General features: G+C 64.5%; 55 protein-coding genes (1 of these 55 cut by a window edge). 25 read left to right on the plus strand and 30 right to left on the minus strand.

Annotated elements, in window-relative coordinates; genetic code table 11:
• Positions 1–86 precede the first annotated feature (86 nt).
• The 5 genes from WIT60_RS14335 to WIT60_RS14355 all read left to right on the plus strand — a co-directional run bounded on the left by WIT60_RS14335 (position 87) and on the right by WIT60_RS14355 (position 4,082).
• A complete protein-coding gene (locus WIT60_RS14335) occupies positions 87–1,043 on the plus strand; it encodes an IS1595 family transposase (protein WP_103826989.1) in 957 nt (318 codons plus the stop codon).
• 153 nt (positions 1,044–1,196) lie between these two features.
• Positions 1,197–2,042 (plus strand): hypothetical protein, encoded by an 846-nt coding sequence (locus WIT60_RS14340; protein WP_339584566.1) that lies wholly within the window; start codon positions 1,197–1,199, stop codon positions 2,040–2,042.
• The gene (locus tag WIT60_RS14345; RefSeq protein ID WP_339584567.1) at positions 2,035–2,541 is read left to right on the plus strand and encodes a contractile injection system protein, VgrG/Pvc8 family; all 507 of its coding nucleotides are present in this window, start codon (positions 2,035–2,037) and stop codon (positions 2,539–2,541) included. Before WIT60_RS14340 ends, WIT60_RS14345 begins: the two co-directional genes overlap by 8 nt.
• Positions 2,542–2,663: 122 nt before the next feature.
• Positions 2,664–3,449, plus strand: coding sequence for a hypothetical protein (locus WIT60_RS14350; RefSeq protein WP_339584568.1), 786 nt, complete (start codon positions 2,664–2,666; stop codon positions 3,447–3,449).
• Between the two features lie 69 nt (positions 3,450–3,518).
• Entirely contained in the window at positions 3,519–4,082 is a 564-nt protein-coding gene (locus WIT60_RS14355) for a DUF1569 domain-containing protein (protein ID WP_339584569.1), read from the plus strand.
• A gap of 24 nt (positions 4,083–4,106) precedes the next feature.
• On the opposite strand, the gene WIT60_RS14360 is transcribed toward WIT60_RS14355, so the two are convergent.
• Complete coding sequence (locus tag WIT60_RS14360; RefSeq protein WP_339584570.1) at positions 4,107–5,099, minus strand: alpha/beta hydrolase; 993 nt, start codon at positions 5,097–5,099, stop codon at positions 4,107–4,109.
• A gap of 33 nt (positions 5,100–5,132) precedes the next feature.
• A complete protein-coding gene (locus WIT60_RS14365) occupies positions 5,133–5,975 on the minus strand; it encodes an SDR family NAD(P)-dependent oxidoreductase (RefSeq protein ID WP_339584571.1) in 843 nt (280 codons plus the stop codon).
• Between the two features lie 192 nt (positions 5,976–6,167).
• Between WIT60_RS14365 and WIT60_RS14370 the strand changes: the two genes are divergently transcribed.
• A complete protein-coding gene (locus tag WIT60_RS14370; protein ID WP_339584572.1) occupies positions 6,168–6,863 on the plus strand; it encodes a TetR/AcrR family transcriptional regulator in 696 nt (231 codons plus the stop codon).
• A 112-nt stretch (positions 6,864–6,975) separates the two neighbouring features.
• Positions 6,976–8,148, plus strand: a complete 1,173-nt coding sequence (locus WIT60_RS14375; protein WP_339584573.1) for a D-alanyl-D-alanine carboxypeptidase family protein — start codon at positions 6,976–6,978, stop codon at positions 8,146–8,148.
• A gap of 77 nt (positions 8,149–8,225) precedes the next feature.
• Here WIT60_RS14375 and lipA read toward each other — a convergent pair whose 3' ends face one another.
• The 4 genes from lipA to WIT60_RS14395 all read right to left on the minus strand — a co-directional run bounded on the left by lipA (position 8,226) and on the right by WIT60_RS14395 (position 12,631).
• Complete coding sequence (gene lipA / locus WIT60_RS14380) at positions 8,226–9,221, minus strand: lipoyl synthase (RefSeq protein ID WP_339584574.1); 996 nt, start codon at positions 9,219–9,221, stop codon at positions 8,226–8,228.
• A 147-nt stretch (positions 9,222–9,368) separates the two neighbouring features.
• Positions 9,369–10,052, minus strand: a complete 684-nt coding sequence (gene lipB / locus WIT60_RS14385) for a lipoyl(octanoyl) transferase LipB (protein ID WP_339584575.1) — start codon at positions 10,050–10,052, stop codon at positions 9,369–9,371.
• Between the two features lie 93 nt (positions 10,053–10,145).
• Positions 10,146–11,291, minus strand: coding sequence for a DNA-processing protein DprA (gene dprA / locus WIT60_RS14390; RefSeq protein WP_339584576.1), 1,146 nt, complete (start codon positions 11,289–11,291; stop codon positions 10,146–10,148).
• Positions 11,292–11,434: 143 nt separating this feature from the next.
• The gene (locus tag WIT60_RS14395) at positions 11,435–12,631 is read right to left on the minus strand and encodes a LysM peptidoglycan-binding domain-containing protein (protein WP_339584577.1); all 1,197 of its coding nucleotides are present in this window, start codon (positions 12,629–12,631) and stop codon (positions 11,435–11,437) included.
• 208 nt (positions 12,632–12,839) lie between these two features.
• Between WIT60_RS14395 and def the strand changes: the two genes are divergently transcribed.
• The 4 genes from def (at position 12,840) to WIT60_RS14415 (ending at position 17,784) form a co-directional block, all read left to right on the plus strand.
• Positions 12,840–13,352 (plus strand): peptide deformylase, encoded by a 513-nt coding sequence (def, locus tag WIT60_RS14400; RefSeq protein WP_339584578.1) that lies wholly within the window; start codon positions 12,840–12,842, stop codon positions 13,350–13,352.
• 11 nt (positions 13,353–13,363) lie between these two features.
• Positions 13,364–14,317: a methionyl-tRNA formyltransferase gene (fmt, locus tag WIT60_RS14405; protein ID WP_339584579.1), complete on the plus strand. Its 954-nt coding sequence runs from the start codon at positions 13,364–13,366 to the stop codon at positions 14,315–14,317.
• A gap of 89 nt (positions 14,318–14,406) precedes the next feature.
• Positions 14,407–15,255 (plus strand): zinc metalloprotease HtpX, encoded by an 849-nt coding sequence (htpX, locus tag WIT60_RS14410; protein ID WP_339584580.1) that lies wholly within the window; start codon positions 14,407–14,409, stop codon positions 15,253–15,255.
• 147 nt (positions 15,256–15,402) lie between these two features.
• Positions 15,403–17,784, plus strand: a complete 2,382-nt coding sequence (locus WIT60_RS14415; protein ID WP_339584581.1) for an EAL domain-containing protein — start codon at positions 15,403–15,405, stop codon at positions 17,782–17,784.
• Positions 17,785–17,835: 51 nt separating this feature from the next.
• On the opposite strand, the gene WIT60_RS14420 is transcribed toward WIT60_RS14415, so the two are convergent.
• The 10 genes from WIT60_RS14420 to WIT60_RS14465 form a co-directional block, all read right to left on the minus strand.
• A complete protein-coding gene (locus WIT60_RS14420; protein ID WP_339584582.1) occupies positions 17,836–20,160 on the minus strand; it encodes a DUF1631 family protein in 2,325 nt (774 codons plus the stop codon).
• Positions 20,161–20,195: 35 nt separating this feature from the next.
• Entirely contained in the window at positions 20,196–21,218 is a 1,023-nt protein-coding gene (secF, locus tag WIT60_RS14425; RefSeq protein WP_339584583.1) for a protein translocase subunit SecF, read from the minus strand.
• A gap of 18 nt (positions 21,219–21,236) precedes the next feature.
• Positions 21,237–23,099, minus strand: a complete 1,863-nt coding sequence (secD, locus tag WIT60_RS14430; protein WP_339584584.1) for a protein translocase subunit SecD — start codon at positions 23,097–23,099, stop codon at positions 21,237–21,239.
• Positions 23,100–23,126: 27 nt separating this feature from the next.
• Positions 23,127–23,450, minus strand: a complete 324-nt coding sequence (gene yajC / locus WIT60_RS14435; protein ID WP_339584585.1) for a preprotein translocase subunit YajC — start codon at positions 23,448–23,450, stop codon at positions 23,127–23,129.
• Between the two features lie 110 nt (positions 23,451–23,560).
• The gene (locus WIT60_RS14440) at positions 23,561–23,851 is read right to left on the minus strand and encodes an HP0495 family protein (RefSeq protein ID WP_339584586.1); all 291 of its coding nucleotides are present in this window, start codon (positions 23,849–23,851) and stop codon (positions 23,561–23,563) included.
• 11 nt (positions 23,852–23,862) lie between these two features.
• Positions 23,863–25,122: a D-alanyl-D-alanine carboxypeptidase family protein gene (locus WIT60_RS14445; RefSeq protein WP_339584587.1), complete on the minus strand. Its 1,260-nt coding sequence runs from the start codon at positions 25,120–25,122 to the stop codon at positions 23,863–23,865.
• Between the two features lie 37 nt (positions 25,123–25,159).
• Entirely contained in the window at positions 25,160–25,816 is a 657-nt protein-coding gene (locus WIT60_RS14450) for an alpha/beta hydrolase (protein ID WP_339584588.1), read from the minus strand.
• 6 nt (positions 25,817–25,822) lie between these two features.
• On the minus strand, positions 25,823–26,149 hold the full coding sequence (locus WIT60_RS14455) for a (2Fe-2S) ferredoxin domain-containing protein (RefSeq protein WP_339584589.1): 327 nt from the start codon (positions 26,147–26,149) through the stop codon (positions 25,823–25,825).
• Positions 26,146–27,339: a VanZ family protein gene (locus tag WIT60_RS14460; protein WP_339584590.1), complete on the minus strand. Its 1,194-nt coding sequence runs from the start codon at positions 27,337–27,339 to the stop codon at positions 26,146–26,148. Before WIT60_RS14460 ends, WIT60_RS14455 begins: the two co-directional genes overlap by 4 nt.
• A gap of 14 nt (positions 27,340–27,353) precedes the next feature.
• Positions 27,354–27,800: a CopD family protein gene (locus tag WIT60_RS14465; protein WP_339584591.1), complete on the minus strand. Its 447-nt coding sequence runs from the start codon at positions 27,798–27,800 to the stop codon at positions 27,354–27,356.
• Positions 27,801–28,106: 306 nt separating this feature from the next.
• Here WIT60_RS14465 and hemB point away from each other — a divergent pair, with 306 nt between their 5' ends.
• Complete coding sequence (gene hemB / locus WIT60_RS14470) at positions 28,107–29,114, plus strand: porphobilinogen synthase (protein WP_339584592.1); 1,008 nt, start codon at positions 28,107–28,109, stop codon at positions 29,112–29,114.
• A 29-nt stretch (positions 29,115–29,143) separates the two neighbouring features.
• The gene (locus WIT60_RS14475; RefSeq protein WP_339584593.1) at positions 29,144–30,373 is read left to right on the plus strand and encodes a magnesium transporter CorA family protein; all 1,230 of its coding nucleotides are present in this window, start codon (positions 29,144–29,146) and stop codon (positions 30,371–30,373) included.
• 8 nt (positions 30,374–30,381) lie between these two features.
• On the opposite strand, the gene WIT60_RS14480 is transcribed toward WIT60_RS14475, so the two are convergent.
• Both WIT60_RS14480 and tsaB read right to left on the minus strand, forming a co-directional pair.
• Complete coding sequence (locus WIT60_RS14480; protein WP_339584594.1) at positions 30,382–31,269, minus strand: uracil-DNA glycosylase; 888 nt, start codon at positions 31,267–31,269, stop codon at positions 30,382–30,384.
• Positions 31,256–32,494, minus strand: a complete 1,239-nt coding sequence (tsaB, locus tag WIT60_RS14485) for a tRNA (adenosine(37)-N6)-threonylcarbamoyltransferase complex dimerization subunit type 1 TsaB (protein WP_339584595.1) — start codon at positions 32,492–32,494, stop codon at positions 31,256–31,258. The genes WIT60_RS14480 and tsaB overlap by 14 nt, the downstream gene beginning before the upstream one ends.
• Before the next feature lie 43 nt (positions 32,495–32,537).
• On the opposite strand from tsaB, the gene dacB reads away from it, so the two are divergent.
• A complete protein-coding gene (gene dacB / locus WIT60_RS14490; protein ID WP_339584596.1) occupies positions 32,538–34,040 on the plus strand; it encodes a D-alanyl-D-alanine carboxypeptidase/D-alanyl-D-alanine endopeptidase in 1,503 nt (500 codons plus the stop codon).
• A gap of 16 nt (positions 34,041–34,056) precedes the next feature.
• Positions 34,057–34,344, plus strand: a complete 288-nt coding sequence (locus tag WIT60_RS14495) for an SWEET family sugar transporter (RefSeq protein ID WP_339584597.1) — start codon at positions 34,057–34,059, stop codon at positions 34,342–34,344.
• A 34-nt stretch (positions 34,345–34,378) separates the two neighbouring features.
• Here the strand turns inward: WIT60_RS14495 and WIT60_RS14500 are convergent, their stop codons facing one another.
• The 4 genes from WIT60_RS14500 to purE form a co-directional block, all read right to left on the minus strand.
• A complete protein-coding gene (locus WIT60_RS14500; protein WP_339584598.1) occupies positions 34,379–35,650 on the minus strand; it encodes an SGNH/GDSL hydrolase family protein in 1,272 nt (423 codons plus the stop codon).
• 119 nt (positions 35,651–35,769) lie between these two features.
• Positions 35,770–36,819 (minus strand): L-threonylcarbamoyladenylate synthase, encoded by a 1,050-nt coding sequence (locus tag WIT60_RS14505; protein WP_445207711.1) that lies wholly within the window; start codon positions 36,817–36,819, stop codon positions 35,770–35,772.
• A gap of 42 nt (positions 36,820–36,861) precedes the next feature.
• Positions 36,862–38,034, minus strand: a complete 1,173-nt coding sequence (locus tag WIT60_RS14510) for a 5-(carboxyamino)imidazole ribonucleotide synthase (protein ID WP_339584600.1) — start codon at positions 38,032–38,034, stop codon at positions 36,862–36,864.
• Positions 38,031–38,558 carry a 5-(carboxyamino)imidazole ribonucleotide mutase gene (gene purE / locus WIT60_RS14515; RefSeq protein ID WP_339584601.1) on the minus strand — a complete coding sequence of 176 codons (528 nt, stop codon included), beginning with the start codon at positions 38,556–38,558 and terminating at the stop codon, positions 38,031–38,033. Before purE ends, WIT60_RS14510 begins: the two co-directional genes overlap by 4 nt.
• Before the next feature lie 92 nt (positions 38,559–38,650).
• On the opposite strand from purE, the gene WIT60_RS14520 reads away from it, so the two are divergent.
• The 9 genes from WIT60_RS14520 (at position 38,651) to WIT60_RS14560 (ending at position 48,258) form a co-directional block, all read left to right on the plus strand.
• Positions 38,651–39,625, plus strand: coding sequence for a tetratricopeptide repeat protein (locus WIT60_RS14520; protein ID WP_339584602.1), 975 nt, complete (start codon positions 38,651–38,653; stop codon positions 39,623–39,625).
• A gap of 208 nt (positions 39,626–39,833) precedes the next feature.
• On the plus strand, positions 39,834–40,298 hold the full coding sequence (locus WIT60_RS14525; protein ID WP_339584603.1) for a type IV pilin protein: 465 nt from the start codon (positions 39,834–39,836) through the stop codon (positions 40,296–40,298).
• Entirely contained in the window at positions 40,298–40,915 is a 618-nt protein-coding gene (locus tag WIT60_RS14530; RefSeq protein WP_339584604.1) for a GspH/FimT family pseudopilin, read from the plus strand. Before WIT60_RS14525 ends, WIT60_RS14530 begins: the two co-directional genes overlap by 1 nt.
• Positions 40,909–41,349 (plus strand): pilus assembly protein PilV, encoded by a 441-nt coding sequence (locus tag WIT60_RS14535; RefSeq protein ID WP_339584605.1) that lies wholly within the window; start codon positions 40,909–40,911, stop codon positions 41,347–41,349. The genes WIT60_RS14530 and WIT60_RS14535 overlap by 7 nt, the downstream gene beginning before the upstream one ends.
• 9 nt (positions 41,350–41,358) lie before the next feature.
• Entirely contained in the window at positions 41,359–42,531 is a 1,173-nt protein-coding gene (locus WIT60_RS14540; RefSeq protein WP_339584606.1) for a PilW family protein, read from the plus strand.
• Positions 42,532–42,551: 20 nt separating this feature from the next.
• Positions 42,552–43,244, plus strand: coding sequence for a hypothetical protein (locus tag WIT60_RS14545; RefSeq protein ID WP_339584607.1), 693 nt, complete (start codon positions 42,552–42,554; stop codon positions 43,242–43,244).
• A 114-nt stretch (positions 43,245–43,358) separates the two neighbouring features.
• Complete coding sequence (locus WIT60_RS14550) at positions 43,359–46,796, plus strand: pilus assembly protein (protein WP_339584608.1); 3,438 nt, start codon at positions 43,359–43,361, stop codon at positions 46,794–46,796.
• A 407-nt stretch (positions 46,797–47,203) separates the two neighbouring features.
• Positions 47,204–47,383, plus strand: coding sequence for an energy transducer TonB (locus WIT60_RS14555; RefSeq protein ID WP_339584609.1), 180 nt, complete (start codon positions 47,204–47,206; stop codon positions 47,381–47,383).
• A 23-nt stretch (positions 47,384–47,406) separates the two neighbouring features.
• Positions 47,407–48,258 (plus strand): carbon-nitrogen hydrolase family protein, encoded by an 852-nt coding sequence (locus tag WIT60_RS14560; RefSeq protein ID WP_339584610.1) that lies wholly within the window; start codon positions 47,407–47,409, stop codon positions 48,256–48,258.
• A 22-nt stretch (positions 48,259–48,280) separates the two neighbouring features.
• Here WIT60_RS14560 and WIT60_RS14565 read toward each other — a convergent pair whose 3' ends face one another.
• The 4 genes from WIT60_RS14565 to WIT60_RS14580 all read right to left on the minus strand — a co-directional run bounded on the left by WIT60_RS14565 (position 48,281) and on the right by WIT60_RS14580 (position 53,117).
• Positions 48,281–48,676, minus strand: a complete 396-nt coding sequence (locus tag WIT60_RS14565) for a hypothetical protein (RefSeq protein WP_339584623.1) — start codon at positions 48,674–48,676, stop codon at positions 48,281–48,283.
• A gap of 48 nt (positions 48,677–48,724) precedes the next feature.
• On the minus strand, positions 48,725–50,086 hold the full coding sequence (gene ccsB, locus WIT60_RS14570) for a c-type cytochrome biogenesis protein CcsB (protein WP_339584611.1): 1,362 nt from the start codon (positions 50,084–50,086) through the stop codon (positions 48,725–48,727).
• Between the two features lie 4 nt (positions 50,087–50,090).
• On the minus strand, positions 50,091–52,295 hold the full coding sequence (locus WIT60_RS14575; protein ID WP_445207710.1) for a cytochrome c biogenesis protein ResB: 2,205 nt from the start codon (positions 52,293–52,295) through the stop codon (positions 50,091–50,093).
• 195 nt (positions 52,296–52,490) lie between these two features.
• Positions 52,491–53,117, minus strand: a complete 627-nt coding sequence (locus WIT60_RS14580; protein ID WP_339584613.1) for a c-type cytochrome — start codon at positions 53,115–53,117, stop codon at positions 52,491–52,493.
• A 122-nt stretch (positions 53,118–53,239) separates the two neighbouring features.
• On the opposite strand from WIT60_RS14580, the gene yihA reads away from it, so the two are divergent.
• Positions 53,240–54,124: a ribosome biogenesis GTP-binding protein YihA/YsxC gene (gene yihA / locus WIT60_RS14585; RefSeq protein WP_339584614.1), complete on the plus strand. Its 885-nt coding sequence runs from the start codon at positions 53,240–53,242 to the stop codon at positions 54,122–54,124.
• On the opposite strand, the gene WIT60_RS14590 is transcribed toward yihA, so the two are convergent.
• From WIT60_RS14590 to pyk, 4 genes are all read right to left on the minus strand, one after another.
• Positions 54,115–55,029 (minus strand): phosphoribosylaminoimidazolesuccinocarboxamide synthase, encoded by a 915-nt coding sequence (locus WIT60_RS14590; RefSeq protein ID WP_339584615.1) that lies wholly within the window; start codon positions 55,027–55,029, stop codon positions 54,115–54,117. The two genes, yihA and WIT60_RS14590, sit on opposite strands and share 10 nt — an antisense overlap.
• A gap of 157 nt (positions 55,030–55,186) precedes the next feature.
• Positions 55,187–55,843 (minus strand): glutathione S-transferase family protein, encoded by a 657-nt coding sequence (locus WIT60_RS14595; RefSeq protein ID WP_339584616.1) that lies wholly within the window; start codon positions 55,841–55,843, stop codon positions 55,187–55,189.
• A 193-nt stretch (positions 55,844–56,036) separates the two neighbouring features.
• Positions 56,037–57,101, minus strand: coding sequence for a class II fructose-bisphosphate aldolase (gene fba / locus WIT60_RS14600; protein WP_339584617.1), 1,065 nt, complete (start codon positions 57,099–57,101; stop codon positions 56,037–56,039).
• A 143-nt stretch (positions 57,102–57,244) separates the two neighbouring features.
• On the minus strand, positions 57,245–57,325 hold the final stretch of the coding sequence (pyk, locus tag WIT60_RS14605) for a pyruvate kinase (RefSeq protein ID WP_339584618.1). Its footprint extends 1,350 nt past the window's final position; only the last 81 of its 1,431 coding nucleotides appear in the window; its start codon lies off the right edge, out of view; its stop codon occupies positions 57,245–57,247.

Genomic DNA, 57,325 nt, shown 5'->3' on the forward strand with positions numbered 1-57,325 from the left:
CCTGATTAGAAACCTGCCTCAGCGAGGCTCACCCCATGAGCTTGTGACTCACTAATCTGTGGTCTTCTTACAGTGGGGTGAGCACCATGGCCTTCAACCAGATTCAGTTCCAGCACGGCATGTCGATTCCGGAATTCCTTCGTAGCTTTGGCACCGAGGCACAGTGCGCCGAAGCGATCAAGGCCGCGCGCTGGCCTGAGGGATTTCGCTGTCCGCGCTGCTCCAGCAGTGATCACTATGTGGTCGGCCACGGTGTCCGTAAGCTCTTCCAGTGCAATGGCTGTCGGCATCAGACCTCCCTGACCGCAGGCAGTCTCATGGCACACACCAAACTGCCCCTGACGACCTGGTTCTTGGCCATCTACCTCATCAGTCAGGCCAAAACCGGCCTGTCTGCCCTGGCGCTCAAGCGTCAGCTTGGCGTGAGCTATCCCACTGCCTGGCTGTTGCATCAGAAGATCAACCGGGCCATGGCCTCGCAAGACGCCACCCACCAACTCAGCGGCACGGTGCAACTCGATGACGCTTACCTCGGAGGCGAGCGCACAGGCGGCAAAGTCGGTCGGGGCTCCGAGAACAAGGTCCCCTTTGTCGCGGCTGTCTCGGTCAATGATCACGGGCATCCGATGTTCATCAAGCTCAATGTGGTCAGAGGGTTCACCTCTGAAGCGATCAGCAAGTGGGCCAAGTCCAATCTGGCACCGGGCACCAGCGTGCACAGCGATGGTTTGGCCTGCTTCAGTGCGGTGGCCGATGCCGGTTGCCTTCACCTCCCGATGGTGGTCGGCTCCCTCAAGCCGCGCGACCTGCCCAGCTTCAAGTGGGTCAACACCGTGCTGGGCAATCTCAAGACCACGTTGGCCGGAGCCTTCCATGCCCTGAACTACCGCAAGTACGCCGAGCACTACCTTGCTGGCTTCGCCTACAGGTTCAACCGCCGCTTCGATCTGCGTGGTCTGGTCGCAAGTCTCATCGTCGACGTCGTGAGAGCAAAGCCCATCAAGGAAAAGACGGTCAGGTCGCATGCTGAGGCACGTTTCTAATCAGGCAAGTGTATTGACCAAGTAATCTTGCTCAAGCATCACCGTAGAAGGCAATGGCCGCCCCCTGATGGAAGATGCATGGCACCTCGAGCCAAATGCCACCGGGACCTGCCACGAACGCGACACAACCACATAGCACTTGCCCCGACACCCATGGACATCCGCAACGGCGACTACGCTTCAGCACTCGACAAGCTCACGGTGCACCCCGGCCCCGCGGCAAGCCCGTCGCCAGAGCGCATCAGCGCACAACACGCGACCCCCACTCACCCTGAGCCCCACGACACGCTCGCCCAAGAATACGACCTCGGGCCGCTTCACCCACGGGCTTCTCGCCTACACCCACCCGCCCAAGAGACTCACCTCGCCTCATTGACGGCCCCTCGCAGCCGCTGGCAACGTGCTGCGGCGGCACTGGGCATTTTCGTGCTCGGCAACCTTATCGGCATGTTGTACATGGCGCGGGCGCAACCCGACCATCCCAGCGGCATCTTCACGGCCATCACCCTGCTCACTTGGCTAGGGCCATTGATTGCTTGGTTCATGCTGCGTCACCGCAAACTCGGGCAACGTCAGATCCACGGCTACCCACCTCAGACCCTGGCGGTCATGTCAGCAGGAATGGCGGAGCCATGGATTGAACTCGTCATCCCTGACGATGAACTCACGATCAACGAGGACCTTCGTGTCTACTTCGATAGCGTGTATGTAAGAGCCAAATCTGCACAGCCCGCCCCCGCCTCTCACGCACGTGGCGCCATCAGCCTCCTTCAGCGAGCGGTCGCCACAGAGCTCGGCCTCGCGTCAGATCAGGTGCTGGAGATGAAGGAAGAGACCACGTACTCCGCAGACATCGACCCAGAAATCGGTGCGCACATTGCCCACTTATCGCTCGCCATCAAGCGCGGACAAACACGGGACACCGACGAGTTATGTGAAGGCATCGTTCGGGCCGTCAACACCCTGCGAACCCGATACGATCTGATTTTGGGTGATTGAGGACCGCACACATGCCAGAGACACGGCCTCGTCTGCGAGATCTAGGCTTCACCAAGGCGACCCGAGCGAGCCGCGCACCCTCGGCACCCACACCCTGGTGATTGCCGACCACAACGGTGCTTTCCAGCCCAACGCGCAGCCCCGCATCCGCTACACCCAGCCCGGCGCCGTGCTCAAGGAAGACAGCATCACCCGCTGGCATGGCCACCGCCAGGTCGCGAGCAGCAGCGTGCACAGCGCCAGCTGGGACTACCGCACCGTGAGCAGCCACGCCGCCAGCGCGGAAGCAGACGCCGACCACGCGCAGCCCATGCACTTGGCACATGTGGACCAACCCGGCACCTACGCCTACGAAACCCCGGTCCAAGCCGAACGTCGCGTGCTGATCTGGCAGCAAAGCCTGCAGGCCGAGCGCAAGCGCTTTGAAGGGGCGGCCACCGTGCGCACCCTGCAGCCGGGTGGTCACAACTTCTCCATAAACAAGACTACATGCCTTTGATCACCGAAACTTGGCGTCATGCCACGCTCATTGTTCTGACACTCGGAGCCATCCTGTGCACGCCTGCATACGCTGATGCCACACGTTCCCCACACCCCGCACAACCCCCAACGTGCCGCGTGATGAACTGGGATGAGGGCAAGCCGGTGCCGGCTCCCGCCACGCGCCAGGGCTCCACCTGGACGTACATCGCCGGCCAAGGCATCGCCCCCACTCATTTGACGCTCACCCGAACAACCAAGGACGAGAACGTCTATGCGATCGATGGCGGCGGAGAGCACGTCGAGGTGGCCTCCACGTACGCAGCGCCCAACCCCATCCGCAAGGGGCAAATGACCCTGATTCGCTTTCCAGTCAAGGTGGGCGACAGCTGGGAAGACACATTTGAGGAAGAGGGGGAGTTCCGCTCACGCTACGAACACTATCGGTATGACTACGAGGAGAATGCCCACAGCAAGGTGCTCGGGATCGAGACCATTGACGTGGCGGCGGGTCGCTTCCGGGTACTGCACATCGTGCGAGAAGCAGGCTGGGTCAAGTCCAATCCCCGGGCGCTGACACCGGGCCCCATTGAGCGCAAGGGCGATGCCAAGGACGCACGCGTGGTCGGTTGGACCATCACTCACTTTTGGTACGCCCCCACGCTCGGACGGGCGGTCATGAAAGCCAGCATGCGCGTTGGCGACCCGCTCTACATCCCCGATAGCGCGTCGATGCTGAATATGACCCGTACCGCCATCGTCGAGTTGCAATCCTACGAAGGGGGCGGCAAGCGTTGTGCGGACAAACCCATTTGGCAGGCCAGAACACCTGACAGCTACATGCCGATCGGCTACCCTCTGACCTTCAACGACACATGGGAATGGGCGCTTCAGATGCACGAACACCGTGCCCGCCGTCCCGAGTGATTGGCCCCATCGGCCCCCACCAGGGGCTTCCAACACGACGGCGACACTGTCGTCGTCACAAGCACACGCATGCACACGCCACATTTGCCACGTCGCCAATTCCTGACCGCCAGTGTCGCGTCGGCGGCAGCCTTCGGACTCCTCGCCACGGGATGTCAGTCACAGCCACGCCTGCGCGATCTGCGCTTCAGCACGCTGTCCGAGGCACAGCACGAGCTGGATCGGCTGGCCGCGTTAGCCGAGCGAACACAAACCGCAGCCTGGACCTGGTCAGCCACCCTCACCCACTGTGCGCAAAGCATTCACTTTGCCCTGACGGGGTTTCCGCAAGCCAAGTCCCCGCTGTTCCAGCGCACGGTGGGCGCGGCAGCGTTTCAGCTCTTCGCGTGGCAAGGGCGCATGCAACATGACCTGAGCGAACCTATCCCGGGCGCGCCAGCCCTGGAGCCTGCCATTGACCCACACGCCGCGTTGACGCATCTGCACGGTGTCATCACCGCTTTTCACCGGCACACTGGTCCGCTGCATCCGCACTTCGCCTACGGTGCGCTGAGCAAGACCGAGTATGAGTTGGCCAACGCCATGCACTTGGCCAATCACTTCTCCGCCTTCGACATTCAGCCTATCGGCTGAGGTGCAGGCCAGTCGTGTACCCGCTCAAACTCGCCAGCAACGCTGCAAGAACTCCGCCTGACGCGCCAAGGCCTGATCCGCGCTGCTCATCAAACCCGCGTGCGCCTGGAACACATGCCAGCGCTTGAGGTAAATCTCCAGCTCACTGTGTGAGCCAGCCCGTGTGGCTGCGTCGTTGTACCAGACGGCATTGTCAAAGAGCACCTCGTCATCGCCCACCTGCACCAGGGCTGGTGGCAGGCCACGCAGATCCTGCTGCATCGGATCGGCCAGGGGGTGCTCATGGGGGACACGCAAGGCACGCTCCACATCCAGCGCCCAGCCCTGGCGAATCATGGGATCGCGTGATTCGCGCTCGTAGGCCGTGGTGTTGGGCAAAGGTTGCAGGCTGAAGGCCGGCGACATCATCACCATGGAGGCAGGCAGGGGCAATCCGGCCGCACGCAAGGCCACGGTCACCATCAACGTGAGGTGTCCGCCAGCCGAGTCGCCGGCAATGGCCAGTCGCTCTGCCGGATAGCCCTCGGCCAACAACTGCTTGTAGGCCAACACCCCATCTTCGATCTGAGCGGGGAACGGATGCTCCGGCGCCAAACGGTAATGCGGCACCAACACCTCGGCCCCGGTCAATGCACACAAACGCCGCGTGATGCTGCGATGCGTGCGTGGGCTCCCGGCCACAAAGGCACCACCGTGCATGTACAGCACCGCATGACGCGGACGTTGCCCCGTCCGGGGACGGATGCGCTCCACCGGGATGTGGGCGATGCGATCGGCCTCCACATGAGCGCGCCCGTCCTGCGGCATCAGACTGGACCCCATCAACAGCGCAGCACGTTGCACCGCAAACGGCCAGGGTGGCCCCAGAAAGGGCTTGAGGCTCATGCGCAGCGCCCCTCGCATCAGCGCGGCCATGAGGGCCTCACGCGCCCCCTCAGGAGGATCGTAATGACGGACCGCGCCCGCTTGGCGGACATCCGAATCTGAGGTCGATGCAACAAGGGTGGCCGTGGTCATGGGGGTCTCCTGAAACAGTGGCGATGCGGGCGCTCAACCGAGCATGCCCTTTTTGGCAAAGTGCGTGGTGAGCGGTTGATACCAGCTGCCGCACAGGCGCACCACCTTGTCGAGGAACTTGGCATCCGGTCCCACCAAGACACGCCGCTGGTTACGCTCCACGGCCTTGATGATCTGCCGGGCTGCGCTCTCAGCCGTGGTGGTGTTGAGCAGTTTGTCAAAGCGAGCCTTGGCTGCCTGGGCGCTGCTGCCAGTGCGGGCCTCGATGCTGTGGTCCATGCGCGCATCGCGGGCAATGTTGGTGCGGATGCCGCCAGGGTGCACACAGGTGGCACTCACGCCGCACTTCTCCAGGTCCAGCTCCTGGCGCAGGGCCTCGGTGAAGCCGCGCACCGCGAACTTGCTGGCGTTGTAGGTGCCCTGGGTGGGCAGCGCCAGCAGCCCAAACAGGCTGGAGGTGTTGATGACATGCCCCTCGCCCGCGCGCTTGATGTGCGGCAGGAAAGCCTGCGTACCCCACACCACGCCCCAGAAGTTGATGCCCATGATCCACTCGAAGTCAGCGGGCTTGACGGTCTCCAGGAAGGCGCCCAAAGCCACCCCGGCGTTGTTGAAGATCAGGTTGACCTTGCCATGGTCGCGCACCACCTGGTCCGCCCACGCATTCATCGCCTCACGGTCGGCCACGTTCAACTTGACCGTCGTGACCTTCACGCCATGCTGACGCACCAGTTGGGCCGTCTCTGCCAGGCCCGCCTCGTTGACATCGCTCAGAGCCAGATGACAGCCGCGCTGTGCCAATTGCACGGCCAGGGTGCGCCCCATGCCCGATGCTGCGCCGGTGATGGCCGCCACTTTGTTTTTGAAATCTTTCATCGGTCTCTGTGGGTCCGGTTGGGGTCGCACTGTCTGGCACCCTGCGCCCCTCAATTGAAGGGCACAGTGACGATCGCGGCACTCACCAAGTTGGCACCGCCCCTCACGTGGGGCAAGATGCGGTGTGTTGAATGCCCCGAGACAACTCGCGACTCATTTGACAACGATCAGTTTCAAAAATACTATTTGACAATGTCTGTTTCCAAAAATCGGGAAAACCCTGCGCCCCCCTCTACTGCGGGGGCTTCGGGACGGCGATACGGCGGCGTGGATCCGCAAGAGCGCCAGCGCCAACGTCACGCCAAACTGATCGAGGCCGGGCTGGTGGTCTTTGGCGACCAGGGCTATCACCACTCCACCGTTCGCGACGTGTGTGGCCAGGCGCAACTGACCTCGCGCTATTTCTACGAATCCTTTGACAGCATGGAGGCGCTCTTTCGCGCCGTGTACATCGCCGTCAACCGCGAACTGATGCAGGCCACCATCCTGGCCTTGGCACAATGCCAGCCCGAGCCAGAGAAGCTCGCCGAAGCCGCCCTGCGAACCTTCCTGACCTTCGTGCGCGACGACCCGCGGCGCGCACGCGTGGCCCTGGTCGATGCCCCGACGGTCGGCGAAGGCATGACCACTGTGACCGATCAGGCCACCCAGGACTTCGCTCACCTGATCACCGGCTTCATGCAGCAGATGTTCCCCCATCTGGATCGCCACGGTCTCGATCACCGCATGCTGGCGAGCGCCCTGGTCGGCGCCAGCACACGCCTGGCCACCCAATGGGTGATCGACCGCTGCAAGGCACCCATGGAAGACCTGCTGCGCAACAACCTGGCCGTGTTCAAGGCCATGATCCAGTACTCTCAGACCCTGTCCACATGTAAAGACGTGTGAAACCCGGCCTGGAAGGTCGGTTCTGGGGGCTGACGGGGCGATGGAGCGAGTCAGTTTTGCGACAATGGTCTTTTGGCCGCCGCAAGCGGCATGACTGCCCGGACCGATTCCCATGACCCAGCTCTCGCCCCGCCTCTCGCGCTTGTCCCTTCGTCCGCTCGCCGCCCTGGCGCTCCTCACCGGTTTCCTCACCTCGACCCAAGCCGCCCCGGTGGCGCCTCCGCCCACGCTGGAGAACAAGGCCTTCATCGTGATGGACTTTGACTCGGGCCGCGTGCTGGCCGAGTCCAATGCCGATGCGCCGCTGCCGCCGGCCTCGATGACCAAGATGATGACCAGCTACATCGTCGAGCAGGCCTTGAAGTCCGGTCGACTCAAGCCCACCGACATGGTGCAGGTGAGCGAATACGCCTGGTGCCGCGGCACCAGCTCGGAGTCCTGCATGTACCTGCCGCTGCATGGTTCGGCCTCGGTGCTCGACATGCTGCGCGGCATCATCGTGCAATCGGGCAACGACGCCTCCAAGGCCGTGGCCGAGCACCTGGCCGGCAACGAGCCCGCGTTCGCGGCCATGATGAACAACGAGGCCAAGCGCCTGGGCATGAAGAACACCCACTTCATGAACGCCACCGGCCTGCCCGACCCGTCACACAAGGCCTCGGCCCGCGACCTGGCCATCCTGGCGCGCGCCATCATCCACGACAGCTCAGAGTACTACAGCATCTACGCCGAGAAGGACTTCACCTACAACGGCATCAAGCAAGGCAACCGCAACGCCCTGCTTTACACCGACCCCACGGTGGACGGCCTGAAGACGGGCCACACCAGCGAGGCCGGCTTCTGCCTGACCGCCTCGGCCAAGCGCAACGGCCAGCGCCTCATCACTGTGGTGATGGGCACCAACAGCATGCAGGCCCGTGCCGACCAGACCCGCGCCCTGTTCAACTGGGCCTTCGCCAGCTATGAAAACATCCGCCCGGTACAGGGCGGCGCCACGGTCCAAAGCGTGCCCGTGCGCTTTGGCAAGGTGGACCAGGTCAACATCGGGCCACTGCAAGATGTCGTGATGACGGTGCCGCGTGGCCAGGCGGCCCAGGTCAAGACCGAAGTGAAGCTGAATCCCGAGATCACGGCCCCGATCGCCAAGGGTGCCGTGCTGGGCAAGATCGTCGTCACCCTGGATGGCCAGCCGCAAGGCGAACAGGCCCTGGTGGCGCTGGAGCCGGTGGAAGAAGCCGGCTTCTTCAAGAAGCTGTGGCAGCGCATCCTGTCTTGGTTTGCCTGACCCCCAGCCCACCCACACACCCAAAACAAAGGGGAGCCACCAGGCTCCCCTTTGTCATGCGTCGGACGGTGGCCGGATCAGACCTGTACCCCCGCCTGAATGGCCTGCTGGTCAGCGTGGTACGAACTGCGCACCATCGCGCCCACGGCCGCGTGGGTGAAGCCCATCTTGCGGGCCTCTTCCTCGAACATCTTGAAGGTATCGGGGTGCACGTAACGGCGTACCGGCAGGTGGTGCCCGGACGGCGCCAGGTACTGCCCGATGGTGATCATGTCGATGTCGTGCGCGCGCATGTCGCGCATCACCTGCAGCACCTCTTCGTCGGTTTCGCCCAGACCCACCATGATGCCGCTCTTGGTTGGGATCTCGGGGAACAGAGCCTTGAACTTCTTGAGTAGGTTCAGGCTGAACTGATAGTCGGAGCCCGGGCGCGCTTCCTTGTACAGGCGCGGCGCGGTTTCCAGGTTGTGGTTCATCACATCGGGCGGTGCGGCCTTGAGGATCTCCAGCGCGCGGTCATCACGCCCGCGGAAATCCGGCACCAGGATCTCGATGCGGGTGGCGGGCGATTGCGCGCGGATCTGCTTGATGCACTCGACGAAGTGACCAGCGCCGCCGTCGCGCAGGTCGTCGCGGTCCACCGAGGTGATCACGACGTACTTGAGCTTGAGCGCCGCGATCGTCTTGGCCAGGTTGGCCGGTTCGTTGACATCCAGCGGGTCAGGCCGGCCGTGGCCCACGTCGCAGAAGGGGCAGCGGCGCGTGCACTTGTCGCCCATGATCATGAACGTGGCCGTGCCATGGCCGAAGCACTCACCGATGTTCGGGCAGGAGGCCTCTTCGCACACGGTATGCAGCTTGTGCTCGCGCAGGATGTTCTTGATTTCGTAGAAGCGCGTGCTGGGCGAGCCGGCCTTGACGCGAATCCAGTCGGGCTTCTTGAGCACCTCGCCCGCCGGCACCACCTTGATGGGGATGCGGGCCGTCTTGGCCTGGGCCTTTTGCTTGGCCGTGGGGTCGTAGGCGACAGGCTGCTCGGCAGCCGGAGTGGCAGAGGTGCGTTCAGTGGTCATGGCGCGATTTCTAGGTGGGCACGGCCGCCGGATAGGCGACCGCGGCTGACACAGGCCGCCGCGGGTAGCACGGCCAGTCCATCACTTTAGCCGATCTGTCCTTTTTCCGGGGCGATCGAGGTCAAAGAGGGCGCAAGCAACACGCCGTCAAGCAGCCAGACGTGCGTCCAGTTGCGCCGCCAGCACCGCCGCGATCTCCCACGGATCCACCTGCACACCCAGCGAGGCCAGGTCCACCGTGGCGAGCCCGGCATAACCACAGGGGTTGATGCGCTGGAACGGACTCAGGTCCATCGCCACATTGAGCGAGACACCGTGGTAGGTGCAATGGCGGCTCACCTTGATGCCCAGCGCCGCCACCTTGCCCAAGCCTCGGAAGGGGTCATCGGGATGCGCCGGCGTGCTCAAGGCCGCGTGGGCAAACGGATCGCTCAGCCGCACATAGATGCCCGGCGCCCCCGCCACACGGTGACCGGTGACCCCGACATGCATCAGCGTGCGGATCACCGCCTCCTCCAGGCGATACACGTATTCCTTGACGAAATAGCCGCGCCGGCGCAGGTCCAGCAGCGGATAGGCCACCACCTGCCCGGGCCCGTGATAGGTCACCTGTCCGCCACGGTTGGTCTGCACCACCGGGATGTGGTCGGGCCCCTCGGGGTTGAACAGCACGTGGTCGGCCTTGCCGGCCAGGCCCTGGGTGAACACCGGCGGGTGCTGACACACCCAGATCTCGTCGGGGGTGTCGTCCGTGCGTTGCTCGGTGAAGGCCTGCATGGCCTGCATCGTGGGCTCGTAGGGCACCAGGCCCAGGTTCTGGATGATGGTCACCCGACCATTATCGCAAGATGGGCCAGGCCCTGCGCGACCAGGCCCTCCCACACGCCGCGCCCCGATCAACGTCGGAACGGGCGCGGTACGGGCTCAGGCGGCCCCCACGCGCTGGAACAGCTGACCAGGCAACCTCGCCACCTGCCCCAACAACTCCAACTCCAGCAAACGTGCGCCCAACTCGGCAGGCCCCCAGCCGGTGCGAGCCGACAGCGCTTCCTGGCTGACCGGGTCAAAGCCCATGGCCTGCAACACCGGATCCGTCGGTGCCTCATCCGCCTCGGCGGCGTCCCAAGACAAGGCACCCTGGGCATCCCCTGGCGTGCCCCGCCCCTCTGACAGCCGCAACTCCTCCAACACATCCTGCGCCGTCTCCACCAGCTTGGCACCTTGGCGGATCAGGGCATGGCAGCCCCGCGACTGCGGCGAATGGATGGAGCCAGGAATGGCCAGCACCTCGCGCCCCATCTCCAGCGCCAGCCGCGCCGTGATGAGCGACCCCGACTGCACCGCAGCCTCGACGACCAAGGTGCCCTGCGTCAACGCCGCCACCAGGCGGTTGCGCTTCGGAAAGTTGGAGGGCAACGGCCCTGTCCCCAGCAGGAACTCGCTGAGCACCAAGCCCTGCTCGGCAATGCGTCGACACAAGGGCCCATGCCCTTTCGGGTAGACCTGATCCAGCCCCGTGCCCACGACCGCGATCGTGCCGCCAACGGCTGCGGCCAACGCCCCCTCGTGCGCCGCAGCGTCCACGCCGCGCGCCAGGCCCGACACCACGGTCACCCCGGCCGCGCTGAGCGCCCGCGCAAAGGCCCGCGCATTGTCAGCCCCCTGCGCCGTGGGATGACGACTGCCCACCACCGCCACGGCCGGTGCATGCAGCAGGCTCAAGCGCCCCTGCGCGAACAGCAGCAAAGGTGGATTGGCGACCTCCAGCAGGCGCGACGGGTAGCGCGCATCGGCCAGGGTCAGCAGATGATGCCCGCCCTCGCCATCCGTCGCAGCCGGGTCCGAATCCAGCCAAGCGAGCGTGGCCGCACATTGCACGTCCAGATCAGGTGGGACCTGCGCCAATGACGCGGCCTCCCGCGCCGACACCAGGCGCGCCCATGCCGCTGGCCCCGCCTCCCACACCGCCTGGGGCGAACCCAGGCTGCGCAGCAAAGTTCGCGCGGTCACCGGACCGACGTGGGGCGTCAGCACCAGGCGCAACCACGCGCGCAGTTCTTCCCTCTCCATGTTTGTCTTTCTGAAAGTGACAGCGCCGGTGCACTGCATGAACCCATGCAATGCCACCCGGCGCTGGGGAGACCCTGTCCATTCGGCAGGTGTCTCGTGCGGACCTCACGGCCCGCGGGAATGGCCCCGATCGGGGCGTGCCATCAAGGCTGTGTGAAACGATCGCCGCGCTTGACCGGATCTTGTGCGGACAGGATCAGCGCATACGACATGCGGTTGAACACGCGGAAGACGAAGAGCAGGCCGTGACGCTCGTCCGGCAGCTTGATGGTTTCCTTGCGGTCCGAAGTGGTGTCGCGGATGACACGACCATCGCGCCACAGCGCCATCACATGACCCCGCTCAATGCCATCCTGGCTGCCCCGGTTGAGCGCCACGATCTGGTTTTGGCCCGCATTGAGCGATTCGCCGTAAATGGATACGATCTGACCGGCCATGGGCTGGCTGGGCGCGTGCGGCACCAGGTTGTCAAAGTCGCGCGGCGGCACGGGTGCCAGGCGGTCGCCCACGCCGGCTTCCTGGCGGATGCTGGTGACCGTGACCGTGGACGGGATGACGGTGGTGTTGCCGTCGGCACCGGTGCCTTCGGTGCCTTCACGCGTGACCGACACCGTGCCCACGTACTGGGCCTCATAGCCCAACACCTCGTTGGTCGAGGGATCGCGCAGGGGCTTGGGCTGGCGGAACAGGCGCCAGTCACGCAAGTCGCCCACGTTGCCCCGCACATAAGCGGTCTCGTTGCGGGACAACAGCACGCGCCCTTCCTGGGTGGCCACCACGCGCGGCGCGTTCAGCAACTCGTCGCTGTTGTCGAAAATGACCGCCTCGTTGAAATACGGCTCGATCAGGTGGAGCGGCACGGTCGCGATCGCGTCATACAGGCCACCTTCGCGCACGCGCGGTGACAACTTGGTATCACCGCCGACGGGTTGCCCCACGCGCAGACGGGCCCGGCCATTGCTCTTGTCCAAATACAGATACTGGCCGGGGAAAATCAGGTGCGGATTGCGGATTTGCTGCAGGTTCATGCCCCACAACTCAGGCCAACGCCACGGCGACTTGAGGAACATCGAGGAAATGTCCCACAGCGTGTCGCCACGCTTGACGGTGTACGAGTCCGGGGCATTGGGCGCCAACTCGGACAGGGGCACGCCAGCCTGAGCCACCTGCTGGGCCGTGGCGCGCTGCTGCTGGCTGATCGGGTAGTTGGGGAAGGCTTGCGCCTGCGTCACACCAAAGCTCAGACCCAGGGCAGTCCAGAGCGCCAGGCTCCAGGCACGGGGGGCGCGCACGGCACGCAACACGCTTGCGGGCCCTTGGTACAGCGATCGCTGGGTCATGAAAACAGTCTCCAATTACCTGCCGAAGGGCATTTTCCGTACACGGATACCCGAGTTTCGGCAAAATCTGGTCAATGATCGCTTGATTCTGCCCGCAAATCCTTCGGCGTCGCAATGAGAATTGCCCGGAGTTACCTGCAGGCCCCCGCGACTGACGCCCTGCGTCGTTGCGATCCATCCACAATTTCTGCTCACGTCCGTTTCTGCCATGGCTCTGCTGCCCATCCTCCAATACCCCGATCCCCGTCTGCACACGGTGGCCAAACCCGTGGCACAGGTGGACGACCGCATCCGCCAACTGGTCGACGACATGCTGGAAACCATGTACGACGCCAAAGGGGTGGGCCTGGCGGCCACCCAGATCAATGTGCACGAGCGCGTGGTCGTGATCGACACCAGCGAAGAGCGCAACGACCCGCTGGTGCTGATCAACCCGGAAATCATCTGGGCCAGCGACGAGATGATCGTGTGGGAAGAAGGCTGCCTGTCCGTGCCCACCATCTATGACAAGGTGGACCGCCATGCCAAGGTGCGCGTGCGCGCCCTCAACCGCGATGGCGAGACCTACGAGTTTGAAGGCGAAGAGCTGCTGGCCGTGTGCGTGCAGCACGAACTCGACCACCTCGCTGGCAAGGTGTTCGTCGAATACCTCTCGCCGCTCAAGCGCAACCGCATCAAGACCAAGCTGGTCAAGCGCCAGCGCGAAGAGCAAGGCGCCTGATGGCCGCGCGCATGAAAGTGGCGTTCGCGGGCACGCCCGAGTTTGCCCGCGAGGCCCTGGCCGCCATCCTGGCCGCCGGGTTCGACGTGCCCCTGGTGCTCACCCAGCCTGACCGCCCGGCCGGCCGCGGCATGAAGCTGCAGGCTTCGCCCGTCAAGCAACTGGCGCAGCAGCATGGCATCGCGGTGAGCCAGCCGCACAGCCTGCGCCTGGACGGCAAGTACCCCGATGAGGCCGCTGCCTCGCGGGACGCTCTGCTCGCCGCCGCCCCTGACGTGATGGTCGTGGCCGCCTACGGCCTGATCCTGCCGCAGTGGACGCTCGACCTGCCACGCCTGGGCTGTCTCAACATCCACGGCTCGCTGCTGCCACGCTGGCGCGGCGCCGCCCCCATCCACCGGGCCATCGAAGCGGGTGACGCGGAAACCGGCATCACCATCATGCAGATGGACGCCGGCTTGGACACCGGCGACATGCTGGTGATCGAGCGCGAGGCCATCCGTCCGGACGACACCACGGCCGTCCTGCACGACCGCCTCGCCAGCCTGGGCGGCCGACTGATCGTCGAAGCGCTGGAGATGGCCGCTTGCGGAGGCCTGACCCGCACACCACAGCCCGAGGCCGGCGTCACCTATGCCCACAAGATCGAAAAGGCCGAGGCCGCGATCGACTGGACGCTGCCCGCGGCCACGATCGAACGCCGCGTACGGGCCTTCGATCCCTTCCCGGGCTGTACCTTCACGCTGAACGGCGACAAGGGCCCGGAGACGATCAAGGTGTGGGGCGCCCAGGCCCTGGCCGAACACGGCACGCCAGGTCAGGTGCTGCACGCGCAAGGCGACCAATTGGTCGTGGCCTGCGGCGAAGGCGCGCTGGCTTTGCACATGCTGCAAAAACCCGGCGGCAAGCGGATCCGGGCACGTGAATTTTTGCAAAGCACCGCGCTGCCGCCCCACCTGGCTTGAACCTCGTGGTTTGATCCACATCTAAGCAGGGTGTGTGGCTGAAAGCCGCGCGCCCTTGAAAACCCGATCGAGACTGGAGACCCGTCACCATGTTCAACATGATGAAAACCGCCATCCTGATGGCGGCGATCACCGCCCTCTTCATGGCCATCGGCAGCATGATCGGCGGCCGCAGCGGCATGATGCTGGCCCTGGTCGTGGCCCTGGGCATGAACTTCTTCAGCTACTGGTTCTCGGACAAGATGGTGCTGAAGATGTACAACGCCCGCGAGGTGGATGAAACCTCCGCGCCGCGCTTCTACGCCATGGTGCGCGAGCTGGCCCAGCGCGCCGAGATCCCGATGCCCAAGGTCTATCTGATCGACGAGCAAGCGCCCAACGCCTTTGCCACCGGCCGCAGCCCGGAGCACGCAGCCGTCGCGGCCACCACCGGCATCGTCAACGTGCTGACCGAGCGCGAACTGCGTGGCGTGATGGCGCACGAACTCGCCCACGTTAAACACCGTGACATCCTGATCAGCACCATCAGCGCCACCATGGCGGGCGCCATCTCGATGCTGGCCAACTTCGCCATGTTCTTCGGTGGCCGTGACGAGGAAGGTCGCCCCACCAACCCGATCGCCGGCATCGCCGTCGCCATTCTGGCCCCGCTGGCCGCCAGCGTGATCCAGATGGCCATCAGCCGCGCCCGCGAGTTCGAAGCCGACCGCGGTGGTGCCGAGATCAGCGGCGACCCGGCCGCCCTGGCCAGCGCCCTCGACAAGATCCACCGCTATGCCCAGGGCATCCCGCTGCACGCGGCCGAGGCCCATCCGGAAACGGCGCAGATGATGATCATGAATCCGCTGTCGGGTGGCGGACTGCGCGGACTGTTCTCGACGCACCCGGCCACCGAGGAGCGGATTGCACGATTGATGGAGATGGCGCGCCGCACGTGACATCTGTCACAAAAACGAGGTCGGTTACCCCTTGTTTCTTGTGTCAATTTGTTTCAAACCTGCATTACTTGTGGTTTCCTCGCTGCTGCACACTGACGCACGACATTCTCTGAATGTAAGCTGATGTGCTAAGCAGGAACCCACCGAATGCGGATCGAGATCACGAGAACCGAACAGGAAGCACGCAGGCTGCACCTCAGCGCCTGGGTTGTGCTCGCTGGCGGCTTGTTGCTCAGTCTGGCCGCCTGGTGGCAAGCCACCGCCCCCGACGGGGCTCCGTTTCAGCCCTCGGCCACCGTGCTGCTCGTGAGCGGGGCGGCAGGCTCGGTGCTCTTGTGGTGGTTGCTACGGCAATGGGCCAGGCGCCACCAGCGCTCGGCGGCCTTGGCAGACACCTTGCACCAGCAGATCGCCGACCGTGAAGCCCGGTTGCGCGCCGTACTCGACCACACCGAGGAAGGCATCCTCACCGTCGCCACGACGGGCGACATCCTCAGCGTGAACGCCGCCATCACCCGCATCTTCGGCTACGAGGCAGCCGAGTTGCAGCACGCCCACCTCAGCAAGCTCTTGCCGGGCGCTGCCCCCAATGGCTCGCGCCAAGACCTCGACACCTTCTTGCACTTGCAGCACATGGGGCTCGACGGCGTGGGGCGCCGCACCGAAGGGCGCCGCGCGAATGGACAACACTTCCCTCTGGGTCTGTCGACCACGGCCATGGACGTCGAAGGGCAGGCCCAGTATCTCTGCCTGCTCCGCGACCTCAGCACCCAGGACGCCACCGAGCGCGCCATCATTGCGGCACAGCGCCAGCTCAATGAAGTCGACGAGATGCGCCGCATCATCGTCCACAACGCGCCGTATGCGGTCTTTGTGCTCAACCGCCAAGGCACATTCCAGACCGTAAACCCTGCGGGCGAGCGGTTGCTGGGCTGCGTCGCGACCGACCTGATCGGCCGCCACAACACCCAGCGGTTTTTCGAGCCCACCCAGGTGGCCGAGCGCGCGCACCTGTTGGCCCTGCGCCTGAACCAACCCGTGACCGATCTGGACGTGGTGGCTCACCTCGCCCAGGAATCACCCGGCCTGCCCACCGAGTGGCGCATGGTGCGCAGCGATGGCACCAGCCTGATGGCCGAGATTCTCGTGACCGAGTTGAGCAATGAATACGGTGCGCGCACCGGCTTTCTGCTCATGGCGCACGACGTGAGCGCCCGCCACGAGGCCGAGCACCAGTTGCAGCACATGGCCTTGCACGACGCATTGACCTCGCTGCCCAACCGCAACATGTTGCAAGAGCAACTCAAGGCCTGCCTGAACATCGCCCAGCGCGAAAAAGGCTGCCTGGCCTTGATGTTCATCGACCTCGACCGCTTCAAGAAAATCAACGACAGCCTAGGCCACCACATTGGTGACAGCGTGCTCATCGAGATCTCGCGCCGCCTGCGGTCTGCCATGCGCACCTCCGACATCGTGGCCCGCCTGGGAGGCGATGAGTTCGTGGTGTTGCTGCCGCGCATCCAGGCCCAAGCCGATGGCGAACTGGTGGCGGCCAAGGTGCACGAAGTGTTCAATGCGCCGGTCAGGATCGGCGAACATGAGCTGCGCGTCACCCCCAGCATCGGTCTGGCCCTGTACCCCGAGCACGGCACCGACCCCGTGACGCTGATGCGCCATGCCGATCTGGCCATGTACCAGGCCAAGAGCGATGGGCGCAACCGCATCCAGATCTACAGCGAGCGCATGGCCTCGCCCTCGGCCGACACCCTGCTGTTGGAGAACGAGCTTTACCACGCCCTCGAGCGTGACGAGTTGCGCCTGCACTACCAGCCGCAGTTCGATTGCGCCACAGGGCGGGTCACCGGGGCGGAAGCGCTGCTGCGCTGGGAACACCAGGGTCGCCTGATCCCGCCTTCAGACTTCATCCCGCTGGCCGAAGAGTCCGGCCTGATCGTCTCGATCGGTGAATGGGTGCTGCGCAAGGCCTGCACCGTCGCGCACCGTTGGCGACAGTCCACGGGCCTTTCTCTGCGCATCGCGGTGAACCTGTCTGCGGTGCAGCTGGACAGGCAAGACATCGCGGACACCGTGTCTCGCGTGTTGAAAGATACCGGTTTGCCGCCCACGGCGCTGGAGCTTGAGATCACCGAAAGCGTGGTGGTCCGTGAGTCCTTGCGCGCGGCCGATGTGCTGCGCCAACTGCGGGCCCTGGGCGTGAGCATCGCCATCGATGACTTTGGGGTGGGCTACTCCAGCTTCGCCTACCTGCGTGAACTGCCGGTGGACCGCTTCAAGCTCGACCGCAGCTTCCTGACGGGCGTGCCGCAGTCTCACGGCGACAGCCGTCTGGTGGCCGCCTTGATCGCCATGGGTCACCGTCTGGAGGTGGGCATCGTGGCCGAGGGGGTGGAAACCCAGGAGCAGGCGCTGTTCCTGCGCGATCATGGGTGCGACGAGGCCCAGGGCTATCACCTGGGTCGCCCTGTGAAAGAAAGCGATTTCGAAGCGCTGCTGAACGGCTTGCACTGAGCGCGGGCGCCTCACGACGCCGTGGGCATCAGGCGACGCACCGGTCGCACCTCAGTTGAGCAGTCGCGTGGGATCCGCGTCGAGCTTGGCCAGCGCCGCACGGGTCGCCCGGGTGGTCAGGGACTCGTCTTCCTGAGGCACCAGCAAACCCGCTTGCAGGAACGCTGCCAGGCGATGCAGCTGGAACAAGATGCCCCGCCCCGCTGGCGTCACGAACAACAGCAACTGCTGCTGCAGCCCCGACCAGGCCAGTTGCACGGACTCTTGCTTGCCGCGATAGTCCAGCTCAAACCAGGACCCGATCTGCAACTCGCGTGCCCAGGCCAGCATGGCCGGGGTGGGCATGGAGCCGCCCTCGGCCACCACTTCCAGCGCATCGCTCTCGTGTCCGGACAGATCCCGCAAGGTGGCCGCGTCCAACTCGACTTTGGACAGGTCGGGCAAGACCTCGCCGAGGGCCTCCAGACGCTCGGTGAGTGCCTGCAGGTGTGTGGCAGAGATGGCAGCCGAACGCGCGGAGAACGCCGCTGCCAAGGCGGTGTTCAGGGCCTTGATGTGCTCGTCCTGCTTGTCCAGCGGCAGGCCCGAACGGGCCATGCCCTCCCGGATCGATTTCAGCAAATTGGGCAGGCGGCGCAGCACCTCCGCCCGCTCTTCGCGCGAGGTCTTGGCGCTGGCCGACCAGATCAGATCGGCGGCGGCACGCTGCAGGGCCTTGGTGGCTTCGCTGGTCGGGCCGTTGACCACGGCGCTGTGCGCCAACACGTCGGCCCAGACATGGAACATGAAATCACGGACGCCATCGTGCACAGGCACGCCGTCCAGCATCTTGCGCAACTCGATGGTGTACTGGATCGCACAGGTTTCACGCTGCTCCACCTGCTGCGCCAGCGACACGCCACGGCGACTGGCCTGATTCTCTTCGCGAAAATAGGTTTCCAGGAAACGCTCGAACTCCGTCAGCACGGTCTGGAACACCCGCCGCCCCGTGTCCGGATAAGCCTCAATCACCTGCACGATACGCCGGATTTCCTTGTGCAGGGCGTCATCGGCCTGCTCGGCACGCTCGCCGGCGAAGCCCATCACACAGGCACCCATGCGGTCGATCAGGATGCGCGCGGGATGGCTGGTGGTGGCAAAGAAATCGGGCTCGGCCACAGCCACGCGCAGCACCGGCATCTGCAGGCGTGCGAACCACACGCGGATGCTCGCCGGCAGGCGCTCTTCGGTCAGGATGGCTTGAAACAGCAAGGCCACGATCTCGATGATGGCGCGCTCGCTGGGCGTGCTCGCGGCCTCCTTGAGGGCCTGCTTGTTGTGCTGAAGCGTCTGCAGCGCCTCAGCTGGGTTGACGGCCACATCCGGGCCCGCTTGGCGGCGCAAAGTCTCGCCCACGGACTGGATGGCCTGCCCCAAGCCGGGTGACAGGGCGGCGCCTTGGACGCTCCGGGCCGCGGTCGGTTCGAATCCGGGCACCTGGCGCGACACCACCTGGGTGAGCTTGTCGAGCACATTCTGGGCTTTCACCGCGCTGCGCCCCATCTCGGGCGTCTGGGTGAGCATGCGCGTTTCTTCGTAAGCGGCCCCCAGCGGCTGCAAGCCGCTGTTGCCTCTGGGAGAGCCCGTGTTGCCCGGAGAGGCGGACGCCACGGGCCCACCCAAGGGCGTCAAGGCGCCAGCCTGAGTGACACCCACATCCTTGGCTCGCCGGATGAAGGGGCGCAAATCGATTTCGGGGCGAACACCATGCTCCAGCAAAACGCCGTTGACGTGGTGATAGGCCTCCTGGGTCCAAGGCGCCACCTCGTGCATGAGGATGGGCTTGATCTCAGCCCAATGATCCAGGTTGAGCCCCACCTCCAGCCAGGCGTCCACGATGACCCGCGCCACCCAGTGCGGCATCAGCACATCGACTGGCCCGGACGCGCTGACGGACACCGGCCCACCCACGGCCTGCAAACGGGCGTTCAGATCGGAAAACTCCGATCCGTTGTGGTCACCGATCATCTGCGCCAGGCGCGCCACGGCCAGGTCCCGCTCGACATCGCTGTCGTCCAGCAGGCTCAAAGGGATGTCGGTCTTGTTGGCCGGCCCCAGGGCGGCGCGCACCCCCACGGAGCGTCCCACCCGCAGGTCACGCAAGGCATCGTGCAGGGGGCGCTCCAGCGCTGCCAGCCAAGCCGAATTCAAGCGCATCAGCTCCAGCATCAGGTCGCGCTTGCGCTGGTAGGTCGCCGGATCGGTCTGGGGCTCGGCCGCCGCCTGCCGCGCACCATCGACGCAGCCGTGCACCACCGCCTCCACCCCTTTGATCAGGGCTTCGAGGAAGCTGAGACGGGCTGTCAAGGCCAGCGCTCGGTGGGGACCAAAACTCATGGGGGCTGCTTCATAGGGAAGGACGATTTTGGACTCTACACCACCGCGCCGGCGTTCGGATCGTTGGGGTCGATGTCTTTCTTGGCGCCTGTGATCAGGTCCTCACGCTTGACCCCCAACCACATCGCGATGGCCGCCGCCACGAACACCGACGAGTAGATCCCGAACAGGATGCCGATGGTCAGGGCCAAGGCAAAGTAGTGCAACGTGGGGCCGCCGAAGATCAGCATGGCCACCACCATCATCTGGGTCGAGCCGTGGGTGATGATGGTGCGGCTGGTCGTGCTGGTGATGGCATGGTCGATCACCTCGGAGGTGCTCAGCTTGCGGAACTTGCGGAAGGCTTCGCGGATACGGTCAAAGATCACCACCGATTCGTTGACCGAGTAACCCAGCACCGCCAGCACCGCGGCCAGCACCGACAGCGAGAACTCCCACTGGAAGAAGGCAAAAAAGCCCAGGATGATGACCACGTCGTGCAGGTTGGCGATGATGCCGGCGACGGCGAACTTCCATTCGAAGCGAACGGCCAAGTAGATCATGATGCCAACGATGGTGGCACCCAGCGCCATCAGGCCATCGTGCACCAGTTCTTCGCCCACCTGCGGCCCGACGAACTCGCTGCGCTGCAGAGTCAAGGGCTGCTCGCCATTGGGCGCCTTGCAGACCTGGGACGGGCCCTTGCCATCGGTCTCAACCGTGCTGATCTGACCGCCTTCGGCTTTGCACAAGGCACCGAACACGTTGGCGACGACCTCGGTCTGCTTCATCTCACCGCGCAGTGGCAGGCGGATCAGCACATCGCGCGAGGTGCCAAAGTTCTGCGCCTGTACCTCACCGTAGTTCAAGGCCTCGACGGTGGCGCGCACCTTGGCCACGTCCGCCGTTTGGGCGTAGCGGGTTTCGATGACCGAGCCGCCGGTGAACTCGATGGACAGGTGTAGCCCACGGGTCAGGATGAAGAAGACCGCGACGGCGAAGGTCAGGAAGGAGATCGCGTTGAAAACCAACGCGTAACGCATGAACGGGATGTCACGCTTGATGCGGAAAAATTCCATGATGGGTGTTCCCTCTGCTTATTCCTGGGGCTTCCAGACCTGCCCGATGGACACGCTCTTGAGCTTCTTCTGACGGCCGTACCAGAGGTTGACCAAGCCACGCGAGAAGAACACGGCCGAGAACATCGAGGTGAGGATGCCCAGGCAGTGCACCACGGCAAAGCCACGCACCGGACCCGAACCGAAGGCCAGCAAGGCCAGGCCCGCGATCAGGGTGGTGACGTTGGAGTCCAGAATCGTGGCCCAGGCGTTCTCGTAACCGGCGTGGATGGCCGATTGCGGCGCCGAGCCATTGCGCAGCTCTTCGCGCACGCGCTCGTTGATCAGCACGTTGGCGTCAATGGCCATGCCCAGGGTCAAGGCGATGGCGGCGATACCCGGCAGCGTCAACGTGGCCTGCAGCATCGACAGCACCGCCACGAGGAGCAGCAGGTTGACCGTGAGCGCCACCGTGGAAAACACGCCAAACAGCATGTAATACAGGATCATGAACACCGCGATGGCCGCAAAGCCATAAATCAGGCTGTTGAAGCCCTGCGCGATGTTGTCAGCCCCCAGGCTGGGACCCACGGTGCGCTCTTCGATGATTTCCATCGGTGCAGCCAAGGAGCCGGCACGCAGCAGCAAGGCCGTGTCGGCGGCTTCTTCGGTGCTCATGCGGCCCGAAATCTGCACGCGCCCCCCGCCGATTTCGCCACGGATCACCGGGGCGGTCACAACCTCACCCTTGCCCTTTTCGAACAGGATGATGGCCATGCGCTTGCCGATGTTCTCGCGCGTGACGTCCTTGAAGATGCGGGCACCACGGGCGTCGAGCGTCAGGTGCACGGCGGCTTCCTGGTTCTCGTCGAAGCCGGGCTGGGCGTCGGTGAGGTTGTCGCCAGTCAGCACCACTTCGCGCTTGACGATGATGGGCAGGCCGCCGCGCTCCATGTAGCGCTCATAACCGAAAGGCACCGGGCCACCGGCTTGCGCGGCCTGGGCCTCGACGCTGTCGTTGACCATGCGCACTTCCAGCGTGGCGGTGCGGCCGATGATGTCCTTGGCCTTGGCCGTGTCCTGCACGCCCGGCAGCTGAACGACCACGCGGTCGATGCCTTGCTGCTGGATCACGGGCTCGGCCACGCCGAGTTCATTGATCCGGTTGTGCAAGGTGGTGATGTTCTGCTTGAGCGCCTGCTCTTGAATGGCGCGCTCGGAGGTGGGCTTGAGGGTGCCGACCAGGGTGCGATCGCCTGAGCCGCCGGTGTCGGTGCCATCCACCCACACCACATCGGCCAAGCTGCTTTGCAGCACGCCGCGGGCGGCCTCACGAGACGCATCGTCACGGAAGCGCACAATCAAGGCCGAGGCCTCACGGCGGATGCCACTGTGGCGGATGTCCTTGTCCCGCAGCAGCGTGCGCATGTCGGTGCTGAGGCCATCGAGCTTTTGCGTGAGCGCCGCCTTCATGTCGACCTGCATCAGGAAGTGCACGCCCCCACGCAGGTCCAGACCCAGGTACATGGGCTGGGCGTGCAGGCTGCGCAGCCACTGCGGCGAGCGCGACACGAGATTCAGGGCGACGATGTAGCTCGGATCCTGGGCATCAGGATTGAAGGCACGATTCAAGGCGTCGCGGGCCTTCAACTGGCTGTCGGTGTCCTTGAAACGCGCCCGCACGGAGGTGCCGTCGAGCTCGACGAAGTCGGCATCGAGCCCCGCCTCCTTGAGCACGGTGCGCACACGCTCCACGGCGGACTGGTCCAACTTGAGGGTGGCCTTGCCACTGGAGAGCTGAACGGCGGGGGCCTCACCAAAGACGTTGGGCAGGCTGTAGATCAGGCCGATGAGCAGGGCCACGGCAATGATCAGGTACTTCCACCAGGGATAGCGGTTCATAGGATCCTCGACAGCACGGACGGTGACTTACTTGTAGGTGCCCTTGGGCAGAACCTGGATGATCGCCACGCGCTGCAGTTGCAACTCGACGCCATTGGCCACTTCGATGCTGACGAAGGCGTCGCCCAGCTTGGTGATCTTGCCGATGACACCGCCCTGGGTCACCACTTCGTCACCCTTGGCCAGGGCTTCGAGCATGGCGCGGGTTTCTTTCTGGCGCTTCATCTGCGGCCGGATCATCACGAAATACAGCACCACGAACATGAGCACGAGGGGCAACATGCTCATCAGACCGCCGGAGGCGCTGGCTGCCGGAGCGGCGGTTTGGGCAATGGCTTCAGAAATCAACACAATCGTTCCTTCAAACAAAAGGCCGCGGCACCATCGAGGCGCAACGGCAGGGGCGCAAACATTGTATGCGGCAGGGGCAGCGGCTTTGTCCGCTTGCCCTCACCCAGGGGTCACAGCACGTACTTGACTTGCGGGTGGCTGGTCAGGGCGCGGTAGATGTTGTCCAGATGCTCGCGGCTGGTGGCGGTGACCGTGACGGTCAGGCCCACGTACTTGCCGGTGCTGCTGGGGCGACGCTCCAGGGCCTCGCGGTCAAAGCTGGGGTCATGCTGAACGACGAGCGTCACCACCGACTCCACAAACTCTTCGACATGCGGCCCCATCACCTTGATGGGAAAGCGGCAGGGGTACTCGATGAGCGACTGCTCGGGCGGGATGATGGGGTTGACGGGTTGGTTCATGGCCATGTCTTTCATTGGATGCCCAGGCGGATGGCATCCCAGGTGCGGCCCAGCCAGCCGGCGCTGGGCACCGCCTCCAGTGCCTGCAGCGGCAAGGTCTGCCAGGGTTGAGTGCCCAGACGGATGTGCAAAGTTCCCACGGTCTGCCCTTGCGCCAGAGGGGCCAGCAGGGGGTCTTGCCGGGTCAAAGTGGTCTGAATGCGTGCGGCCTGCCCTCGGGGCACGGTGACCACGATGGGCTGGGTGCGCCCCAAAGCGACCGTGCTGGCACGGCCCTTCCAGACGGGCGCCGTGCTCACAGTCTGCCCCGCGGCATACAGGCGGACGGCATCGAAGGCGCTGTAGCCCCAGTTGAGCAGCTTCTGGGTTTCGATGGCCCGCGCCTGGGCAGAAGAGGCGCCCACCACCACGGCCACCAGCCGGCGCTCGCCGGCCGCGGCCGCACGACGCGAGGTCGCCACCATGGCATAGCCCAGGCGCTCGGCATAGGCCACCTGCAGGCCGTCCACGCTGGGGTCCCGCAGCAGCAGCAGGTTGTTGCTGGCTTGCTTGACGCCCCCCAGTGTCAGGGAGGGCTGGCGGGTGTGGTCCAGCACCTGGGGGTGTTCCGTGAGCAGTCGAACCGCGATCCAGGCGAGTTCGCGCGGTGTGCTGACCTGGCCACTGACCGTCTGACCATCAGGGTTGCGAAACTGGGTGCCCTTCAGGCCCCACGCCTGGGCTTGGCGGTTCATGCGCGCCACGAAGTCGTCCACCGAGCCCGCCACCCCCTCGGCCAGGGCCACCGCAGCGTCGTTGGCCCCCAGCACGGCCATGCCTCGCAGCAACTCGGTCACGGTGAGTTGGGCGCCCACCGGCGCCAAGGCGCGCGCGCCGCTGCCGATGGCAGCACGCCACGCGCGCTCAGACAAGGGCAGCCGCTGATCCCAGCGGAGTTGCCCCGCGTCCACAGCCTGGCACACCAGATAGGCGGTCATCAGCTTGGTGAGCGAGGCCGGCGGTACGCTTTGGTCAGGCTGGTGTGCAGCCAGGGTCTGCTGGCTGCCGAGGTCCTGCAAGATGAACCCACGGGCGGCGATCTCGGGCGGCGCGGGCATGCCGGGTGGCGGGTCGGCCAATGCCGAGGCCAGCGCCACGGCAGACGCCGCAGGTGCTTGCGCCTGCGCCCCAGGCGCCGCGCAGAGCCACACCGCACCGGCCAGCCAGCCCCCCAGACGGGCATGGCGCGATGCCGTCCGAACGGTGGCTGAGAGGACAAGAAAAAGGCTCATGGCGACCCCAGATGGGGCCGATGCCCCGCATTGCAAGTCAGTGTGGGGTCGCCCGCAGGTGGCGCAGCACCACCTCGCGCAACACCGTCAGCTTGCCGTGAAAGAAGTGCCCGGTCCCCGGCACCACCGTGACAGGCAATCCTTGCGGCCGCGCCCAGTCGAGGATGCTGGCGAGCGGCACCACGTCGTCGAGTTCGCCCTCAACCACCAGGGTGTCCGCAGGCACCTCAGGCACCTCATAGCGCGAGGTCGCCGGGCTGATGAGCACGAGCTGCTTCGGGGCCACCAGTTCGGGCCGATTGGCCGCGGCCTCCGTCAGCCGTGCATGGGCCTGTGCGGCCACATAGCCCCCGAAGGAGAAACCCGCCAGGGCCAATGGCTTCCCCTTGAGTGCCGGATCGGTGAGGTGATGGGCGATCACGGTGAGCATGTCGGTGGTTTCACCGCGCCCTTCGTCCCAGGCGCCATCCGACTGCCCGACCCCGCGGAAGTTGAAACGCACCGCGCGCCACCCGGCCAGCACAAAGGCCCGGCACAAGGTGTGCACCACCTTGTTGTCCATGGTGCCGCCCTGGAGCGGATGGGGATGGGCAACCACGGCCAAGCCCACCGGGGCGTGCGCAGGCTCTTCAATGACCACCTCGAGCAAGCCCGCCGGGCCGTCGATCGTCTGGGAGGCAGGACGTCCGATCATGGTGCCTCAGCGCCCCACATCGTCCGGCAACACGAGCCGCTCCACGACCTCGCCCTTGGCAAGATGGCGGTCGACGATCTCGTCGATGTCAGACTTGTCCACAAAGGTGTACCAGACACCTTCCGGATAAACGACGGCCACAGGCCCGCCCGCGCAACGGTCCAGGCACCCGGCCTTGTTGACACGCACCTGCCCTTTGCCGCTCAGCCCGGCTTCCGCGACCCGCTGCTTGCAGTGATCGAAACCGGCCTTGGCGTCATGGTCCCCGCAACTGGCTTCGCCATTGATGCGTTGGTTGAGGCAGAAGAAGATGTGGCGCTGGTAATAGCTCATGGACTTATTTTAGAGGGTGGGGGAGGCTGGCGGCCCGATCGACTTTCATGCCCCTCGCGGCCGAAGATGCGCGCCAGCAACCACCCCAGGGCCACGTACGGCCACAAGATGCCAAACCAGCGAGAGAGGCCATGAAAACGGATGAAGCGGCCCTGCTCCCAGGCCTGCAAGGTCTGGGCATAGTAGGGGTCCAGCGGCGCGAGGTGGATGAGCACGATCAGCACCAACAGCACCAGCACCCCCAACACCGCACAGGTCATCCTGCTGCGCTGCACCAGCAGCATGCCGGCGGCGGCCCCCACCAGCAAGCCCACACTGGTGGGCACCGTGACCCAGCTCAGCGCATGGGGCGGGCCGAAGTTCAAGGCCGCCGACAGCACGCTGGCGCCAATGCCGGCGAGCACCAGCCCCGTCCACATCACCAACCGAGGACGAGGCGAGCGTGCCACGGCACAGGCCAGGCACAAAGGGGCCAACATGCCGGTGGCCACCGTGAGTGATTCGATGGGCGCCGCCCAGCCCTCCTCGCCCCCAAAGCGGTCGACCTCGGCCCAGAGGCTGAGCGGATCGTCGGGCAAAAGCCAGGCTTGCCAGGGCGTGCCTGACATCCAGTCGATGAGCGCCAGGCGCAAATGGGGCCACAACTGCCCCTCACCCAAAGGCAAAGGGGGAGGAAACAGCAAGCCCAGCGGCCACAGCCACAAGAGCACCAGCCCCAGACCGGCTTGGGGAATGAACCAACGCTCACGCAGGCGATGCCAGCCGTCGACCAAGCCGAGCGCATGGACGGTGACGGCGGCCAGCGTGCCCCAGGCCGCGCCCAGCGTGTTGAGCATCCAGTCGGTGACGGAAGGCACCCGATTGGGCAGGGTGAACTGGGCGAGCTCCAGCACGTAAGACAGGGCCGACACCGGCAGGAGGGTCAAAGGCACCGCCCACAAGGCAGCACGCCCACTGCGCAGGTGCGCCAGACACAAAACCAGACCCAAGGGCAAGTAGCCGAGGATGTTGCCCACCAGATCGTTGGCCACCTCATGGCGGTGCTTGGGCAGGAGCCAGGCAAAGCCGTGCGCGTCTGGCCACTGCCACCCCGTCAAAGGGTGCAAGGTGGCATACACCACCAAGGCCACAGCCACCCAGGTCAGGGGCCAGGCCGCACTGCGGTGCTCAGGCAAGGTCGACCGGCTCACGCCAGACCGCCCGCTCAGCCCACCATGGGCTTGAAAACGACCAGGATGACAATGGCCGCAAACAGCAACACCGATGCCTCGTTGAAGACGCGATACCAGCGGTGGGTGCGGCGGTTGTGCAGATCTTCAAACGTGCGCAGCAGACGACGGCAGATGTGGTGGTAGCCCACCACGCCGAGCACCAGCAACAGCTTGATGTGGATCCAGATCTGCCCCGGTCCCTTGCCGATGCCAAAGTGCAGCCACAGCAGGAGGCCAAGGACCAACGCCGGCACCATCAGGATGGTGCTGAATCGATAGAGCTTGCGGGCCATGAGGAGCAGGCGCTCGCGCTCGGCATGGCTGTCAGCCGGCACCATGGCCAGGTTGACGAACAGGCGCGGCAGGTAAAACAAGCCGGCAAACCAGCTGGCCACGAAGATGATGTGGAGGGCTTTGGCCCAGAGGTAGGCATTGCTCATGGCCCGATTATGGCCATCCGCCCCCACGAGGGTCGACGCAAAGTTTTGCAAAGTGCAAAAAAAGAGCCCTGGCCATCGGCCAGGGCTTGGAAGCCTTCACGCTGTCATCACGGTAAGGCACCTGCTCAGGGAGGAAAAGCAGGGAATGAGGCCTTGCGGCGTATCATTCAGGTGCAATTATAGAGGGGATGCCGCCCCCTGTCTCTGCGTCGCGCCTCGAAGCGACGCCTGCAGTCAGGAAATTTTGCCGACTTTGGCACTTTTGCACCTTGCGGCGCCCCTGTCACCGATCGAGCGCACCTCACCATGACCATCTCGTCCCCCTTCCCCCATCACCGTCCCCGTCGCCTGCGCAAGGATGATTTCTCCCGCCGCCTGGTGCGCGAGCATCACCTGCGTGCCGACGACCTGATCTATCCGGTGTTCGTGCTGGACCAGGACGAAGGCAGTGAAGCCGTCAGTTCGATGCCAGGCGTCGAGCGCCTGGGACGCAGCGCGCTGTATGCCGCGGCCGAGCGCTGCCTGACGCTGGGCGTGCCGGTGCTGGCCCTGTTCCCCGTGATCGACGCCTCGCTCAAGACACCGGACGGCCGCGAAGCCGGCAACCCGGAAGGGCTGGTGCCACGCACCGTGCGCGAACTCAAACGCCGCTTCCCCGAGCTGGGCATCATGACCGACGTGGCCCTGGACCCCTACACCAGCCACGGCCAGGACGGTCTGCTCGACGAGACCGGCTACATCCTCAACGACGAAACGGTCGAGGTGCTGACCCGCCAGGCGCTGACCCAGGCAGAGGCCGGTGTGGACATCGTTGCGCCCAGCGACATGATGGACGGACGCATTGGCGCCATCCGTCAGGCGCTGGAGTCACAAAACCTGATCTACACCCGCATCATGGCCTACAGCGCCAAGTACGCGAGCGCCTTCTACGGCCCCTTCCGCGACGCGGTGGGCTCGGCCGCCAACCTGGGCAAGAGCAACAAGAAGGTCTACCAGATGGACCCCGCCAACAGTGACGAGGCCTTGCGAGAAGTCGCCCTCGACATCGAGGAAGGCGCCGACATGGTGATGGTCAAGCCTGGCCTGCCTTACCTGGACATCGTGCGCCGCGTGAAGGACACCTTCAAGGTGCCGACCTTTGCCTACCAGGTCAGCGGCGAGTACGCAATGCTCAAGGCCGCCGCGCAAAACGGCTGGCTGGACCACGACGCCACGATGATGGAGTCGCTGCTGGCCTTCAAGCGCGCCGGTGCCGATGGGGTGCTGACCTACTTCGCGCTGGACGCCGCCGAGCAACTGCGCCGCCAAGGCTGATCCGCCCGTGACCTGAGCCTGGGATTGCCGTGCGCTTTTTCCTGATCCACGACAGCTTCACCGAACTGCCAGACTGGCCTGCCGCCCTGCCCCCGCAGGGGTTCCTGTGGGTGACCTGCAGCCGCCGCGTCTTCGAAGTACAGCTTGAGCGCGCGCAACAGCACCTGCAGCGCCTGGCGGGTGGCGGGCTGGTGGACCTGCACGTCTCCGACCTGCTCAACCCACAGCTGCCTTCGCAGTACGACTACACCTCGTGGTATGACCTGCTGGTGTTTCGCCGCCTGGCAGCTGGCCAGGGCACCGAGCGCATGTTCCTCGACGAGGAGCGCGGCACCGCATCCAGCGCCAGCCAGGCCCTGGCCGCCATCGACACCAGCCCGGTGGGCTTTGCAGTGTTCGACCGGGTGCTGCTGACGGTGCACCCCGCCGACTGCTCGGTGCGAGACTTTTTTCAGACACGCTTGAGTCAGCTGGGTCAGAACAGCCACGCGTCGGGTGACAACAGCCCGGCGCCGGCGACCGAGTTCTCCCGGCCGGCGCACGACGACGAGGAGGCCCACCTGGGCGTCGACCCGCACCTGATTGAAGAGCATCACCTCGCGGGTCTGGCGCACGGGCATCGCACAGAGGGCCGTGGCCCGTCACGCCTGCCGCCCAGCCCGGCCGACCTGATGCTGCGCATCGTCAACCACATGGTCGACAGCTACCTGGACCTGCGCCGGCTGTTGACACGCCAACTGGGCTATCTGCAGCAGGACATGCTGCGTAGCAGCGGGCGCTTCCGCCACTGGCAGGCGTTGCTGGCCTCGCGCAACACCCTGCACATGCTGGAAGACATCTGCGAAGACCAGCGCAGCGCCCTGCAGGAGTGGATCGACGCGCTGGAAGACTGGCCGATGCCCACCGATCCGGTGGCAGCGCGCGAACGCGAGGTGCTGCGGGTGCGCTCGCGCGACGTGCAGGAGCACATCGAGCGGGTGCTCAACCATGTGCGCCGGCTAGAGACCTCGTCCGAGAGCGCGGTGCAGATGCACTTTTCGCTGCAAGGCAGCCGCACCAACGCCATCATGCGCACCCTGACGGTGTTGACGGCCATCTTCCTGCCACTCAACCTGATCACCGGCGTGTTCGGCATGAACTTCGACGCGCTGCCACTGATCCACGCCAGCCATGGCTTCTGGCTGGCCTTCGGCCTGATGGCCCTGGTGGTGGTGATGCTGGTGTGGTGGTTCCGGCGCAACCGCTACTTGGGCGATTGATCAGGCGGTCATCCGGGCGATTGAGCCCGCGACTGCATCAACACCTCGCGCGCCAGGCACAGGTCATCCCAGGCCAGAGCCTTGTCAGCCGGTGAGCGCAAGAGGTAGGCGGGGTGGTAGGTAACGATGACGGGCACCCCCTGCACCTGGTGCACCCGGCCCCGCAGCTTGCCCAAGGGTTCGCTGGACTTGAGCAGCGACTGCACGGCAAAACGCCCCATGGCCAGCACCACACGGGGCTGCACCAGCGCCATCTGACGCAGGAGGTAGGGTTCGCACTGCGCCACCTCTTGCGGCAAGGGGTTGCGGTTGGCCGGTGGGCGGCACTTGAGCACGTTGGCAATGAAGACCTGCTGCGCAGCCGGAGCCTCGGCCCGTGTCAGGCCAACGGCTTCGAGCATGCGATCGAGGAGTTCGCCGGCGCGGCCCACGAAGGGCTCGCCGCGCTTGTCCTCCTGTTCACCGGGCGCTTCGCCCACGATCATCCAGTCAGCTTCGATGTGGCCGACGCCGAACACCGTGTGGGTACGGCTCTGGCTGAGTGAACAAGCCTGACAGCCAGCCACCGCGGCGCGCAGTGCCGCCCAGTCCATCGCCTCAACGCCCGCTGGGCGCGCGCCCAGCACCACCTCGGCGGGCGGGTCGCTACGCCGGGGCGACGATGCCGCGGTCGCATGAGCAGGCACCGACAGGGGCTCAGGGCGAGTGCCCTGGGGAGCAGGTCGGGCGGCCAAAGAACCGGCCGCCGCACTCACCACAGCGGATGGGGTCTCGGCGACGTGGGACGCGCTGGCTTGGGCAGGGGGCGCAGCATCGACGGCCTCCGGCTCGACCGGCCAGAACGCCGGGACGCCCATCTCGCGCAGCATGGCGCGCTGACGCTCAGTCCACCGCACGGGCACCCTCCCCGAGGTCCATGTCCCGACGCATCACCAAGGCATCCTCACGCCCGTCGGGGGCCGGGTAGTACTGCTTGCGCCGCCCCACCTCGACAAAGCCTTCACGGGCATAGAGGGTGCGTGCGCGGTCGTTGCTGGGGCGAACCTCCAGCCACAGCAAACCGGCGCCGCGCGCGCGACAGCGCTCGTACAGCAGGCCCAGCATGGCTCGTGCGATGCCCTGCCCCTGATGAGCGCGTCCCACGGCAATGTTGAGCAGATGGAGTTCATCGGCACCGTCCATGGCCACACACACCGCGACCACGCGACCGGTGGCAGCCTCGCAGCGCACCCGCATCCAGTAGCCCGATCGCAGCGACGAGCGGTAGTTGTCCTCCGTCCAGGCATGCAGGGGATGCGCGCATGCCTCGTGTTCCATGGCGAGCACCGCCGGGATGTCGGCCTCCGTCATCAGGCGGTCGGTGTACCGCGGCGCCTGGGCCACCGCCATGCGCTCGGCCGTGGTTTGCGCCACCTTGTCACGCACATAACGCGGCAGAGCCAGGGCCACATCCACGGTGTCGCCGCGCGACCAGGCACGCCGCGACAGGCTCGCCAAGGCGCGCCCTCGTGGGGCGGCCGTGAGCGCACCCAACACCGACATGCCCTGCCCGCCGAGCGGCGCAAACCGTTCCGGATACGCTTGCAGCGCATTGCCACACAGACGCAGGCCGGCCGCCACCTGCCCCCCTTGGGCCCATCGGGACACCGGCTCACCCAAGGGCCACAGTTGTGCCGTTTGCGCCACCAGCCAGTCCTCGCCGCTCCAGGTGAAAGCGCCGACATACAACTCGTCCATGCGGGCATCCTGCAACACCCACACCTCCGTTCCGGGCGGGCAGTCCTGCGGCGCCTGCTGTCGGGCATCTTCGGCCACGGCCATCAGGGTGTCGAGCACGATCACCGGGCAGCCGGCGCCCAGCGCCAGCCCTTGCGTGACCGAGCAGGCTGTGCGCAAGCCCGTGAAAGCGCCAGGGCCGCTGCCGAACGCGATGGCGTCGAGGTCGGTCCAAGCCAGACCCGCCGTGCGCATCAGCCCCTGCAGCGCTGGCAACAGCTGCGCAGAAGCCTGCGCCCCACCCGCCAAATCCAGCACCTGTACGACGCCCCCCACGGCCAGCGCGGCATGGACACGGTCGGTGGCGGTATCAAGGGCGAGCAGAGCGGGGGTGGCAGCAGACATGGCAGGGAGTGTAGCGAGTGCGCTGCCTTCTATGATGTGGGCCATGCGCAGTCTGCGATTGTCCCCTGCTTCCCGAATCCTCCCCGCCGCACGGCCCACGCCGCGGCGCTTGGCCTGGGGCCTGCTGCTGTGGGGGTGCGCCACAGCCGGGGCGCAAAGCCCGCACCCCGCCTCGCCTTCGTCTTTGCCCGCGCCGGTGACGTCCGCCTTGCAAGCCCAAGGTATTCCCGCTGAAGCAGTGTCGCTGTGGGTGGCCCCCGTGGAGGGGGGGGCGCCTCGCCTGCAGCACCTCAGCGAGACGCTGCGGCCGGCGGCCTCGGTGATGAAGCTGTTCACCACCGGCGCCGCGCTGCGCACCCTCGGGCCCGCCTGGACCTGGCAGACCGACGTCGCGCTGACCGGCACCCTGCGACCGGACGGCACGCTGACGGGCTCGGTTCATGTGCGTGGCAGCGGTGACCCGAGCCTGCGCATGGAGCAGGTGTCCCTGATGCTGTCACGCTGGCGGGGGGCAGGTCTGCGCCACATCCAGGGCGACATCGTGCTGGACCGCACCGCCTTCCAACTGCCCTCGCACGACCCCTGGGCGTTCGATGGCAAGGGCCTTCGCCCCTACAACGCCGGCCCGGACGCCCTGCTGCTCAACCACCAGGCCGTCACCCTGCACCTGATGCCCGATGCGGCCCGCCCCGGGCAGGTTCGCGTGGCGCTGGAGCCGCCACTGGCCAGCGTGACCGTGGAGGCCGAGCTCACCCCTGACACCCGCAGTGCCTGTGGCGACTGGCGCGCTGCATTGGACCTGCAAATAAACCCGGCGCCCGGCTGGCCTCAGCACCACCTGTCACCCTGGCGGGTGCGCGTGCGCGGGCCCTATCCGCTGAGTTGCGGCGCCCAGACGTGGCCCGTGCTGTGGCCAGGGGCCAACGGCGATGACTTCGCCGCCCGCTTGCTGACGCAGACCTGGCGGCAACTGGGCGGCGAGCTGGACGGCCAGGTTCGCTCCGGTGCCTGGCCCGCTGACGCCGGCATCTGGCAAAGCTGGACCTCCGAACCGCTGGCCGAGGTGGTGCGTGACATCAACAAATTCAGCAACAACGTGATGGCACGGCAACTGTTTCTGACCCTGGGGGGCGCAGAGGCCACCGCCCGCACGGTGCGCGAAACGACCGCCACCAGCACCCCCTCCCCCTGCGGCCCGGCGCAGTTGGTGCTCGACAACGGTTCGGGGCTGTCGCGCACGGAGGGCAGCACGGCCTTGTGCCTGGGGCAGTGGCTGCAAGCGCTGTGGGCCAGCCCCACCATGCCCGACCTGATGGCCTCCCTGCCCTTGACCGGGGTGGACGGCACCGCGCGACGCTGGCAAGGCGCCGCCGGCCACGCGCGCGTCAAAACCGGCTCACTGTCCGGCGTGGCGGCGGTGGCGGGCTATGTGGACGGCAAGAGCGGCCGACGCCATGTGGTGGTCGGCCTCATTCAGCACCCGGATGCCGCGCAAGCACGGCCCGTGCTGGACGCCCTGTTGAGCTGGGCCCGACAAGATCAATGAAGAAAGCTGCCCCACCGTGAACGCCCTGCAAGCCCTGCTGCCCCTGACGCCCACCGCCATCGAATGGATCGGCACCTGTGCCGCCATCCTGACCACGGGCTCGTTCATCCCTCAGGCTTGGCTGATTTTCCGCACCCGGCAGGTCGAGGGGATTTCGGTGGGCATGTACAGCGCCTTCACCGCGGGGGTGGCGCTGTGGCTGGCCTATGGCGTGGCGATGGGTTCATGGCCCATCACCGTCGCCAATGCGATCACCTTGACGCTGGCGTCGGCCATTTTGGTGATGCGTTTGCGGTTTCGCTGAAGCCGCACGCGGACTGGCGTGCGGCCACGCGTCATCAGAACTGCTCGGCAGCTCGGGTCACCGCTGTCGAGGCGATGACGCTGTGCAGCGTCCACGACACGCGCACGTCGTCTGCCCAGAGATAGTTGCCGACGTTGCCATCATTCTCCAGCGTGCCCACATTGCAGTACGCCAAGGAGCTGCTGTCCAGGACGCCATCTGGCCGAACCATCTTGCCGGCGTCACACTGGCGCTTGTTTTCATAACTGGTGCTGCGCGCATAGGTGTTGGTGAGTTGCGCGGCATCCACGTAACCCAGCTGGCGACCGTTCAGGGCGTATTCCGTCCCCAGGCTGGAGATCAATTGCTTGTTGAAAGCCACCACCAACGCATCCATTTCCGGATTGCACGGCCGGCTGCTCACATCGGCGCAGCTCACCGCGTTTCTCGCCAGCGCGTACGGCGAATACGCCAGATTGGGCGCATTCACCAGCACCACCTTGGCCCCCGTGGCCAGTATCTGCTTGACGCCTTCAATCAGCGTGGCGGCACGTGCTTCGGCCTCAGCCTTCTTCTGCGTCAGCGTCAAGGCGCTGTTGTCGAAAATCTCCACCAGATCGTTTTGACCCAACCACACGGTGGCCAGCACGCCCGACTTAAGCTGCCCCGCCGATTTGGCCGCGGCGATCTGGGTGGCCAGCTGAGCGACTTTCGCGTCCGCGCCGGCATGACTCACCGCACCGGCCAAGGCCACCGGGCAATCTAACTCATAGCCCTTGCCAAACGCGCGCGCCACCACCTGTGTCCAAAGCGTGATGGCCGCACAGTTGTAGAACTGGTCGGTCGTGCGCTTGAGATCGCCTCCCGTCACGGCGGCATAGTCGCCATTGCCCAGGTCAATGCGGGTGACCACGTTGAACGTGCCGCCGGTGTTGACGCTACCGAAGTAACCAAAGGTGGGTGCGCCCGCCCCTTGCACAAAATTGCTCACAGGGTTCTGAGTGGCGGAAGAATCGCACAAACCGGTCGATGCCGTGTAGGTGCAGAAGGTGGTTGTACCGTTGACCACACTGTTGACCGCATAGGTCAGGCCTTTGACCGTCCCCACAACGTCTGCAATGACGGTCCCGTCATTGTTCCTCGATGGCAGGTTCACGCTGGCAAATGCACTGCTCTCATCCCCAAACGACACAATGCTCGCAGGCTGATACTCCGAAGCCCGGTCCCCGCCGCCACAGGCCGACAAGACCAGGGTCGAACATGCCAAGGCCACCAGGCCCACACGGCGCAGGCTCACAGGCAGGAATGAGGAAGGGATGACAGACATGAGATCTCCGAAAATGCATTCAAGGTGGCAGCCTGACAGCATAAAACGCGTCGGGCGCGGCTGTCAGTCTGCCATGTAAAGAAACGTGTGGCCCACGCAGCAGCGCAGGCCCCCTGCCATCAGGCAGCGGCCCGGTCCAGCCGGTCCCTCACCCCATCCCAGGCAGGGTCGAGCGGCGGCGCTTCCACCCAGATCAACTCGACCCCTGTCGCGTCCATCTCACGCAGATCGGCAAACAGGTCATGCGCAGCGGTGGCCGCATCACCCGGCATGGAGCGATGCACAATCCCCGGATGCGGCGGCCGATGCGCCCACAGGCTGCGCGAGTACACGGCAATGCGAGGTGCCTTGTGACGCCCCCCCATCGCGGCAGCCGTCAACTCGGGTTCGATCACATCCAAAGCGGACGTCAACTGCGCATCGCTCATCAAGCGTACCCGGGCACGTGGCGCGTAGTGCGACAACAAGGTGCCAGCGGCCTTGGGCGCGGCAGGATCCGGGGCTTCAGGGCGAGACCACTGCACCGACTCGCCCGCCGCCGCCTCGATCTCGGCCAGCGTGAGCCTGCCAGGGCGCAGCAACACCGGATGCCCGCGCGAACAGTCAATGATGGTGGACTCGATGCCCACCTCACACGCGCCACCATCGAGCACCCAGACCTCGTCCAGTCCGGCGCCACGCCCCTCGAACTCCTCACGCACATGCTGCGCGGTGGTGGGGCTGATGCGCCCAAAGCGGTTGGCGCTCGGCGCCGCCACACCCAGGATGCCGTGCTGCGCGCAGGCATCGAGCAACTGGCGCGCCACCGGGTGGGACGGGCAGCGCAGGCCAATGGTGTCGTGCCCCCCTGCGGCGGCCGTGGCCACGCGCGGATCGCGGGGCACGATCACCGTCAGAGGGCCGGGCCAGAAGGCCTGCGTCAAACGCTGCGCCACTGGCGGGAACGCCGAGACGAAATGCAGCGCCGCCTGCAGATTGGGCACATGCACGATCAAGGGGTGATCAGCTGGACGGCCCTTGGCGGCAAAGATGCGCGCCACAGCCGCGTCGTCGTCCGCACGCGCGCCCAGGCCATAGACGGTCTCGGTGGGCAACGCCAACAGGCCGCCATCAGCCAGACGCTGGGCGGCCCGCTCGATCGCGTCAGGCTGGGTGGCGGGGTCGAGCATGGGCATGGGGGCGTCCTGTGGGCGACAGTTGAAACGGCAAGATCAGAAAGGCGCGATGCCCAAAATGGCGGCCGCCTGCAAGGCTGTGGCACGCGCTGCCTCGGGCGTGGCGCCCGTCACCGTAAGGTGCCCCATCTTGCGGGCCTTGCGGGCCTCGGTCTTGCCATACAGATGCAGGTGGGTGCCACTCAGAGCCAGCACCGCGGCCCAATCGGGCTCTACCTGCTCGGCGGCCCCGTCGGGGAACCACAGGTCACCCAGCAGGTTGAGCATCAGGCAGGGGCTGTGCAACACCGGCGCAACCAAAGGCAGCCCCGTCATCGCACGCACTTGCAGCTCGAACTGCGACACGTCGCAGGCATCAATGGTGTGATGCCCGGAATTGTGCGGACGCGGCGCCATCTCGTTGGCCACGATGCGGCCATCTTGCAGCACGAAGAACTCGATGCACAGCACGCCCACATAGTCCATGGACGCAGCAATCTGATGCGCGGCGGCATAGGCCTGCTGCGACACGGCTTCGGTTACATGCGGAGCCGGCACGGTGGTGACCGCCAGGATGCCGTCGCGGTGCAGGTTCTCCTGCAGCGGGAAATGCACCACCTGACCGTCGCGACCGCGCGCCACCAGCACGCTGACCTCGTAGGCCAGCGGCAGCATCTTCTCCAGCACGCAGCCCACACGCTGCAACTCGTCCCAGGCTGCGATCAGTTCGGCGCGGGTCTTCACACGGATCTGACCCTTGCCGTCGTAACCCAGGCGGGCGGTTTTCAGGATGCCGGGCAGCAGGTCGTCGGTGACGGTCGCCAGTTGCTCGGGCGTTTCGATCACGGCATACGGTGCGCAATCGACCCCACAGGCCACGAAGTGGGCTTTCTCACGGGTGCGGTCCTGGCAGATGGCCACGGCGCGACCCGCCGGCGCCACTGGGCGGGCCTCGGCCAGCTTGTCCAGTGCCTGCGCGGGCACGTTCTCGAACTCGGTGGTGATGGCGTCCGACACGCGGGCCAGATCGGCCAGGCCGGCTTCGTCCAGATAGGCCGTACGGATGTGCACTTGCGACACCAGGCCGGCCGGACTGCTCGCATCCGCGTCCAGCACAGCGGTGCGGTAACCCATGGCCTGGGCGGCATGCACGAACATGCGGCCCAACTGGCCGCCCCCCATCACACCCAGCGTTGCGCCGGGCAGGATCACGTCAGTGCGCTTGGTCATGCCTTGGGGTCCAGGGTCAGGTCGTTGGTCATGGCGCGGGCCACCTCGGTCTGGCGCACACGGAAGGCGTCGAGCTTGGCGCGCAGGGCCGCGTCGCCGTGGGCCAGCATCGCCACGGCAAACAGGGCCGCGTTCCCGGCGCCCGCCGTGCCAATCGCAAACGTCGCCACCGGGATGCCCTTGGGCATCTGCACGATGGAGTGCAGCGAATCCACCCCCTGCAGGTGACGCGAGGGCACGGGCACGCCCAAGACGGGCACCGTGGTCTTGGCCGCCAGCATGCCCGGCAGGTGTGCGGCCCCACCGGCGCCGGCGATGATGGCCACCAGGCCACGGTCGGCCGCGGCTTCGGCGTAACGGAACATGTCGTCGGGCATGCGGTGCGCCGAGACGACCTGAGCCTCGAAAGTCACGCCGAACTCGGTCAGAATGTCAGCGGCATGGCGCATGACATCCCAGTCGCTGCTGGATCCCATCACCACGCCCACCTTGATGGCGCCTGTCAAACCTGTCGTGCTGCTCACGGCTCGTCCTCGTCACTCAAAACCCTGAATTTTAGGCGCTGCCGCCCCGGCGCGCCGCACAATCTGAATCACCCCGGAAAGATCTGCCCACCATGATCGACATCACCCTTGCCAACTTTGAATCCGACCTGATCAAAGCCTCCCTGCAACAGCCGGTGCTGCTGGACATCTGGGCCGAGTGGTGCGGCCCCTGCAAGGCCCTGGGCCCAGTGCTGGAAAAGCTCGAAACCGAGTACGCCGGCCGCTTCCTGCTGGCCAAGGTCAATGCCGACGAGCAGCAAGAGATTGCCGGCCAACTGTCGCAGATGTTCGGCGTGCGCTCCATCCCGTTTTGCGTGATGTTCGTGGGCGGACAGCCGGTCGACGGCTTCGTCGGCGCCCTGCCACCCGAAAAGATCCGCGAATTCCTCGACAAACACGTCCCTGCAGAAGGCGAAATCGCTTCGGAGCTGGAAACCCTGGAGGCCGAGCAACTGGCCGAATCCGGCGACACCGAAACAGCCCTGGCCAAGCTGGAAGACGCCTTGGCCAAGGACCCCGGCAACGACGAGGCCCGCTACGACCTGATCAAGCTGCTGCTGGCCGAAGGCGCGCTCGAAGGCGCACAGGCCATCTTCGCGCCCATTGCCGACCGCGCCACCGGGCTGCTGGCCGAGCAACGGGTGAACGCCTTTGGCCGCTACATCGACGCACTGGCCTCGGCCCGACGGGGGCGCTCGCCGGCCGAACTCTCGGCAGCGATTGAAGCCAACAAGCGCGATTTCACCGCCCGCTTCGAGCTGGCCCAGATCTTTTTTGCCAGCGGCCACTTCACCGAAGCCATGGACGAATTGCTGGAGATCATCATGCGCGACAAGGGCTGGAGCGACGACCTGGCCCGCAAGACCTATGTCGCCATTCTGGAAGTGATGAGCAAGCCGCAGCCCAAGCCGATTCCGCCCAAGGCGGCCGCAGCAGCGGGTGCTGACAGCAAGCCGAAGCTGGAGATCGCCGGCAAGGTGGCCGTGACGGCGGCGGATCCGGTGGTGGACAAGTACCGCCGCAAGCTGAGCTCGGCGCTGTTCTGAGCCGCGGGCTGGTGCAAGGGCCGGACGCCGCCGGACGGTCAAGCACGAGCGATGAACGGTACACACCACACCAGCTGTACCGGAACGACGCAGCGCCTCGGCGCTGCGCAACGTTTTTCACCACCTTCCTGGTCCGGACCGGGCTTCCCCATCTTCCCAAGATCGGGGCGCTGCCCGATCATCAAACCACACACAAAGGGTTTTTGGCATGACCGCTTGCAACACACCTCACCCCGCCCTGCATCGCGCCCCCCGGGGTTTCACATTGATCGAAGTGATGATCACGGTGGCGATCATTGGCATTTTGGCCGCTGTGGCGTTGCCCAGTTACAGAGACTACATCCGCCGGGGCAAGCTGCAAGAAGGGTTTGCAGAAATGGCCACGGCGCGGGTCAAGCTGGAGCAGTACTACCAGGACTTCCGGAATTACGGCACCGCAGCGGGCTCTTGCGCCACCCAATCGGCCCTCCCGTCCAACAGCAAGTATTTCACCTACACCTGCACGATCGGCAGCACCAACCAAACCTACACGATCACGGCAGCCGGAAAAGGCGACATCACAGGCTACGAGTACACCCTGACGCAAAGCAACGCGCAGGCGACAACCAAGTTCAATGGCCAGACCGTGACCAAGTCCTGCTGGATCACCAAAGCCTCGGAAAGCTGCAGCTGATGCACACCCCCACGCCCCGCTCTGAACAGGGCTTCACTTTGCTGGAGCTCATGATCGTGGTCACGCTCATCGCGTTGATGCTGATGCTGGCTGCGCCCAGCATCACGATCTGGCTGCAAAACCTCAAGGTACGCAATGTCGGTGAATCCATCGTCAGCGGGCTGCAACTGGCCCGCATGGAGGCCATCCGGCGCAATACCCGTGTGACCTTCTCCATGGTGTCATCGACCGACTCGAGCTGCACCATGAGCGCGACCAGTCCATCCTGGGTGGTGTCCAAAGGCGGCGTCCTGCCCACGAGCATCACCAACAAGTGCGCGGGCACCATGGCCGATGCAGGGGGCGACATCATCCAGAAGAACTCCGCCAGTGTTGCCCTGCAAGGCGTCACACTCTCTTCAAGCGGCGCGGCGAACTGCCTGACTTACGACGGCCTGGGCCAATTGCCCACACAAGGCAGCATCGCCTGCACCACAGGCATCACCAGCATCGACATCACCTCGCCCACGGCCGACACCATCGCCCTTCGAGTCACGGTGTCCTCCGGCGGGCAGGTTCGTCTGTGCTATCCCGATACCGCCAATCAGCTCCCCACCAACGATCCACGCAAATGTTGACGCCCCACCTCACATTCAGGCAGAGCGGCTCGCGTTCGATGCGGGCGCGCACAGACCAACGCGGTGCAGCGCTGCTGGAGGCACTTGTGGCCATCTTGCTGTTGATGCTCGGGATTCTGGCCCTCATCGGACTGCAAGGCCGCATGGTCAGCGCTAGCACCGAGGCGCAGATGCGTGGCGAAGCCACTTACTTGGCCGATCAATTGCTGGGACAGATGGCCGTGGACGAAGGCAATTTCGCGGGCTATGTCACCACGTCTGGCTCGTGCAGCAGCTCGAACTGCACGGCTTGGCTGGCCAACGTGGCCAACACCCTCCCATCTGGCACCGCCACCGTGACCGTCAATGGTTCTGTGGTCACGGTTCAGGTCAACTGGACACCCGCCAACAGCACGCAGCGCACCGCCTTGGTATCTGCGTCTCTCAACTTCTGACACACCGCCATGCTGCCCCCACCATCTTCCTCGGCTGAATGCCCGCCGCCCCAACAGCAGCGTGGTTTCACTTTGATCGAGTTGCTCGTGGCGATGCTGCTCGGCTTGGTCACCGTGCTCGTGGTGGCCCAGGTCATGCTGATGGCCGAAAGCCGCAAGCGCACGGCCACCTCGGGCTCCGACGCCAACACCACAGGCGCCATGGCGCTGTACACCATTGAGCGCGACGCCAAAAACGCCGGCTTCGGTATGGCCGCCAACCTGTCTGCGCTGGGCTGTGAGATCCGCGCCAAGTATGGGTCCAGTGCGACGCAAACCTACATCCTGGCCCCCGTGGTGATCACCCAGGGGGCCAGCGGCGCACCCGATACGATCACCTTCACAGCCAGCACCAAGGAAGGCGCCCCCTTGCCTACCAAGGTGACCGTCAATCACCCACCACAGGCGGCCAACTTCTTCGTTCAATCCGCGCTGGGCATCACCGAGGGCGATCTCATGATCGCCGTGCCGCCCGCCATCGGCAGCAGCAACTGGTGCTCCGTCTTTCAGGTCACCAACAACACCTCTCCCGGCGGCGGGAACAGCCAGGGTGGGGGGCAAGGCCAGAACCAGGTTTTGCACAACTCTGGTCAGAGTGCCTGGAACCAACCAGGTGGTCAAACCATCTTCCCCACCCCTGACGGGTACCCCTCCGGCTCTACGCTGATCAATCTCGGGGCCATGTCCCGACGCACCTACAGCGTGGCCAGCAACAGCCTGAACCTGACTTGGCTGGATACCGCGACGAACACCAACCAGACGCGCGTCATCTACCCACAAGTCATTCAGTTGCAAGCCGAATACGGCACCGATGCCAACTTGGCGGACAACAGCGTCCGAGTCACCGCGTGGACGACCACGACCCCGGCGACCAACGACAACGCCGGCTGGCAGGCGATCAAAGCAATTCGCGTGGCGGTGGTGGCGCGCAGCGATGTCTACGAAAAGGATGTCGTCACGGTTGCGGGCACGGGGAACACCTACAGCACCTGTCGCGCGTCCAGCCCGCGCGCCGTTTGCTGGGCGGGCGGCGCCATCAACAACCTCAACGCCAACAACCCAGGGTCGACAGACTGGCAACACTATCGCTATCGCGTCTACGAAGCCGTCCTCCCCATCCGCAACGTGATCTGGCAACAGTGAGCGTCCATCAGGAAAATCCCATGTCCAAGCAGCTTTTGATTTCGCCGTACCGCCAAAGAGGGCTGTCTCTGATCGTGGTGCTGCTGTCACTGGTCACCCTCGCTTTTGCCTCGGTGGCCTTGATCAGGTCCATTGACACAGGGACCTTGGTGATTGGCAACCTGGGCTTCAAGAAAGCCGCCACAGCCTCCAGCGATCAACCGGCCGACACGGCCATCGCGTGGTTGCAAGCAAACCTGTCAGGCACCACGCTGTACACAGACATCACCACAAATGGCCAAGCGTACTACGCCACCAGCATTGACGCCCTGGATCCTTCGGGCAACAGCCGCCCAGCCACCGGCATCCCTGCGCGCCCATTCGTCGACTGGACAGGAGACAGTTGCGGAGGCTGTGTGGCGGCGGGCACCTGCTCGACCTGCGTGGCACCGTCTTCCGCCACAACCACCGCCGATGGCTACACCCACCGCTACCTCATCACCCGCCTTTGCAAATGTACGGGGGACCCGAACGGAAATTGTGCCGACGGCTCTAGCAATATTTGCTCCGTCCCAATCACCAACGCGGCCTCGACCAGCCCGAAGCGCGGCGAATTGAAGTACGGCGATAACGTCCGTTTCTCTGGTGCCAACAGCCCATTCTTCCGGATCGTGGTTCGAACAGACGGTCCCCGTAACACCGCCTCGGTGACCGAAACCTACATTCACTTCTGATCATTCTTCATTTGGATTTGGGAGCACGTCATGACACACCGCACTCGTCTGATTCAGGCCCCGCGCCTGCGCTGCACGGCATATGCCGTTCGCACACTCATGACAGGCACAGTCATGCTGTCCGCAATGGGTATTGCGAGTGCAGCCATCCTCAGCTTGGCTGACGCCCCCTTGGGCAATGGCCTGTCCTCCACAGCCGTCAAGCCCAACATCGCGATGGTGATCGACGACTCGGGTTCGATGGCCTTCCCGAACATGCCGGGAGACATCAGCCAAGGCGTGGAAGACGACAACGTTGACATCCAATATGGCAAAGCCTGTTATGGCTACAAGGGATACAACAGCGTCGCCTACGACCCCACCATCACCTACACGCCGCCCTATGACCCATCGGTCACAACCGAGCCCCAACAAAAGCCCAACGCGGTGTTCACGGCTGCCCTCTACGACGGATACCGTGCGGTGAACACCACGTCCTACGATGGCACGACCAACACGGCACGGAATCTCTCCACCAGCCCGACAACGGATTCCGATGCCATCCGACTGGGCCGTTGGCCCGGCACGAACACGCGTGTACGCCTCAAGTTCTATTACTCCAAGTGGAAGTCAGGCACCCCCGCCTCCAATTGCGCGGCAGACAGCAAGTACACGGTCATCACCTCTGCCTCAGATATCGAAGCACCGGGCGTCCCAACCGGCAGCGATGCCGCCAAAACGAACTACGCCAACTGGTACAGCTATTACCGCAACCGTGGTTACATGATGAAAGCTGCCACAGGACGTGCCTTCAGCACGCTGTCGGACCAGTTCCGTGTGGGGCTGTTTTTCATCAACAGCAACGACAACACCAACCTGACCATCAGAGATTTCGACAGCACCAATCAAGTCGCCTGGTACAACGCCCTCTATTCCTCGACGTCCAGCGGGAGTACGCCTCTGCGCACAACCCTGGCCAAAGTTGGCCAGATGTACGCTGGCAAGGGTGGCTGGGGAGACAAAGATCCTGTTCAATTCTCGTGTCAGCAAAACTTCACGATCCTCTCGACTGACGGTGCGTGGAATGATGACAACGACCCCAAGCGATTGAACACGACCACGGACATTGGAAACCAGGATGGCACGGGTACAGATCGCCCCTATTTGGATGCACTCGACATTTCGAACACCCTCGCCGACACGGCGATGTACTACTACAAGACGGACCTGCGAACCTCTGCGCTGAACAACTGCAGCAATACCATTGGCACGACGGTTTACAGCAATCTGTGCGAGAACAACGTACTCGGCACGCCGCGGGATCCCAACACCCAGCAGCACATGACGACATTCACGCTGGGTTTGGGCGTGAGTGGTGAAATCTTCTACGAGCCCAACTACGAAACCGCCCCCAACATCACAGGCGTGACGCAGTACTACGACATCTTAAACAGCAACTCAAACTGGCCCAACCCGAACAGTGACATCCGCAAAATTGACGACCTGTGGCATGCGGCAGTCAACGGACGCGGGCTCTATTTCTCAGCTTCCAACCCAACCAGTCTGACGGCGGGGCTCCAGGACGCCTTGGCGGGTATCTCTGCGCGGATTGGATCGGGTACGGCAGCCGCCACATCCAGCCTTGAACTCGTTGCGGGTGACAACGCGGTCTATTTGGCGCAATACCGAACGGTCAAGTGGGACGGTGAACTGATCGCCAAAGCGATTGACGCCAACACCGGTGCAGTGGCCTCAACAGCCACTTGGAGTGCTCGCACTCAACTGAACCTCAAAGTGAGTTCGGCCACCTCGGGTGATGGCCGCACCATCAAGTACTTCAACAGCACCGCCACCGACAAGCTCAAGGACTTCACCTACACCAACCTGAACACCGATGGCCTGGGGACACCGTTTACCACCGCCTGTCCATCAACGGGCTCGGCGCTCAGCCAATGTACCAATTTGACGGCCACACAGAAGTCCCTGGCCAATGATGGCGACAACATGGTCAACTACCTGCGGGGGCAAAGCACCTACGAGGACCTGACCAATTCTGCCAATCCGTTGTATCGAGAGCGTGAGCATGTGCTGGGGGACATCGTCAACGCCGTCCCCGTGTTCGTGCAAAAACCTCAGTTCAACTACGAGCAATACGACAGCACATACGGCAGCTTCAAATCCACCAACGCCACGCGTGGTGGCACGGTCTTCGCTGCAGCCAACGATGGGATGCTGCATGCGTTCAACAGCGCGAATGGCTCGGAGCGCTGGGCATTCGTCCCGAGCTTCGTGATGCCCAATATGCGCCATCTGGCTGACACCAATTACGATCATCGCTACTATGCCGACAGCTCGCCCACGGTCGCTGACGTGTGCAGCAGCCCAGGAACAGGGACCCCCAGCGTTTGCTCCTCGGCCACAGCATGGAAGACCATCCTGGTGGCGGGTCTCGACAAAGGTGGCTGCGGCTACTACGCGCTGGACGTCACCGATCCGGCCAACCCCAAGGGTTTGTGGGAGTTCACCCATGCCCAAATGGGCTACAGCTACGGCCATCCTGTGATCACCCGCCGCAAAGACGGCAAGTGGGTCGCGATCTTCACATCTGGGTACAACAACGTACCGGGCACCTGCGGCAAGACCACAGGTGACGGCATCGGCCGGGTCTTTGTGGTGGACGCTATGACCGGCACTTTGCTGGACACCATTTCGACGGGAGAGGGCTCGGCCGAAACACCCAGCAACCTCAGCAAGCTCAATGCCTGGGTTGAGGTCGCAGAGTTGAACACCGCCGATGTGCTGTATGCCGGTGACATGCTGGGCAATGTGTGGCGCATCGATTTTGACGATAACCACGCGCCCAGTGGCAAGGAGGCCTTCAAGCTTGCAACTTTGCGCAATGCCGCAGGTACCGCACAACCCATCAGCGTGAAACCTGAATTGGCGTACACCAATGGCAGCCGCGTGGTGATGGTTGGCACGGGCCGCCTGCTGTCGCTGGACGACCTCAGCAACGCACAAGGTCAAAGTGTCTATGGGCTCAAGGACGATCTCTCGACCACAGGCTTGAGCAATCCACGCGCCAACGCCTCGGTCAAGTCTCGCACCCTGACCACAACCACCGGCAGCAACGGCCAGACCATTCGCACCATCTCTGGTGACGCCATTGACTGGGCCACCGACAAAGGCTGGTATTTCGACTTCCCCTCGACGGGCTCCGGCAACGCTTCCGAACGCGTCAACGTCGATATGCAACTGCAATACAACATCCTGACGGTGGCCACCAACGTGCCGGAGTCCAACGCGTGCACCGCTGGCGGCTATGGTTGGCTCTACTACGTTGACCTGGAGACCGGCAAGCAAGTCACCACAGCCACCGACTCTGCGATTGGCACGCGCCTGTCATCCAACACCATGGTGTCGGGTATCAAGACGGTCAAGCTGCAAAACGGCAAGACGGTCACCATCGTGAGCGACACCTTGGGTGACGTGCGAACCAACCCCTCCCCCTCTCCCACGGGTGCTGCGGCAGGCACGGCCCGGCGCACCATGTGGCGTGAGTTGCTGGACTGAAACCACAACAGCCCTCGGTGCTCCGGGACACACGTGCTCTTGCTGCACTCGCCTCCGTCGCGCTGCACGTCAGCGTGACGTGGGGCGTTTGGGCCGCATGGTGGCACCCCCGAGTTTTACCCGCTGGAGCAGCGGGCGCCGCACCACCGCTCAAGGTGCGGCAGCTCACCGTGCGCGGGGAGCATGGCTCCAACGTGGGCCAGGTCACACTCGCCATACCCGACCAGCCTGCGGACACCGCTTCGCCAGCGGCGTCCGCGCCTGACGACGCCCAGTCAAACTCGGCGAGCGGTAACCTCCCCGCTTACTGGCCGCGCAAACTTCTGGATGTCGGCCCAGCGCCCACATCTTCGGTCATCCTGCCCACCCCCACAGATCAGGACCCGTCGCCCCCGGGCCATGCCATCTTGGAGTTGTTCATTGATGCCACGGGGCGTGTCGACCACATAGACATACTCGAAGCCCAAGCGCCGATCGAATTCGTCGACGCGGCCAAAGCTATTTTCCTGCTCACGCCCTTCACCCCAGGCCTGAAAGACCAAACCCCGGTCCCCAGCCGGATCAAAATCGAAGTACGCTACGAATAGCGCCCCTCTTCCTGTCGTCGTTCATGAAAGCCGCCGCCATCCAGATGATCTCCACCCCCAGGGTGGACGACAACCTCACCCAGGCCCGGGCCCTCATCGCCCAGGCCGCACAGGCCGGTGCCGAATTGATCGCACTCCCCGAGTATTTCTGCCTGATCGGTCTGCGCGACAACGACAAACTGGCCATCGCCGAGCCCCTGGCCGATGCCAGCCATCCGGCCTCGGTCGGCACCCCCATGCAACACATCCTGGCCAAAACCGCCAAGGAGCACGGCATATGGCTGATCGCGGGCACCTTGCCCATTCGCGCGCCGGGCAGTGACAAGGTCTACAACACCACCCTGGTCTTTGACCCTCAAGGCCACCGCGTCGCCCGCTACGACAAGATCCACCTGTTCTGCTTTGACGACGGCGAACGTCGCTACGACGAAGCCGCCACCTTACGCCCCGGTCAGGAGCCGGTGGCCTTCAGCCTCACCGACCGCAGTGGCATCAGCTGGCGGATCGCCCTGAGTGTTTGCTACGACCTGCGCTTTCCTGAACTGTTCCGCCACCTCGGAGACAAGCATCCTCTCGATCTCATCGTGCTGCCAGCCGCATTCACCGACACCACCGGCAAAGCCCACTGGGAGTTGTTGCTGCGTGCGCGCGCGGTCGAGAACCTCTGCCACGTGCTGGCGCCAGCCCAAGGAGGACGTCATGAGAACGGTCGCACGACCTACGGCCACTCCATGATCGTCGGCCCTTGGGGCGAGGTCATGGCCGTCCAAGCTGAAGGCGCCGGCATCGTGATGGCCGAACTGGACCAGACCAGGCAAAAGCAGGTCCGCAGTCAGCTCCCCGCCTTGCAGCATCGCGTGCTGAGTTCGTCGTGACCGACTGAATCTGCGATGCCCCTCAAGGCATCAAGTCAGCCCAATCCGTGCCCGCGGCATCGCCGGCATCAGGCGGTGCCACCTGCCCCGATGAAGTCAGGGCAGACTGCCCGCCGCCATACAACGACAAGGCATGGCCCTGCATGCCTTCGCGGAAATGCTTGCGATCGAACAGCTTGGCCTGCGCTTCGGTCGGCAAGTCGGTGATGCGCAGCACGTTGCGTCGAATGAGCGCATCGATCAGGTCTTCCAGCACGCGAACCAGGTCCGCGTCCATCTGAGCGAACGAACGCTGCTCGTCCGTCCCCAGGAAGGCCAGCACCTCGGGATGCTGCGGCGGCACCGGTTCACCACCTGGCACCGGCTCACGGTGCAAGCTCACGATATTGCCTTGGGCATCACGAATGGCGTAGTGCATGCAATCCAATCCCGTCACACGAATGACCGCAGTGTATCGGCCGCCCCGTCACAAGGTGCCGTAAGAATGCAGTCCTGACAGGAACATGTTCACGCCCAGGAAGGCGAACGACGTCACCAGCAAGCCGGCCAGCGCCCACCAGGCCGAGAAGGTGCCGCGCAGCCCCTTCATCAGGCGCATGTGCAACCACGCCGCGTAATTCAGCCACACGATCAAGGCCCAGGTTTCTTTCGGGTCCCAGCTCCAGTAGCCGCCCCAGGCCTCGGCGGCCCAGAAGGCGCCCAGAATCGTCGCGATGGTGAAGAAGGCAAAGCCCACAGCAATGGCCTTGTACATCACGTCGTCCAACACCTCGAACGAAGGCAGTTGCGCCGCAATGCGCCGGCGCGCCGCCACAATCGCGGCCACGATCAAGGCGGCCACACCGAAATACACCGCCCAGAAACTGCTCAGCCACTGCTCACTGCCCGGCTTGCTGCGGAACACCACCGGCTCAAAGCACAGCACCACCCCCACCAACCACAGCGGCGCCAGCTTCCACCAGCGGGTCTCCTCTGCCTGGTGCTTGACCAAGTAGGCAAACGCCACCATGGCCGCCAGGGCGAACGTGCCATAGCCAATAAAATTGGCTGGCACATGCAGTTTCATCCACCAGCTTTGCAACGCGGGCACCAGGGGTTGAATCTCGTGCGCGCCGCGCTCCAGTGCGTACCACAGCAGAAAACCCACCGCGGCGCTCACCACCAGCATAACGAACGCACCCAGCGAGCCCAGATCCCGACCCATGCGGGCAAAACGATCCTCGTAGTACAGCCAGTACGCGGCGGTCAACCAGGCAAACAGCACGAACACCTCATAGAGGTTGCTCACCGGGATGTGACCAATGTCTGGCGCGATCTGATGGCTCTCGAACCAGCGCACCAACGTGCCCACCAGCGCCATGAAGATCCCCGCCCAAGTCAGGCGCGAACCAAGCTTCGTGGCCGTTGCACTGCGCGCCACCAAGCCAATCCAATAGAACACCGTGCTCATGAAGAAAAGCACACTCATCCACAGGATGGCGCTCTGGCTCGACAGGAAATACTTCAGCCAGAACGCCTGCTCCGCCATGGCCAGGTCCGCGCCATGGGCATCGGTGTGGCGCAGGTAGAGCGACATCGCCGCCCACGTGGCCAGCCCGACCAGCACCAGCAGCAAGCGCAAGGGGCGCCAGAACCAGCCCAGCGCAACCACGCTCGGCACGGCCGCCGCCAAGATGGCTTTCTCGTAGCCGTCCATGTGCGCGCCATAGGCCACGAAGCCCCACGCACCCAGCGCCAGCGCCAGCACGGCAAAGAGCCAGTCGGTCAAAGGTCGGCGTAGCCCGCCATCGGAGGCCAGCGCCACGCTGGCCGAATGTGAAGTGCTCATGAGATCAGATCTCCTTGGTGGTCGGCACTGGGGCTTGCGCCAGCGCCTCGCCCAACACCGTCTGGCGCAGGCGATCAAATTCGCGGTCGGTGTCCAGCGTCTGACGCGTGGAAGACAGGGCCATCTGCACCCGTGTGCCGCCCTGCGGATCTTGCTGCAACCACACCCACAAACGCCGGTCGCGGATGTAAAGCATCGCAAAGACCCCGATGATCAGCAGCACACAGCCCAGGTACACCACATTGCGACCGGGGGTACGGGTCACCTGAAACACGCTGGCCTGGCGCTGCTCGAAGCTGTCGAGCATGAACACCACCGGCACCGGATACAGCATCGCATCGGACAGCGACAACACCGCCCGCCCCATGAAAGCCTGCACGGCCGGTTCGTCGAGCGACACCGCGGGCAAACCGGCCTGCGTGCGGCTGAGGTTGTACAACTCAAACAAGGCGCCATTGAGGATGCGGATCAGCGTGCCCGAGGTCTGCTCTCGCTGCTCAGGCGGCACCACCTGCTCGATGAAGCGCGACAAGCCCATCAAGCCCCCGCTTGGCACATCGGTCGCAGGCTGGCCGGCAGCCGTCTCCAACGGCACGGCCCCCGCAAACAGATCCAGCGATCGTTGCGCCGAGACAGTCAACTGCTCACGCACCTCTGGGCGATCGCTTGGCCCCGCCGCCACACCAAACCGCCGCGCAGCTTCATCACGCATCGCCTTGTTGTTCAGGGCCTGACGCAAGCGCAACCAGCCCTGCAAGCTCATGGCCTCGTCGGCCGGCACCCGCAGATAACGGAAACCTTCGGCGGGCGTGTCGCGCACACCCAGCAAGAACATCCGGTGCCCGTCCAGCTCCACCGGCACCATGAAGTTTTGATATTCCCGCGCCTGCCCCGCCGCATCGCGCAGCTTGTAGGTCACCGACGGGCCAATGTTCACCAGTTGTTTGTTGCCCACCGGCTTGGCGCCAGAGCCCAGGTGCTTGCTCAGATCCGTCAAATTCACGCCGCGCACATCGGTAGAGGTCGCGGCAGGGTTGGCGCTCTGCGCATCGGCCAGGTTTTCCACGTTGATCACGCGCAGGCCGCTCACCTCCAACTGCAGCGGACCACTCCCCTGGCCCAACCAGTCGGCCGGCAAAGCCCCGGGCGCCCCACCCACCACGGCGTCCACCACCTCCGGCCCACTGCGCGCGCCCGCCCGATCCAAGTAGAGCGGACGCAACTTGACCAAAGACCCACCATCCTCAAAGCTCGACTGGAAGATCGTCACACCGTCGTACACCACCGGGTGATTCACCTCCACGGTGTAGGACTTCGGATCTTTCGCGCGTGGATCGTGGATCACGATGTCGCTGGCGAAGCGCTTCGGCATACCCGTCTCGTAGTACTCCACCACGAACTTCTTCAGCTCGATCTCGAAGGGCAGCGGCTGCACCAGCATGCCCTGATCCATCTGAATCACCGAGGCATTGGTCCGCTGGCCTTCCGACACAAACAACTGTGCCCGATAGGCCGGGTTGCGCTCGCTCAAGCGGCTGTTGGCGGGCTCGGTGCCGCCCTTGAATGGCTGCAAGTCCTGCGCCCAGGCTTGTACCTTGACCACCAGATCGCCATCGAACAGCCCGCCCAGGCACACCAGGACGATGGCCGCGTGTGCCGCGATGTACCCCACCTTGTTGGCCTTGCCCAATCGGGCGGCGATCATCACGCCAGCCTCGCCCTGCGTCGACGCTTCGCGCCGCTGGGTCTTGATCGACCAGCCTTGCGTCTGCAAGGTCTGCAGCACCTGCCCCTCAACCGTGCTCACCGGTTCGGCCAACTGCCCGGTCGCCTTGTGGTGGAAGGCCTGCAAGGCCCGCTCGCGGATGCCCTCCTTGTGTGCGCGCCAGTCTGCCACGATCTTGGGCGTGTTGCGGGCAATGCACAGGCTGGTCGAGATCACCAGAAAGGCCAGGATCACCAGGAACCAGACCGAGCTGTAGATCCGATACAAACCGATGGCACCGAACACCTCGGCCCAGAATGGTCCGAACTGGTCCACGTAGTTGACCATCGGCTCGCCCTGCTTGACCACGGTCCCGATGGCCGAGGCAATGCAGATCACCGTCAACAACGCGATGGCAAAGCGCATCGACGCCAGCAAATCCAGCAATTCACGGCGCCGCGATCGGCGCGCTGGAACAGGAAGAGGAGAGGCTTCAGCAGTCATAAAGTCAGACAGAACCGTGGCGGACTATAGCGACAAGGTCGGTCACCACGTCGTCGTGGGGGCATGCGCCATCACCCGGGCAGCCAAAATAAAAGGCGGGCACCCCGCAACCGGGATCCCGCCTGGGCATGTCGAGCATCTCTCGTCACGTCACGACCGGCGCCCCGGCACAGTCCGAGCGCGCCAGCATGGCGCTCAGCGCAGACCAGCGATGTAGTCGGACAGCGCTTCGATTTCCTTGTCGCTCAGGTTGGCGGCAATGGCCGTCATCTGGACACTGTTGGTGCGCTCGCCCTGGCGGAACGCGGTCAGCTGAGCCTTGGTGTAGTCGCTGTGCTGGCCACCCAGACGCGGGTACTGCACGGGCATGCCGGCGCCATTGGGGCTGTGGCAGCTGGCGCAAGCGGCGATGCCCTTCTTGGCGATGCCGCCGCGATAGATCTTCTCGCCCAAGGCGACCATGTCCTTGTTCTTGGCTGTGCCCACCGGAGCCTTCTTGCTGGCATAGAACGCGGCCACGTCACGCATCTCGTCGGCCGTCAAGGGGGCAGCCATGCCCATCATGATGCCGTTCTTGCGCTTGCCTTCCTTGAACTCAACCAGTTGCTTGACCAAGTACTCAGGGTGCTGGCCTTGCAGGATGGGGTAAGCGGGCAGACCACGCGAGCCATCGACCGCGTGGCAGGCCGCACACACGGCCGTGGCCTTGGCTTCGCCCGCCGCCAGATTCGGCTTGGCGGCTTTGGTGTCGGCACCATGGGCCAGGCCGGACAAGGACAGGGCCACCGAGGCAAGGGCAATCAGGTTCGAGAAGCGCTTCATGGCGTAGGGGCGGTGAGTTGGCTGTGTGGGGTGAAACCGGCGGCCGGCACCCGATCCCGAGATTCAAAACGGAATCGAACACCTGCTTTTGGCAGTTGAATCTAGAGATTTTACAATGCCCTATGACCCGTCACACACCCAATCGCCCCGGCTCGGCCAAACAGGCCCCTTCCAAGACGGCCAATGGCCCACAAAAAGCCGTTACACCGGCCCGTGTGCCAACCCAGGATCTGGCTCGCCACCCAGCCAAGGAAGCCCTGGCCTGGGCCCACACGGCCCGCTTCTACATCACGGCGGCCCAGTTGCATCAGGTGCCCGTGAGCGAGTTGCCAGAGGTCGCGTTCGTCGGTCGCTCCAACGCCGGCAAGTCCACCGCCATCAACACCCTGGCCCAGCAGCGCCAGCTCGCCTACGCATCCAAGACGCCCGGACGCACCCAGCACATCAACCTGTTCCACCTGGGACCCAAGGCCGCCCCCAACCAGATCTGGACCGACCTGCCCGGCTATGGCTATGCCGCCGTCGAGCGATCGGCCAAGCTGCGCTGGCAGGAGGTGATGGCCCGCTACCTCGAGGTCCGACGCAATTTGAGTGCGGTGGTGCAGATGGTGGATTCGCGCCACGGTTTCACCGAACTGGACCGCCAGTTGCTCGAGTTCGTGACGCCCCGCGTGCGCAGCGGTGAGGTCAAGCTCCTGGTCATGCTGACCAAGGCGGACAAGCTCAACCGCAAGGAGCAGGCCGAATCCCTGCGCAAGGCGCAAGAGGTGCTCGCAGACCTCGTCACCGACGAGTCCGACGTCAACGTGACCCTGTTCTCATCGCTCAACAAGAGCGGTGTGGGCGATGTGGCCGAGGTGCTGCACGGCTGGGCAGCCTCGCCTGAAGTGGCCGAGGCCCTCGCGGCTGCACAAGCGGCACAAGCTGCCGCAGAGGCCAACCCGGAGCACTGGGAAGACGAGGATGAGGGAGACGCCTCAGCGGCGTCCCCGCACGATCAGGCCTGACCGGTCAAGCGCACCAGGGCTTCCTGGTACTTGGCGGCGGTCTTCTCGATCACGTCCTGAGGCAAAGCCGGCGACGGTGCGGTCTTGTTCCAGGGCTGACCGTTGACCGTGGCCTGCTCCAGCCAATCGCGCACGAACTGCTTGTCGTAGCTGGGCGGATTGGCACCAGCCTGGAAGGCCTCCTCATAGCCTTCCACCGGCCAGAAGCGCGACGAATCCGGCGTCAGCACCTCGTCCATCACGGTCAGCGTGCCGTGCTCGTCGAGACCGAACTCGAACTTGGTGTCGGCAATGATGATGCCCTTGGTCAGCGCGTAGTCGGCGGCCGTCTTGTACAGCTTGATGGCCAGATCGCGCACCTGAGCGGCCAAGTCCGCACCGATGATCTCCACCATCTTCTCGTAGCTGATGTTCTCGTCGTGGTCGCCCATCTCGGCCTTGGTGGCCGGCGTGAAAATGGGTTCGGGCAGCTTGCTGGCGTTCTTCAAACCAGCCGGCAACTTCACGCCACACACCTCGCCGTTGTCCTGGTATTCCTTCCAGCCACTGCCGGCCAGGTAGCCGCGCACCACCGCCTCCACAGGCAGGGGCTTGAGCTTCTTGACCAGCATCGAGCGGCCTTCGACCTGGCGACGCTCTTCGGGCTTGACCACGCTGCAGGGGTCTTCACCGGTCAGGTGATTCGGCGCCACATCCTTGAGCAACTCGAACCAGAACAGCGCCATCTTGGTCAGCAGCGCCCCCTTGCCCGGAATGGGTTCGCCCATGATCACGTCAAAGGCGCTGATGCGGTCCGAGGCCACCATCAGGATGCGGTCATCGCCCACGGCATAGTTGTCGCGCACCTTGCCACGGGCAAGCAGAGGCAGAGAAGTCAGGGCAGAGGTATGCAGGGCGGAGGTCATGAGGCGGTCACCTGGTCAAGCGTGACACCGGCAACGGCGTCACTGAAATCGGCAAAGCGATATTGTGCAGCCTCCCGCCGCCGCCGCACAGCCGTGCCCCGCCATGTGGAGGCAACTCGCTTCGCCACGTACCGGCCACTCCCCCTCGCTGACCCCTTTACTTCCCCATGCGCGCCTGCTGATCAGCCTTGCGATCGGCAGCCACCTTCTGAGCCGTCGGGCGCTGCTCGATCAGCTTGACATAGCTCTTCCAGTCGATCCCGGCGGCAGCCACCAAGTCCTCGCCACAGACCAGCTTGCTGGCCAAAGCAGCCAGTGGCAAGCTCGTGTACACGGCACAGTCAGCCATCGTGAACGTGTCACCGGCCGCATACGGTGCAAACTTGGCCACCTCGCGGAAAGCCGCCAAATTGCGAGCCAGATCCTTCTTGACGCGCTCAACAAACTTCTCAGACAAGGTGCCGCCAAAGAAGGCCTGCGCATACAACTGGCGCGCACACAGCTCCACGTGCAGATCACAGAAGGTGATCAACTCGCGCACCTTGGCCGCTTGCCATGGATCGGCCGGGATCAAGGCAGGGCTGGGCCAACGCGCCTCGATGTAGTCCACGATGACCTGGCTCTCGCACAGGAAACCTTGCTCGGTCTCGATGTAAGGCACTTTGCCCAAGGGCGACTTGTCCGCATGGGCTTCAGGATCACTGCCCGGCCCCACCGGTGCATGCACTTCCTCAAACGCAATGCCTTTTTCCAGCAAGACCAGCTTGACCTTGTTGTAGTAGTTGGACAGCGGGAATCCGTACAGCTTGAGCATCGCAAACACTCCAAAGGGTCGATGAGACAAAGCTTCAGCTTAAGGGATCTGACGCCCGTTCGCCCCCACCACTAACCCGCATGCGCGCCACGCAGCCGCATTCAAGGGCCCAAAACAAAACCGGCGAGGGCTTGCACCCACGCCGGCTGTCTCATGCCCGGCCAACCGGCCAGGCATCAGGTATGCGCCGTGATCAGGACACGACCTGGGCCAGCTTGCCGCTGGCATACGCTGCGGCGATGTCCACCAGGCTCACCGGCTTGATCTTGGCACCCTGGCCTTCGCATCCGAATTCCAGGTAACGCTGCTTGCAGACCTGCTTGGCCGCTTCACGGGCCGGCTTGAGCCATTCACGGGCATCGAACTTGTCCGGGTTCTCGAACATGAACTTGCGCACGGCACCGGTCATCGCCAGACGGATGTCGGTGTCGATGTTGATCTTGCGCACGCCGTACTTGATGGCTTCCTGGATTTCCTCGACGGGCACGCCATAGGTTTCCTTCATCTTGCCACCGTACTGGTTGATGATGGCCAGCAGCTCTTGCGGCACCGACGACGAACCGTGCATCACCAAATGGGTGTTGGGGATGCGCGCGTGGATTTCCTTCACACGGCTGATGGCCAGGATGTCGCCCGTGGGCTTGCGCGAGAACTTGTAAGCGCCGTGGCTGGTGCCGATGGCGATCGCCAGGGCGTCCAGTTGCGTGGCCTTCACGAAGGTCGCGGCCTCTTCCGGATCGGTCAGCATCTGGCTGTGGTCCAGCTTGCCAGCGGCACCGATGCCGTCTTCTTCACCCGCATCACCGGTTTCCAGGTTGCCCAGGCAGCCCAGCTCGCCTTCCACGGTCACGCCCACCTTGTGGGCCATTTCCACGACCTTGCGGGTCACTTCGACGTTGTAGTCGAACGAAGAGGGGGTCTTGCCGTCTTCCATCAGGGAGCCGTCCATCATCACCGAGCCAAAGCCCAGATCGATCGCGCCTTGGCACACCTTGGGCGAAGTGCCGTGGTCCTGATGCATCACCAGCGGGATGTGGGGATAGGCTTCCACCGCAGCCTGAATCAGGTGCTTGATGAAGGACTCGCCAGCGTACTTGCGGGCGCCGGCCGAAGCCTGCAGGATCACCGGGGCGCCCACCTCGTCGGCAGCGGCCATCACGGCCTGAACCTGCTCCAGGTTGTTGACGTTGAAAGCCGGAATGCCGTAGTTGTTTTCAGCAGCGTGATCCAGCAGCTGACGCATCGAGACGAGTGCCATGAGTTCCCCAGTGAGCAAATGAGCGGTGTGAACCAAAAGACAACGCGCACACGTGCACGCGTCAAACTGGGCGAGATTCTACCGAGACCCGCCCCCAGCCCCAAGCCCCCGAAGCGAACGCCGAGGCTTTTCCCTGGGCTTCTTCAGCGCACGGCGCACACCTTGAGCATGTTCGTGCCCCCTGGCGTGCCCATGGGCTCTCCGCAGGTGATGGCATAGGTATC

Source organism: Aquabacterium sp. G14, from assembly GCF_037482285.1.
GTDB lineage: Bacteria > Pseudomonadota > Gammaproteobacteria > Burkholderiales > Burkholderiaceae_C > Aquabacterium.

Excerpts from the sequence above, each read along its gene's own strand:
- WIT60_RS14550 (WP_339584608.1), top strand. The coding sequence starts at position 43,359 with ATGCTGTCCGCAATGGGTATTGCGAGTGCAGCCATCCTCAGCTTGGCT.
- WIT60_RS14575 (WP_445207710.1), bottom strand. The coding sequence starts at position 52,295 with ATGACTGCTGAAGCCTCTCCTCTTCCTGTTCCAGCGCGCCGATCGCGG.
- WIT60_RS14335 (WP_103826989.1), top strand. The coding sequence starts at position 87 with ATGGCCTTCAACCAGATTCAGTTCCAGCACGGCATGTCGATTCCGGAA.
- yihA (WP_339584614.1), top strand. The coding sequence starts at position 53,240 with ATGACCCGTCACACACCCAATCGCCCCGGCTCGGCCAAACAGGCCCCT.
- WIT60_RS14450 (WP_339584588.1), bottom strand. The coding sequence starts at position 25,816 with ATGATCGGACGTCCTGCCTCCCAGACGATCGACGGCCCGGCGGGCTTG.
- WIT60_RS14500 (WP_339584598.1), bottom strand. The coding sequence starts at position 35,650 with ATGTCTGTCATCCCTTCCTCATTCCTGCCTGTGAGCCTGCGCCGTGTG.
- WIT60_RS14535 (WP_339584605.1), top strand. The coding sequence starts at position 40,909 with ATGTTGACGCCCCACCTCACATTCAGGCAGAGCGGCTCGCGTTCGATG.
- WIT60_RS14440 (WP_339584586.1), bottom strand. The coding sequence starts at position 23,851 with ATGAACCAACCCGTCAACCCCATCATCCCGCCCGAGCAGTCGCTCATC.
- WIT60_RS14350 (WP_339584568.1), top strand. The coding sequence starts at position 2,664 with ATGAACTGGGATGAGGGCAAGCCGGTGCCGGCTCCCGCCACGCGCCAG.
- WIT60_RS14595 (WP_339584616.1), bottom strand. The coding sequence starts at position 55,843 with ATGCTCAAGCTGTACGGATTCCCGCTGTCCAACTACTACAACAAGGTC.
- WIT60_RS14370 (WP_339584572.1), top strand. The coding sequence starts at position 6,168 with ATGTCTGTTTCCAAAAATCGGGAAAACCCTGCGCCCCCCTCTACTGCG.
- WIT60_RS14360 (WP_339584570.1), bottom strand. The coding sequence starts at position 5,099 with ATGACCACGGCCACCCTTGTTGCATCGACCTCAGATTCGGATGTCCGC.
- lipA (WP_339584574.1), bottom strand. The coding sequence starts at position 9,221 with ATGACCACTGAACGCACCTCTGCCACTCCGGCTGCCGAGCAGCCTGTC.
- def (WP_339584578.1), top strand. The coding sequence starts at position 12,840 with ATGGCTCTGCTGCCCATCCTCCAATACCCCGATCCCCGTCTGCACACG.
- WIT60_RS14505 (WP_445207711.1), bottom strand. The coding sequence starts at position 36,819 with ATGCTCGACCCCGCCACCCAGCCTGACGCGATCGAGCGGGCCGCCCAG.
- WIT60_RS14565 (WP_339584623.1), bottom strand. The coding sequence starts at position 48,676 with ATGCACTACGCCATTCGTGATGCCCAAGGCAATATCGTGAGCTTGCAC.
- WIT60_RS14365 (WP_339584571.1), bottom strand. The coding sequence starts at position 5,975 with ATGAAAGATTTCAAAAACAAAGTGGCGGCCATCACCGGCGCAGCATCG.
- WIT60_RS14580 (WP_339584613.1), bottom strand. The coding sequence starts at position 53,117 with ATGAAGCGCTTCTCGAACCTGATTGCCCTTGCCTCGGTGGCCCTGTCC.
- WIT60_RS14395 (WP_339584577.1), bottom strand. The coding sequence starts at position 12,631 with ATGACCCAGCGATCGCTGTACCAAGGGCCCGCAAGCGTGTTGCGTGCC.
- htpX (WP_339584580.1), top strand. The coding sequence starts at position 14,407 with ATGTTCAACATGATGAAAACCGCCATCCTGATGGCGGCGATCACCGCC.
- WIT60_RS14415 (WP_339584581.1), top strand. The coding sequence starts at position 15,403 with ATGCGGATCGAGATCACGAGAACCGAACAGGAAGCACGCAGGCTGCAC.
- WIT60_RS14340 (WP_339584566.1), top strand. The coding sequence starts at position 1,197 with ATGGACATCCGCAACGGCGACTACGCTTCAGCACTCGACAAGCTCACG.
- WIT60_RS14455 (WP_339584589.1), bottom strand. The coding sequence starts at position 26,149 with ATGAGCTATTACCAGCGCCACATCTTCTTCTGCCTCAACCAACGCATC.
- WIT60_RS14530 (WP_339584604.1), top strand. The coding sequence starts at position 40,298 with ATGCACACCCCCACGCCCCGCTCTGAACAGGGCTTCACTTTGCTGGAG.
- hemB (WP_339584592.1), top strand. The coding sequence starts at position 28,107 with ATGACCATCTCGTCCCCCTTCCCCCATCACCGTCCCCGTCGCCTGCGC.
- WIT60_RS14375 (WP_339584573.1), top strand. The coding sequence starts at position 6,976 with ATGACCCAGCTCTCGCCCCGCCTCTCGCGCTTGTCCCTTCGTCCGCTC.
- WIT60_RS14520 (WP_339584602.1), top strand. The coding sequence starts at position 38,651 with ATGATCGACATCACCCTTGCCAACTTTGAATCCGACCTGATCAAAGCC.
- WIT60_RS14420 (WP_339584582.1), bottom strand. The coding sequence starts at position 20,160 with ATGAGTTTTGGTCCCCACCGAGCGCTGGCCTTGACAGCCCGTCTCAGC.
- WIT60_RS14465 (WP_339584591.1), bottom strand. The coding sequence starts at position 27,800 with ATGAGCAATGCCTACCTCTGGGCCAAAGCCCTCCACATCATCTTCGTG.
- ccsB (WP_339584611.1), bottom strand. The coding sequence starts at position 50,086 with ATGAGCACTTCACATTCGGCCAGCGTGGCGCTGGCCTCCGATGGCGGG.
- WIT60_RS14510 (WP_339584600.1), bottom strand. The coding sequence starts at position 38,034 with ATGACCAAGCGCACTGACGTGATCCTGCCCGGCGCAACGCTGGGTGTG.
- secD (WP_339584584.1), bottom strand. The coding sequence starts at position 23,099 with ATGAACCGCTATCCCTGGTGGAAGTACCTGATCATTGCCGTGGCCCTG.
- WIT60_RS14545 (WP_339584607.1), top strand. The coding sequence starts at position 42,552 with ATGTCCAAGCAGCTTTTGATTTCGCCGTACCGCCAAAGAGGGCTGTCT.
- dprA (WP_339584576.1), bottom strand. The coding sequence starts at position 11,291 with ATGGAGAGGGAAGAACTGCGCGCGTGGTTGCGCCTGGTGCTGACGCCC.
- WIT60_RS14355 (WP_339584569.1), top strand. The coding sequence starts at position 3,519 with ATGCACACGCCACATTTGCCACGTCGCCAATTCCTGACCGCCAGTGTC.
- WIT60_RS14525 (WP_339584603.1), top strand. The coding sequence starts at position 39,834 with ATGACCGCTTGCAACACACCTCACCCCGCCCTGCATCGCGCCCCCCGG.
- fba (WP_339584617.1), bottom strand. The coding sequence starts at position 57,101 with ATGGCACTCGTCTCGATGCGTCAGCTGCTGGATCACGCTGCTGAAAAC.
- WIT60_RS14445 (WP_339584587.1), bottom strand. The coding sequence starts at position 25,122 with ATGAGCCTTTTTCTTGTCCTCTCAGCCACCGTTCGGACGGCATCGCGC.
- WIT60_RS14540 (WP_339584606.1), top strand. The coding sequence starts at position 41,359 with ATGCTGCCCCCACCATCTTCCTCGGCTGAATGCCCGCCGCCCCAACAG.
- WIT60_RS14590 (WP_339584615.1), bottom strand. The coding sequence starts at position 55,029 with ATGACCTCCGCCCTGCATACCTCTGCCCTGACTTCTCTGCCTCTGCTT.
- fmt (WP_339584579.1), top strand. The coding sequence starts at position 13,364 with ATGAAAGTGGCGTTCGCGGGCACGCCCGAGTTTGCCCGCGAGGCCCTG.
- secF (WP_339584583.1), bottom strand. The coding sequence starts at position 21,218 with ATGGAATTTTTCCGCATCAAGCGTGACATCCCGTTCATGCGTTACGCG.
- dacB (WP_339584596.1), top strand. The coding sequence starts at position 32,538 with ATGCGCAGTCTGCGATTGTCCCCTGCTTCCCGAATCCTCCCCGCCGCA.
- WIT60_RS14560 (WP_339584610.1), top strand. The coding sequence starts at position 47,407 with ATGAAAGCCGCCGCCATCCAGATGATCTCCACCCCCAGGGTGGACGAC.
- tsaB (WP_339584595.1), bottom strand. The coding sequence starts at position 32,494 with ATGTCTGCTGCCACCCCCGCTCTGCTCGCCCTTGATACCGCCACCGAC.